The organism is Variovorax sp. 38R (assembly GCF_014843395.1).
Taxonomy (GTDB): Bacteria; Pseudomonadota; Gammaproteobacteria; order Burkholderiales; family Burkholderiaceae_C; genus Variovorax; species Variovorax paradoxus_H.
The window spans coordinates 5,418,790-5,476,460 of sequence record NZ_CP062121.1 but is presented as its reverse complement, the minus strand read 5'-3'; the positions used below and the strand labels follow the sequence as shown (position 1 = coordinate 5,476,460).

General features: G+C 63.2%; 47 protein-coding genes and 4 tRNA genes (2 of these 51 only partly in view). 29 read left to right on the top strand and 22 right to left on the bottom strand.

Annotated features, from left to right (window positions below; translation table 11 throughout):
• The 4 genes from IG196_RS25375 to IG196_RS25360 all read left to right on the top strand — a co-directional run.
• A tRNA-Ile gene (locus tag IG196_RS25375) sits at window positions 1–46 on the top strand; it begins 31 nt to the left of the window's first position.
• A 234-nt stretch (window positions 47–280) separates the two neighbouring features.
• Window positions 281–1,438 (top strand): efflux RND transporter periplasmic adaptor subunit, encoded by a 1,158-nt coding sequence (locus IG196_RS25370; protein ID WP_192193530.1) that lies wholly within the window; start codon window positions 281–283, stop codon window positions 1,436–1,438.
• Window positions 1,439–1,456: 18 nt separating this feature from the next.
• Window positions 1,457–4,585: an efflux RND transporter permease subunit gene (locus IG196_RS25365; RefSeq protein WP_318646640.1), complete on the top strand. Its 3,129-nt coding sequence runs from the start codon at window positions 1,457–1,459 to the stop codon at window positions 4,583–4,585.
• Window positions 4,586–4,667: 82 nt separating this feature from the next.
• Window positions 4,668–4,744 (top strand) — tRNA-Arg (locus IG196_RS25360).
• A gap of 191 nt (window positions 4,745–4,935) precedes the next feature.
• Here the strand turns inward: IG196_RS25360 and IG196_RS25355 are convergent.
• Complete coding sequence (locus IG196_RS25355; protein WP_192193529.1) at window positions 4,936–5,376, bottom strand: HU family DNA-binding protein; 441 nt, start codon at window positions 5,374–5,376, stop codon at window positions 4,936–4,938.
• Between the two features lie 215 nt (window positions 5,377–5,591).
• Between IG196_RS25355 and IG196_RS25350 the strand changes: the two genes are divergently transcribed.
• Window positions 5,592–5,668: transfer RNA gene (locus IG196_RS25350), tRNA-Arg, on the top strand.
• 69 nt (window positions 5,669–5,737) lie between these two features.
• On the opposite strand, the gene IG196_RS25345 is transcribed toward IG196_RS25350, so the two are convergent.
• Window positions 5,738–6,298, bottom strand: a complete 561-nt coding sequence (locus IG196_RS25345) for a thermonuclease family protein (protein ID WP_225616792.1) — start codon at window positions 6,296–6,298, stop codon at window positions 5,738–5,740.
• A gap of 98 nt (window positions 6,299–6,396) precedes the next feature.
• Here IG196_RS25345 and greB point away from each other — a divergent pair, with 98 nt between their 5' ends.
• Window positions 6,397–6,978 carry a transcription elongation factor GreB gene (gene greB, locus IG196_RS25340; protein WP_192193528.1) on the top strand — a complete coding sequence of 194 codons (582 nt, stop codon included), beginning with the start codon at window positions 6,397–6,399 and terminating at the stop codon, window positions 6,976–6,978.
• A gap of 9 nt (window positions 6,979–6,987) precedes the next feature.
• Here the strand turns inward: greB and IG196_RS25335 are convergent, their stop codons facing one another.
• From IG196_RS25335 to IG196_RS25320, 4 genes are all read right to left on the bottom strand, one after another.
• Entirely contained in the window at window positions 6,988–9,231 is a 2,244-nt protein-coding gene (locus IG196_RS25335; RefSeq protein WP_192193527.1) for a RelA/SpoT family protein, read from the bottom strand.
• Window positions 9,232–9,324: 93 nt separating this feature from the next.
• Entirely contained in the window at window positions 9,325–9,528 is a 204-nt protein-coding gene (gene rpoZ / locus IG196_RS25330) for a DNA-directed RNA polymerase subunit omega (RefSeq protein WP_013543330.1), read from the bottom strand.
• 31 nt (window positions 9,529–9,559) lie between these two features.
• A complete protein-coding gene (gmk, locus tag IG196_RS25325; RefSeq protein ID WP_056573336.1) occupies window positions 9,560–10,180 on the bottom strand; it encodes a guanylate kinase in 621 nt (206 codons plus the stop codon).
• Between the two features lie 17 nt (window positions 10,181–10,197).
• A complete protein-coding gene (locus IG196_RS25320; protein ID WP_056573333.1) occupies window positions 10,198–11,121 on the bottom strand; it encodes a YicC/YloC family endoribonuclease in 924 nt (307 codons plus the stop codon).
• Window positions 11,122–11,212: 91 nt separating this feature from the next.
• Here IG196_RS25320 and IG196_RS25315 point away from each other — a divergent pair, with 91 nt between their 5' ends.
• The 7 genes from IG196_RS25315 (at window position 11,213) to IG196_RS25285 (ending at window position 16,887) form a co-directional block, all read left to right on the top strand.
• Window positions 11,213–12,220 carry a serine/threonine protein kinase gene (locus IG196_RS25315; protein WP_101488825.1) on the top strand — a complete coding sequence of 336 codons (1,008 nt, stop codon included), beginning with the start codon at window positions 11,213–11,215 and terminating at the stop codon, window positions 12,218–12,220.
• A 5-nt stretch (window positions 12,221–12,225) separates the two neighbouring features.
• Window positions 12,226–13,134 carry a PP2C family protein-serine/threonine phosphatase gene (locus IG196_RS25310; RefSeq protein WP_099792600.1) on the top strand — a complete coding sequence of 303 codons (909 nt, stop codon included), beginning with the start codon at window positions 12,226–12,228 and terminating at the stop codon, window positions 13,132–13,134.
• Window positions 13,135–13,179: 45 nt separating this feature from the next.
• Window positions 13,180–13,911, top strand: a complete 732-nt coding sequence (gene rph / locus IG196_RS25305; RefSeq protein WP_192193526.1) for a ribonuclease PH — start codon at window positions 13,180–13,182, stop codon at window positions 13,909–13,911.
• A gap of 73 nt (window positions 13,912–13,984) precedes the next feature.
• Window positions 13,985–14,584 (top strand): non-canonical purine NTP pyrophosphatase, encoded by a 600-nt coding sequence (locus IG196_RS25300; RefSeq protein WP_192193525.1) that lies wholly within the window; start codon window positions 13,985–13,987, stop codon window positions 14,582–14,584.
• Between the two features lie 3 nt (window positions 14,585–14,587).
• Window positions 14,588–15,850 (top strand): radical SAM family heme chaperone HemW, encoded by a 1,263-nt coding sequence (gene hemW, locus IG196_RS25295; protein ID WP_192193524.1) that lies wholly within the window; start codon window positions 14,588–14,590, stop codon window positions 15,848–15,850.
• Between the two features lie 32 nt (window positions 15,851–15,882).
• A tRNA-Ser gene (locus tag IG196_RS25290) sits at window positions 15,883–15,967 on the top strand.
• 551 nt (window positions 15,968–16,518) lie between these two features.
• The gene (locus tag IG196_RS25285; protein WP_192193523.1) at window positions 16,519–16,887 is read left to right on the top strand and encodes a type I restriction endonuclease subunit M; all 369 of its coding nucleotides are present in this window, start codon (window positions 16,519–16,521) and stop codon (window positions 16,885–16,887) included.
• Between the two features lie 51 nt (window positions 16,888–16,938).
• Here the strand turns inward: IG196_RS25285 and IG196_RS25280 are convergent, their stop codons facing one another.
• Window positions 16,939–17,202 (bottom strand): helix-turn-helix domain-containing protein, encoded by a 264-nt coding sequence (locus tag IG196_RS25280; RefSeq protein WP_225616791.1) that lies wholly within the window; start codon window positions 17,200–17,202, stop codon window positions 16,939–16,941.
• Window positions 17,203–17,382: 180 nt separating this feature from the next.
• Here IG196_RS25280 and IG196_RS25275 point away from each other — a divergent pair, with 180 nt between their 5' ends.
• The 3 genes from IG196_RS25275 (at window position 17,383) to IG196_RS25265 (ending at window position 20,665) form a co-directional block, all read left to right on the top strand.
• Window positions 17,383–18,522: a hypothetical protein gene (locus IG196_RS25275; RefSeq protein WP_192193521.1), complete on the top strand. Its 1,140-nt coding sequence runs from the start codon at window positions 17,383–17,385 to the stop codon at window positions 18,520–18,522.
• A 144-nt stretch (window positions 18,523–18,666) separates the two neighbouring features.
• Window positions 18,667–19,545: a hypothetical protein gene (locus IG196_RS25270; RefSeq protein WP_192193520.1), complete on the top strand. Its 879-nt coding sequence runs from the start codon at window positions 18,667–18,669 to the stop codon at window positions 19,543–19,545.
• 19 nt (window positions 19,546–19,564) lie between these two features.
• Window positions 19,565–20,665 (top strand): site-specific integrase, encoded by a 1,101-nt coding sequence (locus IG196_RS25265; RefSeq protein WP_192193519.1) that lies wholly within the window; start codon window positions 19,565–19,567, stop codon window positions 20,663–20,665.
• A gap of 417 nt (window positions 20,666–21,082) precedes the next feature.
• Here IG196_RS25265 and IG196_RS25260 read toward each other — a convergent pair whose 3' ends face one another.
• The 4 genes from IG196_RS25260 to IG196_RS25245 all read right to left on the bottom strand — a co-directional run bounded on the left by IG196_RS25260 (window position 21,083) and on the right by IG196_RS25245 (window position 26,289).
• Window positions 21,083–22,837 carry a hypothetical protein gene (locus IG196_RS25260; protein ID WP_192193518.1) on the bottom strand — a complete coding sequence of 585 codons (1,755 nt, stop codon included), beginning with the start codon at window positions 22,835–22,837 and terminating at the stop codon, window positions 21,083–21,085.
• A gap of 169 nt (window positions 22,838–23,006) precedes the next feature.
• A complete protein-coding gene (locus tag IG196_RS25255; RefSeq protein ID WP_192193517.1) occupies window positions 23,007–24,275 on the bottom strand; it encodes a Shedu immune nuclease family protein in 1,269 nt (422 codons plus the stop codon).
• Window positions 24,276–24,766: 491 nt separating this feature from the next.
• Window positions 24,767–25,900, bottom strand: coding sequence for a hypothetical protein (locus tag IG196_RS25250; RefSeq protein ID WP_192193516.1), 1,134 nt, complete (start codon window positions 25,898–25,900; stop codon window positions 24,767–24,769).
• Window positions 25,901–26,106: 206 nt separating this feature from the next.
• The gene (locus IG196_RS25245; protein ID WP_192193515.1) at window positions 26,107–26,289 is read right to left on the bottom strand and encodes a hypothetical protein; all 183 of its coding nucleotides are present in this window, start codon (window positions 26,287–26,289) and stop codon (window positions 26,107–26,109) included.
• 54 nt (window positions 26,290–26,343) lie between these two features.
• Here IG196_RS25245 and IG196_RS25240 point away from each other — a divergent pair, with 54 nt between their 5' ends.
• Genes IG196_RS25240 through IG196_RS25230 form a run of 3 tightly spaced genes read left to right on the top strand, consistent with a single transcriptional unit; the run spans window position 26,344 to window position 27,658 of the window.
• Entirely contained in the window at window positions 26,344–26,835 is a 492-nt protein-coding gene (locus IG196_RS25240; RefSeq protein ID WP_192193514.1) for a hypothetical protein, read from the top strand.
• Window positions 26,835–27,440 carry a PIN domain-containing protein gene (locus IG196_RS25235; RefSeq protein WP_192193513.1) on the top strand — a complete coding sequence of 202 codons (606 nt, stop codon included), beginning with the start codon at window positions 26,835–26,837 and terminating at the stop codon, window positions 27,438–27,440. Before IG196_RS25240 ends, IG196_RS25235 begins: the two co-directional genes overlap by 1 nt.
• A gap of 8 nt (window positions 27,441–27,448) precedes the next feature.
• Entirely contained in the window at window positions 27,449–27,658 is a 210-nt protein-coding gene (locus IG196_RS25230) for an antitoxin VbhA family protein (RefSeq protein WP_192193512.1), read from the top strand.
• A gap of 32 nt (window positions 27,659–27,690) precedes the next feature.
• Here the strand turns inward: IG196_RS25230 and IG196_RS25225 are convergent, their stop codons facing one another.
• Window positions 27,691–27,894 carry a hypothetical protein gene (locus tag IG196_RS25225; RefSeq protein ID WP_192193511.1) on the bottom strand — a complete coding sequence of 68 codons (204 nt, stop codon included), beginning with the start codon at window positions 27,892–27,894 and terminating at the stop codon, window positions 27,691–27,693.
• Between the two features lie 58 nt (window positions 27,895–27,952).
• Here IG196_RS25225 and IG196_RS25220 point away from each other — a divergent pair, with 58 nt between their 5' ends.
• The 4 genes from IG196_RS25220 to IG196_RS25205 all read left to right on the top strand — a co-directional run bounded on the left by IG196_RS25220 (window position 27,953) and on the right by IG196_RS25205 (window position 39,674).
• The gene (locus IG196_RS25220) at window positions 27,953–28,435 is read left to right on the top strand and encodes a hypothetical protein (RefSeq protein WP_192193510.1); all 483 of its coding nucleotides are present in this window, start codon (window positions 27,953–27,955) and stop codon (window positions 28,433–28,435) included.
• 641 nt (window positions 28,436–29,076) lie between these two features.
• Complete coding sequence (locus IG196_RS25215; RefSeq protein WP_192193509.1) at window positions 29,077–36,699, top strand: CHC2 zinc finger domain-containing protein; 7,623 nt, start codon at window positions 29,077–29,079, stop codon at window positions 36,697–36,699.
• Between the two features lie 1,630 nt (window positions 36,700–38,329).
• On the top strand, window positions 38,330–38,647 hold the full coding sequence (locus IG196_RS25210; RefSeq protein ID WP_192193508.1) for a hypothetical protein: 318 nt from the start codon (window positions 38,330–38,332) through the stop codon (window positions 38,645–38,647).
• Window positions 38,648–38,729: 82 nt separating this feature from the next.
• Complete coding sequence (locus tag IG196_RS25205; RefSeq protein WP_192193507.1) at window positions 38,730–39,674, top strand: LysR family transcriptional regulator; 945 nt, start codon at window positions 38,730–38,732, stop codon at window positions 39,672–39,674.
• A gap of 954 nt (window positions 39,675–40,628) precedes the next feature.
• On the opposite strand, the gene IG196_RS25200 is transcribed toward IG196_RS25205, so the two are convergent.
• From IG196_RS25200 to IG196_RS25175, 6 genes are all read right to left on the bottom strand, one after another.
• A complete protein-coding gene (locus tag IG196_RS25200; protein ID WP_192193506.1) occupies window positions 40,629–41,231 on the bottom strand; it encodes a glycerol-3-phosphate responsive antiterminator in 603 nt (200 codons plus the stop codon).
• 10 nt (window positions 41,232–41,241) lie between these two features.
• A complete protein-coding gene (locus IG196_RS25195) occupies window positions 41,242–42,792 on the bottom strand; it encodes an FAD-binding oxidoreductase (RefSeq protein ID WP_192193505.1) in 1,551 nt (516 codons plus the stop codon).
• Window positions 42,793–44,469: a glycerol-3-phosphate dehydrogenase/oxidase gene (locus tag IG196_RS25190; RefSeq protein WP_192193504.1), complete on the bottom strand. Its 1,677-nt coding sequence runs from the start codon at window positions 44,467–44,469 to the stop codon at window positions 42,793–42,795.
• Window positions 44,466–46,010: an FGGY family carbohydrate kinase gene (locus IG196_RS25185; RefSeq protein ID WP_192193503.1), complete on the bottom strand. Its 1,545-nt coding sequence runs from the start codon at window positions 46,008–46,010 to the stop codon at window positions 44,466–44,468. The genes IG196_RS25190 and IG196_RS25185 overlap by 4 nt, the downstream gene beginning before the upstream one ends.
• On the bottom strand, window positions 46,010–47,470 hold the full coding sequence (locus IG196_RS25180) for an MFS transporter (RefSeq protein WP_095946685.1): 1,461 nt from the start codon (window positions 47,468–47,470) through the stop codon (window positions 46,010–46,012). Before IG196_RS25180 ends, IG196_RS25185 begins: the two co-directional genes overlap by 1 nt.
• A gap of 154 nt (window positions 47,471–47,624) precedes the next feature.
• The gene (locus tag IG196_RS25175; RefSeq protein ID WP_192193502.1) at window positions 47,625–47,921 is read right to left on the bottom strand and encodes a hypothetical protein; all 297 of its coding nucleotides are present in this window, start codon (window positions 47,919–47,921) and stop codon (window positions 47,625–47,627) included.
• A gap of 60 nt (window positions 47,922–47,981) precedes the next feature.
• On the opposite strand from IG196_RS25175, the gene IG196_RS25170 reads away from it, so the two are divergent.
• Window positions 47,982–48,233 carry a hypothetical protein gene (locus IG196_RS25170; RefSeq protein ID WP_192193501.1) on the top strand — a complete coding sequence of 84 codons (252 nt, stop codon included), beginning with the start codon at window positions 47,982–47,984 and terminating at the stop codon, window positions 48,231–48,233.
• Between the two features lie 340 nt (window positions 48,234–48,573).
• Here IG196_RS25170 and IG196_RS25165 read toward each other — a convergent pair whose 3' ends face one another.
• On the bottom strand, window positions 48,574–48,867 hold the full coding sequence (locus IG196_RS25165) for a hypothetical protein (protein WP_192193500.1): 294 nt from the start codon (window positions 48,865–48,867) through the stop codon (window positions 48,574–48,576).
• Window positions 48,868–49,108: 241 nt separating this feature from the next.
• On the opposite strand from IG196_RS25165, the gene IG196_RS25160 reads away from it, so the two are divergent.
• The 3 genes from IG196_RS25160 (at window position 49,109) to IG196_RS25150 (ending at window position 52,896) form a co-directional block, all read left to right on the top strand.
• Complete coding sequence (locus tag IG196_RS25160; protein WP_192193499.1) at window positions 49,109–49,729, top strand: hypothetical protein; 621 nt, start codon at window positions 49,109–49,111, stop codon at window positions 49,727–49,729.
• Window positions 49,730–50,107: 378 nt separating this feature from the next.
• Complete coding sequence (locus tag IG196_RS25155) at window positions 50,108–51,316, top strand: DUF3883 domain-containing protein (RefSeq protein WP_192193498.1); 1,209 nt, start codon at window positions 50,108–50,110, stop codon at window positions 51,314–51,316.
• 950 nt (window positions 51,317–52,266) lie between these two features.
• Window positions 52,267–52,896 carry a L,D-transpeptidase gene (locus IG196_RS25150; protein WP_225616790.1) on the top strand — a complete coding sequence of 210 codons (630 nt, stop codon included), beginning with the start codon at window positions 52,267–52,269 and terminating at the stop codon, window positions 52,894–52,896.
• 618 nt (window positions 52,897–53,514) lie between these two features.
• Here the strand turns inward: IG196_RS25150 and IG196_RS25145 are convergent.
• The gene (locus tag IG196_RS25145) at window positions 53,515–54,195 is read right to left on the bottom strand and encodes a GNAT family N-acetyltransferase (protein WP_225616789.1); all 681 of its coding nucleotides are present in this window, start codon (window positions 54,193–54,195) and stop codon (window positions 53,515–53,517) included.
• A 298-nt stretch (window positions 54,196–54,493) separates the two neighbouring features.
• Entirely contained in the window at window positions 54,494–55,225 is a 732-nt protein-coding gene (locus IG196_RS25140) for a response regulator transcription factor (protein WP_192193496.1), read from the bottom strand.
• 460 nt (window positions 55,226–55,685) lie between these two features.
• Here IG196_RS25140 and IG196_RS25135 point away from each other — a divergent pair, with 460 nt between their 5' ends.
• Window positions 55,686–55,874: a hypothetical protein gene (locus tag IG196_RS25135; protein WP_192193495.1), complete on the top strand. Its 189-nt coding sequence runs from the start codon at window positions 55,686–55,688 to the stop codon at window positions 55,872–55,874.
• Between the two features lie 557 nt (window positions 55,875–56,431).
• Here the strand turns inward: IG196_RS25135 and IG196_RS25130 are convergent.
• Window positions 56,432–57,388 carry a LysR family transcriptional regulator gene (locus IG196_RS25130; RefSeq protein ID WP_192193494.1) on the bottom strand — a complete coding sequence of 319 codons (957 nt, stop codon included), beginning with the start codon at window positions 57,386–57,388 and terminating at the stop codon, window positions 56,432–56,434.
• A gap of 89 nt (window positions 57,389–57,477) precedes the next feature.
• On the opposite strand from IG196_RS25130, the gene IG196_RS25125 reads away from it, so the two are divergent.
• On the top strand, window positions 57,478–57,671 hold the 5' portion of the coding sequence (locus IG196_RS25125) for a CoA transferase (protein WP_192193493.1). It continues 1,024 nt past the right edge of the window; the window shows 194 of its 1,218 coding nt (coding positions 1–194); the start codon lies at window positions 57,478–57,480; its stop codon lies beyond the right edge, outside the window.

The window sequence follows — 57,671 nt, the reverse complement described above, 5'->3', positions numbered from 1 at the left end:
ACTCATAATCCGTTGGTCGAGTGTTCAAGCCACTCACGGCCTACCACCACATTCCCCCTCTGTAGACACTCCGACGAAGGCCGCAGCATGCGGCCTTTTTCTTTGCCTGTGTGGGCGCGCGAGCGGCGCTCACGGCCGCCGCCGATTTCACCTACGGCGAACACAGGATTGCTTCAGGTTGCAACGCAACATCGAAGGCAGAATGCACCATTTGGGTGCAAATGTAACCAGCCGGGCGATCCCCCGTGCGCGTCGTACCGCACCGCGATTCCCGATGGCCATGACCACCCCTTTCAAGCTTCTGCTTTCGATAGCCTTGCTCGCGCTCGCTGCATGCGGCGCCAAGCAGGCTCCCACCACCGATGACGCGCCGCCCGAAGTCGGCGTGGTCGTCCTGCACGCCAGCGATGTGGCCGTGCACACCGAGCTCTCGGGCCGCACGGCCGCTTACCGCGTCTCCGAGGTGCGGCCGCAGGTCAACGGCATCGTGCGCAAGCGGCTGTTCGAAGAGGGCGGCATGGTCCGCGCGGGGCAGGTGCTGTACGAGATCGAGCCTGGCCCGTTCGAGGCCGCGCACGAGCAGGCGCAAGCCGCGCTGGCCACTTCGCAGGCCACCATCGCCAGCCTGCGCGGCAAGGCCGATCGCTTCGGCGAACTGGTCAAGGCCAATGCGGTGAGCAGGCAGGAACACGAAGAGGCGCAGGCCGCGCTGGTGCAGGCGCAAGCCGGCGTGAAGGCCGCGCAGGCGGCTGTGAAGGCGGCGCGCATCAACCTCGACTTCACGCGCATCACCGCGCCCATCGCGGGACGCATCGGCCGCTCTGGCGTGACCGAAGGCGCGCTCGTGGCGCCGGGCCAGGCGATGGCGCTGGCCACGATTCAGCGGCTCGACCCGATCTATGTCGACGTGGTGCAGTCGAGCCTGGAGCTGACGAAGCTCAAGCGCCGCTTCATCTCGGGTGACATGGCGCCGGCCAGCACCAAGGTGAGCCTGCGCATGGAAGACGGCCTGCCTTACCCGCATGCCGGCACGCTGAAGTTTTCCGAAGTGAGCGTCGATGCGGCCACCGGCTCGGTCACGCTGCGCGCGGAATTTCCGAACCCGCAAGGGCTGCTGCTGCCCGGCATGTACGTGCGTGCGCAGGTCGAGTCCGGCGTGGAGCGGCAGGCCGTCCTGGCACCGCAGCGCGGCGTGGCCCGCAACGAGAAGGGCGAGCCGACCGCGATGGTGGTGGGGGCCGACAACAAGGTCGAGCTGCGCGCACTCGAAGTGCGCAGCAGCGAGGGCGAGCACTGGGTCGTGACCCAGGGCCTGCGCGAGGGCGACCGCCTCGTGGTCGACGGTCTGCAACGCGCGCGCCCCGGCGAAAAAGTGAAGCCGGTGCCGGTGTCCACGGCGGGCGCAACGTCTGCCGCCGCGCCTTCGCCGGCCGATTGAGAAACGACAAGACATTCCGTGATCGCCAATTTCTTCATCCAGCGGCCCGTCTTCGCCTGGGTCATTGCCATCCTCATCATGCTGGCCGGCGGCGTGGCCATTCGCACGCTGCCGGTGTCGCAGTACCCGGACATCGCGCCGCCCACTGTGGTCGTATCTGCCAACTACCCCGGCGCCTCGGCGCAGGCGGTGGAAAACAGCGTGACGCAGGTGCTCGAGCAGCAGCTCAAGGGCATCGACGGCCTGATGTACTTCAAGTCGACGAGCAGCTCGGCGGGCTGGGCCGAGATCAACGTCACCTTCCGCCAAGGCATCGACCCCGACACCGCGCAGGTGCAGGTGCAGAACAAGGTCAGCCAGGCCACCAGCCGACTGCCGCAGGCGGTGCAGCAGCAGGGCGTGACGGTCGCGAAGTCGCAGAACAACTTCCTGTTGATCGTGGCGCTCTACGACGAGACCGGCCAGCGCACAGACACCGACATCGCCGACTGGATGGCCAGCAACCTGCGCGACCCCATCAGCCGCGTCGATGGCGTGGGTTCGGTGCAGGCCTTCGGCGCGGCGTACGCCATGCGCATCTGGCTCGACCCGCACCGGCTGGCCAGCTACCAGCTGATGCCGTCCGACGTCACGGCTGCCATTGCCGCGCAGAACACGCAGGTGTCGGTGGGCGAGATCGGCGCGCGGCCGTCGGCGCCAACGCAGCACCTGAACGCCACCGTCACCGCGCTCTCGCGGCTGCAGACGCCCGATCAGTTCAAGGGCATCGTGCTCAAGACGCAGGCCGATGGCGCCGTGGTGCGGCTGGGCGACGTGGCACGCGTGGAGATCGGCAGCGAGTCGTATGCCGAGACCACGCGCCTGAACGGCCACCCGGCCGCGGGCTCGGCCGTGATGCTGGCGCCCGGCGCCAACGCGCTGACCACCGCCAGCGCGGTGAAGGCGCGCATTGCCGAGCTGGAGCGCTCGCTGCCCGCCGGCCTGCGCGTGGCCTACGCGGAAGACACGACGCGCTTCGTCAAGATCTCGATCCAGTCGGTCATCCGGACGCTGCTGGAGGCCATCGCGCTGGTGGTGGTCGTGATGTTCCTGTTCTTGCAGAACTGGCGCGCCACGGTGATCCCCGCGATCACCGTGCCGGTGGTGCTGCTGGGCACCTTCGGCGTGCTCGCGGCCTTCGGCTATTCGATCAACGTGCTCACGCTGTTCGGCATGGTGCTGGCCATCGGCCTGCTGGTGGACGACGCGATCGTGGTGGTGGAGAACGTCGAGCGCGTTATGCACGAAGAGGGGCTCGATGCGAAGGCGGCCACGATCAAGTCGATGCAAGAGATCACAGGTGCGCTGGTGGGCATCGCGGTCGTGGTGTCGGCGGTGTTCCTGCCGATGGCCTTCTTCGGCGGCTCGGTGGGCGTGATCTACCGGCAGTTCTCGGTGACCATCATCGCGTCGATGGCACTGTCGGTGGTGGTGGCCATCGTGCTCATTCCGGCGCTGTGCGCGCGCTTCCTGAAGCCCGGCGTGCCGCCGCGCACGCGCGGCTTCCTGGGCGCGTTCAACCGTCGCTTCGATGCTGCGCAGGGCCGCTATGTGAGCGTGCTGGGCCGCATCCTGCGCAAGCCGCTGCGCTTCACGGCGGTGTACGTCGCCATCGTGGCTGGCATGGGCCTGCTGTACCTGAGCCTGCCCGGCGGCTTCCTGCCCGAAGAGGACCAGGGCAGCGTGATGGTGATTGCGACGCTGCCGGCCGGTGCCACCGCGGGCCGCACGGACGAAGTGAACCGCGCCATCGAAAAGCACTTTCTCGAAACCGAGAAGGACACGACCGACACCATCTTCACGCTCACCGGCTGGAGCTACAGCGGCTCGGGGCAGAACATGGGCATGGCGTTTGTCTCGCTGAAGGACTGGTCCGAACGCGCCAGTGCGGACAAGCGCGCGCATGCCATCGTCGAGCGTGCTGGCAAGGCCCTGGCCAGGCAGCAGCGCGACGCCGAGGTCTTCGGCATGGTGCCGCCGCCCATCGAGGGGCTGGGCGAATCGAACGGCTTCGAGTTCTGGCTGCAGGACACCTCGGGCATGGGCGCCGAGCGGCTGCTGCAGGCGCGCGAAACACTGGTGCGCGAAGCCAACAAGGACAAGCGCCTGCAGTCGGTGCGCGCCAACAGCGTGGCCGGCACGCCGCAGCTGCAGGTCGACATCGACCAGCTGAAGGCCTCGGCCCTGCGCCTGTCGCTGGAGGACGTGAACACCACGCTGGGCATTGCTTGGGGCGGCAGCTACGTGAACGACTTCATCGACCGCGGCCGCGTGAAGCGCGTGTACGTGCAGGCCGATGCACCGTACCGCTCGGCACCGGACGACATCAGCCAGTGGTTCGTGCGCGGCAGCACGGGCGCGATGACGCCGTTCTCTGCCTTTGCGACCACGCACTGGTCGCAGGGCGCGTCGCAGCTGGAGCGCTACAACGGCGTGCCCGCGGTGCAGATTCAGGGCGCGGCCGCGCAGGGCATCAGCTCGGGCACGGCCATGGCAGCCATCGAGACCCTGGCGAAGAAGCAGAGCGGCACGGGCCAGGCCTGGAGCGGGCTGTCGTACCAGGAGCGGCTGTCGGGCGGGCAGGCACCGCTGTTGTTCGCGCTGTCGATCCTCGTGGTGTTCCTGTGCCTGGCGGCGCTGTACGAGAGCTGGTCGGTGCCGGTCTCGGTGATGCTGGTGATTCCGCTGGGCGTGCTCGGCGCGGTGATCGCGGCGGCGCTGCGCGGGTTGTCGAACGACATCTACTTCCAGGTGGGCCTGCTTGCGACCATCGGCCTGTCGGCCAAGAACGCGATCCTGATCATCGAGTTCGCGGAAGCCGCGTTGCGCCGTGGCGTGCCGCTGCTTGAGGCGGTGGCCGAAGGTGCGCGCTTGCGGTTGCGACCTATCCTGATGACGTCGCTGGCTTTCCTGGCGGGCGTGATTCCGCTGGCCCTTGCCACCGGTGCGGGTTCGGGCAGCCAGACCGCGATCGGCACTGGTGTGTTCGGCGGCGTGCTGGCGGCGACGGCGCTGGGCATCTTCTTCGTGCCGCTGTTCTACCTGCTGGTGAAGCGCATGGCCGCGAGGTTGCTGGGGCGCAAGGCGGGCGGCGAGCAAGTGGCCTGAGGCTGTCGCATCGCCGTGCCGCGAAGCTTTTTTGAAGGCCTCGCCAGAAGAGCGCTTTCTGCGGGGTAGAATTCAAGGCTGCGCGGCTGTAGCTCAGTTGGATAGAGTACTTGGCTACGAACCAAGGGGTCGTGGGTTCAATTCCTGCCAGCCGCACCATCTCTCGAATAGCCTGGAAGGGTTTCTCTTCCAGGCTATTTTCGTTTGGGGCCCTCGCACAGGGTTTCACTGCTGCCCGCATTCGCTGCGCGGCAAGCGCCCACAAAAAAGCCGCCCGAGGGCGGCTTTTTGACGTCGATACAGACAACTGCCAGGCCCAGGCCTGCGCAACTGTCGTCGCACCGTCGGTCTTACTTCTTCTTGGCGACGGCCTTCTTGGCGGGAGCCTTGGCAACCACTGCCTTGGTGACAGCTGCCTTCGTAACAGCAGCCTTCGTGACAACTGCCTTCTTGGGAGCGGCGGCCTTCTTGGCAGCGGGTGCAGCAGCAGCCTTTTCAGCCTTGCGCTTGGCGGCCTTGGGGTCGATGGCGGCCTTGAAGGCAGCGCCAGCGACGAACTTCGGCACCTTGGTGGCGGCGATCTTGATCTTCGTGCCAGCTTGGGGGTTGAAGCCCGAACGTGCAGCGCGTGCGACTTGCTTGAAAGTACCGAAGCCGACCAGTTGAACCGAGTCGCCCTTCTTCACGGCAGCGACGACGCTGCTGGTGATCGTTTCGAGCACGCGTGCGGCCTCGGCCTTGCTCAGGTTGTGGGTGGTGGCGATCTTCTCGACCAGTTCGATGCGGTTCATTCAGTATTCCTTGGATGGTATGGCGCCGTGTTGCCTACGGCGGCCCAGGCTATTCCGGGCGGGGCGGAGTGTACCGGGTCGGATGGGCCTCTTTGGCGCAGCGTGGACGAGATGCGTCACAACAGGCCTCATTGCGGGCTGCTTTCGTTGGCATTTTCAGCTTTCGATCACAAAGGTTTGGATGCGAGAAAAAACACGCTATAATCGAAAGCTGTGCGGCTGTAGCTCAGTTGGATAGAGTACTTGGCTACGAACCAAGGGGTCGTGGGTTCAATTCCTGCCAGCCGCACCACTCTTCAAGGGTTAGCTCGTTTATCGAGCTAACCCTTTTTCTTTGGCCGGTCATTGCGCCACGCCTGCATCAAGGTCGCATTGGTCGCGAGTCCTTCCAGAGGCCGGCCCGCTTGGCTCTCGCTTCTTCCTCCGCGAATTCGTACTGCCCGCGCTCCTGGGGCGACAGGCGCTGCGCCTGCGCTGGCTGCCAACGCGCCAATCCGACGGTCAGCAATGCCAGGCCTGCGTCGAGCGTCCTCGGGCCATTGGGTGCCGAGTCCGGCGTCACCATCACACGACAGATGCGTTCGCGGGCGTGAGATGTGGGATCGTCGCAGTCGACATCTGCCGGCTTGAGACGGACCATGTCGTGCATCTTCTGCCGAGCCTGCTCTGCGAAGGGTTGTCCGGGCTTCGGTGCAACGATGCCCTGCAGGCGCACGAGACGCCACGCGTTGGCACTGGCCGCGTCGCCGCAGCGAGCGGTCACGGTGTCGCCGCTGTGGATGCTCACGACGAAGCAGGTCTGCATTCTGGCGTGCGTGCTGAAGGGAAGGGCGAACAGAACGCCGGCAAGGGCCGCGAGAACGCCAAAATGAAGCCTCGCCGAGGTGCTGCAGCGGCGTGAGAAGTGTCTGGTGGCGATCACAAGGGCTCCTGTCTCTTGGACATTGCGGTTGCGGCAAACTCAACCGCTTGTACGGCGCGGCAAGGGCGCCCAGTATTTCCGATTTGAAGGACTCTGCATTGAACAAGGCATTCACCAAGGAGTCGGACGCCGATGCGGACGACGACGATGACGGCGCAGGTGGCGCGATGCCCCCGCTGCCGGCCGGCAGCAAGAACTACATCACGCCCGAGGGCTACGCGCGCCTGCGCGACGAGCTGCTGCAGCTGATGGACGAAGAGCGTCCCAAGGTCGTCGAGGCCGTGCACTGGGCCGCGAAGAACGGCGACCGGTCCGAGAACGGCGACTACCTCTACGGCAAGAAGCGCCTGCGCGAGATCGACCGGCGCATCCGCTTCCTCGGCAAGCGGCTAGAGATTGCGGAAATCACCGACCCGTCGGTGCATCACGGACGCGACCAGGTCTTCTTCGGCGCTACGGTTCGCTATGCCGACGAGACCGGCGAGGAGCGCAGCGTCACGATCCTCGGCATCGACGAGGCCGAGAGCGCCAAGTCGGAGGTCAGCTGGATTTCCCCGATCGCACGTGCGCTGCTCAAGGCGCGCGAGGGCGACGTGGTGAAGCTCATCACGCCCGGCGGGGCGCACGAGGTGGAGATCCTGTCGGTGAGCTACCCGGCGCCGCGCACGCCGGCGAACTGACGAAGAAGGTCAGGGCGCCGGAATCGTCCGCGCTGCGGTCAGCACCGACGCGGTCCGGCGCGCGGCGCGCAGCACGGCGTCGAGGTGCGCACGGTCGCGCACCGCGATCACGAAGCGAAGGTCGGTCGAGTCCTGTGGGGTCTCGTCCGCCATTTCCACGTGCGTGATGTCGGCTTCGGCATCGGCCAGGGTGGCCGCCACGCGGGCCAGCACGCCCTTGTCGTTGCGCACGGTGATGACCACGCCGGTCTCGAAGGCGCGCGTGGGCTCGTCGGCCCATTCGACCGCGAAGAAGCGTTCGCTGTCCTTGTTGCGCAGGCGCTGGCCGACGCCGCAGTCGTCGGTGTGCACCACCAGCCCCTCGCCGTGTCCGAGGTAGCCGACGATCTGGTCGCCGGGAATGGGGCGGCAGCACTGCGCAAAGCGCACGGAAGAGTTCTCGCTGCCATCGAGCGTCACCGCGCCCTGTGACACGGCCTCGTGCGACGTGAAGCGCTCGCGGCTCAGGAGGAGGGCGTCAGGGCGCTCGCCGATCTCGGCCATCAGCGCCATGAGCCGCTTGGCGACGATGCTGGCGATGCGCTTGCCCAGGCCGATGTCGGTCAGCAGCTCGGCGCGGGTGCGGTTGCCGGTGAAGCGCAGCAGCTTCTCCCACAGCGCCTGGTGTTGTTCGTCTTCCTCGGGCAGCTTGCCCAGGCCTTCGGCGCGCAGCGCCTGGGCCAGCAGCTTCTCGCCCAGGCCTTCGGACTCGGCATGCGCCAGGGTCTTCAGGTAGTGGCGGATCTTGGAGCGCGCCCGGCCGGTGCGCACGAAGCCCAGCCACGCGGGGTTGGGCGTCGACACGGGGGCGGTGATCACTTCGACCACGTCGCCGTTCTTCAGCTCGGTGCGCAGCGGGACTTGGTCGCCATTGATGCGCGCGGCCGAGGTGTGGTCGCCGATATTGCTGTGGATGGCGTACGCGAAGTCGACCACCGTGGCGCCGCGCGGCAGCGCCATGATCTGGCTCTTGGGCGTGAAGACGTAGACGGCGTCGGGGAACAGGTCGACCTTGACGTGGTCCCAGAACTCGGCGGCGTCGCGCGTCTCGTCCTGGATGTCGAGCAGCGACTGCAGCCACTTGGTGCCCAGCCGGTCGTTGCTCGCGGCGTTGGGCTCGGCGGCCTTGTAGAGCCAGTGCGCGGCCACGCCCGATTCGGCCACGACGTGCATGGCCTCGGTGCGCAGCTGGAACTCCACGCTCACGCCAGCTGGGCCCACCAGCGTGGTGTGCAGTGACTGGTAGCCGTTGAGCTTGGCGATCGCGATGTGGTCCTTGAACTTGCCGGGCAGCGGCTTGTACATCTGGTGCAGGATGCCCAGGCCCGTGTAGCAGGCGATCACGTTCGGCACGATGAGCCGGAAGCCGTAGATGTCGGTGACCTGCGCGAAGCTCAGGTGCTTTTCTTCCATCTTGCGGTAGATGGAATAGAGCGTTTTCTCGCGCCCCGCGATGCGCAGCGTCATGCTGGCGGCGGAGAAGGCCGTCTCGACCTCTTTCTGCACCTTCTGGATCAGGTCGCGTCGTCGTCCGCGGGCCTTGGCGACGGCCTTGGCCAGCGTGGCGTAGCGCCAGGGCTTGAGGTGCCGGAACGACAGGTCCTGCAGTTCGCGGTAGGTCTGGTTCAGGCCCAGCCGGTGCGCGATGGGGGCGTAGATCTCGAGCGTTTCACGCGAGATGCGGGCCCACTTTTCGCGCGGCGCATCGGCCAGCGTGCGCATGTTGTGTGTGCGGTCGGCCAGCTTGACCAGGATGACGCGCACATCGCGCGCCATGGCCAGCAACATCTTGCGGAAGGACTCGGCCTGGTTTTCTTCGCGCGTGTTGAACTGCAGCTTGTCGAGCTTGGTGAGCCCGTCGACCAACTCGGCAACCGGGGCGCCGAAGCGCTCGATGAGTTCCGGCTTGGTGACGCCGCAGTCTTCGATGGCGTCGTGCAGCAGCGCGGCCATGAGCGCCTGGGCGTCGAGCTTCCACTCGGCGCACTGCGCCGCCACGGCGATGGGGTGGGTGATGTACGGCTCGCCGCTGTTGCGCAGCTGCCCGAGGTGGGCTTCGTCGGCGAAGCGGTAGGCCCGGCGCACCAGCTCGGTGTCTTCGGGGCTCAGGTAGTCGAGGCGGGCCGTCAATGCGGCAAAACTCGCGGCGGCCGCGTTCAACGCCGCCGGACTCGGTTTCGGCGTAGGGGACGTAGGTTTGGCGACCGCACTCATGGCTATCACTTTAGCGTGACCGCTCTATGGACGCGTCCAGACGTAAAAAAAGCACCGCAATGCGGTGCCTTTTCGTTGCGGGGCTGCGTCAGATCAGCCTGGCACTTTCTTGAGCATTTCGATGCCGATCTTGCCTTCGGCGATTTCGCGCAGGGCCGTGACGGCCGGCTTGTTCTTGCTCTCGATCTTGGGCGCGTGGCCTTGGCTCAGCATGCGCGCACGGTACGTGGCGGCGAGAACGAGCTGGAAGCGGTTCGGAATCTGAACGAGACAATCTTCGACGGTGATGCGGGCCATGATGAATTCTTTCGGTCGGTGAGCGGGGATTTCAAGGGATGTTCAGTGCGGCGAACGTATCGGCACGTGCTCTGCGCTGTGCGGAATACCGGAGCCTCTGCGCGTGGACGATCGCCTTGAGATCGAAAAGTGCGCGCTCAAATAACTCGTTGATTATAACGAAATCGAATTTTCCGGCCTGAGCCATCTCTTCGGCCGCGTTCTTCAGTCGCAGTTCGATCACCGCCGCGCTGTCTTCGCCGCGCCGCTCGAGGCGGGAGCGCAGCTCTTCCCAGCTGGGCGGGAGGATGAAGATCATGACCGCGTTGGCAAAGGTCTTGCGGATCTGCAGCGCGCCCTGGAAGTCGATTTCGAGGATCACGTCGGTGCCCAGGGCCACCCGCTCCTCGACCGCCTTCTTCGACGTGCCGTAGCGGTGGCCGTGCACGTGAGCCCATTCCACGAAGCCGTCGGCCGCAATCAGGGCGTCGAACTCGGTCGGGGAGGCGAAAAAGTACTCCCGGCCGTGCTTTTCCTGCCCGCGCGGCGGGCGCGTGGTGTGGGACACCGAGGGTTGAACGGCCGAGTCGAGCTCCATGAGCGCCTTGACCAGGCTCGATTTGCCGGCGCCGCTGGGCGCGGCGACCACGAAGATATTGCCGGGATAGTCCATGGGGGGGCTCGTCGTCGTCATTCGATGTTCTGCACCTGCTCGCGCATCTGTTCGATGAGGACCTTCATGTCCACGCCGATGCGCGTGAGTTCCAGGGCGGCCGATTTGGAGCCCAGGGTGTTGGCTTCGCGGTGCAGTTCCTGGATCAGGAAATCCAGCCGCTTGCCGATGTCGCCGCCCTTCTTGAGCAGCCGCTCGATCTCGTCGAGGTGCGAATTCAGCCGCGTGAGCTCTTCCGCCACGTCGATGCGGATCGCGAAGGCGGTGGCTTCGGTCAGGGCGCGGTCCTGGGCGGCTTCGGGCAGCGTGCCGCCCGTGCCGGCGGTCAGGCCCATGGCTTCCTGCCAGCGCTCCAGGAAGCGGTTGCGCTGCTGTTCGACCAACTGGGGCACCAGCGGGCCGGCCTGCTGCACCAGGGTGCGCAGCTGGGCCAAGTGGGCCTCGAGCATCTTGGCCAGCCGGGCGCCTTCGCGCTGGCGGGCCGACATCAGCGCCTCGAGCGCCTTGCCCGCCACGTCGAGCAGGTCGGGGCCCCAGTCGCCGCGGGTGGCGCCGTCGCCGCCGGCCAGCCGCAGCACGTCGGCCACGCTGAGCTCCCGGGCGCCGGGCAGCCAGGCACGGATGCCGTCCTGCACGCCGTTCAGCCGCTGAAGCAGCTTGACGGAGGGCTCGACCACGCCCGCCTGGGACGTGTTCTCGATGGCCGCACGCACCTCGACCTTGCCCCGTTTGAGCTTGGCCGTGAGCAGCTCTCGCAGCGCGGTCTCATGCTGGCGCAGCTCCTCGGGGAGCTTGAAGGTGAGGTCGAGAAAGCGGCTGTTGACCGAGCGGATTTCGACCCCGAGTCGGCCCGCGGCGGAGGGCCGTGCATCGGCTTCGGAGTGGCTGCCTGCGGGGCCGTTCTGGCCGCTGGCATAGCCGGTCATGCTGTAAACTGGCATTGCGCCTCACTGTGGTTTTGCTTGCAAGCACCGAGGCGTCGGTACAGCGTTCGCTTGCCGCACCATCGCCTTCGGGCGAAACTCCCGGATTATGTCAAAGGTCAAGCCTACGCCCCTGTTGCCCGATACGGTCATTGGCGGATATCGCGTCGTTCGCCGGCTTTCCGCGGGCGGTTTCGGCGTGGTCTACCTCGCGATCGACCCGAACGGCCAGCAGGTCGCCGTCAAGGAATACCTGCCTTCGTCGCTCGCGACCCGGGGTCCCGGCGAGCTGGCGCCGCAGGTGCCGCCCGAAAAGCTGTCGCTGTATCGCCTGGGTCTCAAGAGCTTTTTCGAAGAAGGCCGTTCGCTCGCGCAAATTTCGCATGCGTCGGTGGTCAGCGTGCTCAATTTCTTCCGCGAGAACGAAACCGTCTACATGGTCATGAACTACCTGGAGGGCGCGACCCTGCAGGACTTCGTGGTCACGGCGCGCGACCTGAAGCGGCAAAAGGTGTTCCGTGAGTCGACCATCCGTTCGCTGTTCGACGAAATCCTGCGCGGCCTGCGCATCGTCCACCAGTACAAGATGCTGCACCTGGACATCAAGCCCGCCAACATCTTCGTCACCGACGACGACCGCGCCGTGCTGATCGACTTCGGCGCCGCGCGCGAAGTGCTCAGCAAAGAGGGCATCTTCATCCGCCCCATGTACACGCCCGGCTTCGCCGCCCCCGAGATGTACCGGCGCGATTCGTCGATGGGCCCCTGGACCGACATCTACGCCATCGGCGCCTGCATCTACGCCTGCATGCAGGGCTATCCGCCCAACGATGCGCCGCGGCGCATCGAAAAAGACCGCCTGAGCCTGTCGCTCTCGCGCCTGCGCGGCGTGTACTCCGACAACCTCATCGAGGTGGTCGAGTGGTGCATGTCGCTCGACCCGCTCTCGCGCCCGCAATCGGTGTTCGCGCTGCAAAAAGAACTCAGCCGCGAAGGCGAGCGCCGCTACACCAAGCTCACCGTCGGCGAAAAGGTGCGCCTGTCGCTCGACAACATCCGCTCCTTCGACAAGAAGAGCCTGCCGCGCGCCGCCGCGCCCACCACCCGTCCGGCCTGATCGACATGAAGTTCTCCGTGTTCCAGGTCAGCCGCAAGGGCGGCCGCGTCAAGAACGAAGACCGCATGGGCTACTGCTACACGCGGGAGTCGGGCCTGTTCGTGCTCGCAGACGGCATGGGCGGCCACCCTGAGGGCGAAGTGGCGGCCCAGCTGGCGCTGCAGACCATCGCCGCGCTGTACCAGCGCGAGGCCCGCCCCACCGTGAAGGACGTGAAGGCCTTCCTGGCCGAATCGGCCATGTCGGCGCACCAGCAGATCATGCGGTACGCGAGCCACAAGGCGATGCTCGACACGCCCCGCACCACCGTCGTCGCGGCCGTGCTGCAGAACGCCACCGCCACCTGGCTGCATTGCGGCGACTCGCGCCTGTACGTCGTGCGCGACGGCCGGCTGCTGACCCGCACGCGCGACCACTCGCACGCCGAGCGCCCCAAGCCCCACGGCGCCACCGACGCACCCGTCAACCGCAACCTGCTGCTGACCTGCCTGGGCTCGCCCACCACGCCGCTGTTCGACGTGTCGGCGCCGCTGCCGCTGCAGCGCGGCGACCGCCTCATGCTGTGCTCCGACGGCGTCTGGGGCGTGCTCGACGACGCCGTCATCGTGCACACGCTGTCGTCGGGCAAGCCCGTGTCCGACGCCGCGCCCGACCTCGCCGAAATGGCGCTGCGCAAGGGCGGCGCCCACAGCGACAACGTGACGCTGATCGCGCTCGAGTGGGAAATGCCCGAGACGCCCGGCGACGACCGCGGCGTGTCCACCGAAACCATCGACGACGGCGTGTTCGCCTCGACCATCCAGGCCGGCATGCCGTCCGACAGCGAGATCGACGACCTCGACGAAGACGCCATCGAGCGCTCCATCGCCGAGATCAACGAAGCCATCCGCCGCTCCGCTGCACGCAAGACCTGAGCGCGCAGTTTTCCCTTTTCTTCTTTCGGTTTTCCCTTTCAAAAAATGACTGCTTTCACACGAAGCGGCGGCCGTGCCGCCGACCAGCTGCGCCCCGTGCGCATCACCCGCGGCTTCACCATCCACGCCGAAGGCTCGGTGCTCATCGAGTTCGGCCAGACCCGCGTGCTGTGCACCGCCTCGGTCGAAGAAAAAGTGCCGCCGCACAAGAAGGGCAGCGGCGAAGGCTGGGTGACGGCCGAATACGGCATGCTGCCGCGCGCCACCCACACCCGCAGCAGCCGCGAAGCCGCCAAGGGCAAGCAGACCGGCCGCACGCAGGAAATCCAGCGCCTCATCGGCCGTTCGATGCGCGCCGTGTTCGATCTCGCCGTGCTCGGCGAACGCACCATCCACCTCGACTGCGACGTGCTGCAGGCCGACGGCGGCACGCGCACCGCGGCCATCACCGGCGCCTTCGTGGCCGCACAGGACGCCGTCGACAAGCTGCTGGCCTCCGGCGCGATCAAGACCTCGCCCATCAAGGGCCACGTGGCCGCCATCTCGGTGGGCATCGTCGGCGGCACGCCGCTGCTCGACCTCGAGTACACCGAAGACTCGGCCTGCGACACCGACATGAACGTCGTCATGACCGGCGCCGGCCACTTCGTCGAAGTGCAGGGCACGGCCGAAGGCGTGGCCTTCACGCGCGAAGAAATGAACCTCCTGCTCGGCCTGGCCGAAAAGGGCATCGGCGAACTCGTGAGCCTGCAGCAGCAAGCCCTGCTTTCGAACTGACCGACCGACGACCACAACCACCAGCTACTGGCGCCCGCCCTCCATCGGGCGCCACAGCCATCTTTGACTTTCCATGAAACTGGTTCTGGCTTCCAACAACGCGGGCAAGCTCGCCGAACTCCAGCAGCTGTTTGCCGAGCTGTCCGTCACGCTGGTGCCGCAGTCGGCGCTGGGCGTGGGCGAGGCTGAAGAACCCTTCCGCACCTTCGTCGAGAACGCGCTCACCAAGGCGCGCCACGCCAGCGCCGCCACCGGCCTGCCGGCCATTGCCGACGACGCCGGCCTGTGCGTCGACGCCTTCGGCGGCCTGCCGGGGGTCGACACCGCCTACTACGCCACGCAGTTCGGCTACGCCAAGGGCGATGCCAACAACGTGAAGGCGCTGCTCGAACAGCTCGACGGCGTCGTCAACCGCCGCGCTGCGCTCGTGAGCACGCTGGTCGCGCTGCGCCGCCACGACGACCCCGAGCCGCTCATTGCCGTCGGCCGCGTGGTCGGCGAGATCGCGCCTGCACCCATCGGCGACAACGGTTTCGGCTTCGACCCCGTGATGTACCTGCCGAGTTTCGGCAAGACCTTCGCCCAACTGCCCCCCGACGTGAAGAACGCCAACAGCCACCGCGGCCGCGCCGCGCAGGCCATGCTCGCCCTGATGCGCGAGCGCTGGTTCTGACCCATGGCCACCGTCTTCCCGATCCAGCCCGCCCAACCCGGCGGCGCCCCCCAGGCCAATGACGTGCTGCACTGGATGCGCCCCGGCCCGCTGCAACTCGCCGCGCTGCCGCCGCTGTCGCTGTACATCCACCTGCCGTGGTGCCTGCGCAAGTGCCCTTATTGCGACTTCAACTCGCACGAGTGGCGCGCCACGAGCGAAGCCGACATCGACGGCCTTCCCGAAGCCGCCTACATCGACGCGCTGATCGCCGACCTCGACGCCGCGCTGCCGTTGATCTGGGGCCGCACCGTCCACACCATCTTCATCGGCGGCGGCACCCCCAGCCTGTTCTCGCCGCAAGCCATCGACCGGCTGCTCGGCGACGTGCGCGCGCGCCTCAAGCTCGCGCCCGAGTGCGAGATCACGCTCGAAGCCAACCCCGGCACCTTCGAGCGCAACCGCTTCCGCGCCTACCGCGCGGCCGGCGTCACACGCCTGTCGGTGGGTGTGCAGAGCTTCAACGATGAGCACCTGACGGCGCTGGGCCGCGTGCACGACCGCGCCCAGGCCATCGCCGCGGTGGAAGAGGCCGCAAGCGCCTTCGACACCTTCAACCTCGACCTGATGTACGCCCTGCCGGGCCAGACCATGGAAGGCCTCGACGCCGACCTGACCCAGGCTTTGGCGCTCGCGCCGCCGCACATCTCGATCTATCACCTCACCATCGAGCCCAACACCTGGTTCGCCAAGTTCCCGCCCACGCTGCCCGAGGACGACATCGCCTACGCCATGCTCGACCGCATCACCGAGCGCACGGGTGCGAGCGGCATGTCGCGCTACGAGGTCTCGGCGTATGCGCGCGACGGGCACCAGTGCGCGCACAACCTCAACTACTGGCAGTTCGGCGACTACCTCGGCATTGGCGCCGGCGCGCACAGCAAACTGAGCTTTGCGCACCGTATCGTGCGGCAGGTGCGTTACCGCGAACCGCGCCTGTACATGGAGAACGCGCGCGCCGGTGCAGCCGTGTCGCAGAGCGACGAAGTGGCGCTGGCCGACCTGCCGTTCGAGTTCATGCTCAACGCGCTGCGGCTGAAGCAGGGCTTCACGCTGCCCCAGTTCAGCGAGCGCACGGGCCTGGCGATGACGTCGATCCAGCGCGGCATGGAAGAGGCCGAGCGCAAGGGACTCGTCGCCCGCGACCTGTTCCGCGTGTGGCCCACCGAGCGCGGACTCGACTTCCTGAGCGACCTGCAGACGCTGTTCCTGCCCGATGACGAGTAAGGCCGCGCCGTCAGCTTAAAATCGACGGTTCCGGAGAGTTGGGTGAGTGGTTTAAACCAGCAGTCTTGAAAACTGCCGACGTGAAAGCGTCCGTGAGTTCGAATCTCACACTCTCCGCCGCCGCCCCAGTATTCATGCGGGTTTGCGGCTGGGATGGGCAATTTACCCCCTTTAATACCCCCTTTTATTTTTGCATTCCAGTGGCTGGCTTTGCACTCCGTTGTGCGCTGTATGGCCGAACACGGCAGCAGGCTATGCGTGCGTGCTGCCACCCTGCGCATGGGGCTTTAGGGCGCTTGGACTCTCGTTACCGGTGCAGCCTGGCTACAAAGCGGGCAACCACAGGTTGAAGCCGCTTTGACCTCTTTTTGACCCCTCGCATCGTCCTGGGGGGGGCCTAAAGTCTCAAAAATGATACATTTTGTCGCAAATATGCTACAATATACCCACGGGTAGAAGCCTGCCGGCGCAAGCCAGGTAAGACGTTGCCCGTATGCAGGTGCGCCGCCGCCTGTAGCCCCTGATGGCCGCCAAGCCAGCGTTTTTTTGACGCTGGCTTGGCGGCCGTTTTCGTTCCCATCCCCCGCGCTTTTTCCGACTGCTGCGCCTTGCCCCTTGGGGCCAGGTGCGGCTGCCGCATGGGCGCTTCTTTTCTATGGAGATTTCAAGTGAAAGACTTTCTAAGCGCCTTCCTCACACCTGATGCCTCATTGCGCTTCGCACCGGGCCGTGTTGTTGCAACGCCAGGCGCCTTGGCGCTCATACACGCCACGAACAGCAATCCCTTCGCGCTACTTGCCAAGCATGTGACCGGCGAATGGGGTGAGATCGACCCCGAAGATGTGCAGACCAATGAAGACGCGGTCGTGCATGGCCGGCGTGTGCTCTCGGTCTATCGATTGCCATTGCAAGACGCGGCCAAGAAAAGTTCAGCGTTGGAGGAGGCGGAACAAGTCGACGAGTTCGACAACCGTATCTGGCTGATCACTGAAGCCGATCGAAGTGTGACCACGCTACTGCTGCCGGAGGAGTACTAGGAAGCGTCGTCTTGGCAAGCCTCTCGTTACGCCGCCGACAGGCACGCCCAGTTAGCTGGATCGGCGCACGCGCTTGATCAGCCGCTTGGGTAGTGCCTCCATCAGCTGGGAGGCGGAAACATCAAGGCCCCCGGCGAGTCGCCAGATGTTGAAAAGCGACAGGTTGCGTTCGCCACGTTCAACGGACCCAACGTAGTTGGGATGCAGTCCCGCCAACTCTGCGAGCTGTTCGATCGTGATGAGCTTGTCGTGCCGCATCGCGCGCAGGTGCTCGCCGAATGCTTGTTGCAGGCGCTCCAACTCCTTGCTGGACATGGCGTCCAGGGGTTGGGGCTTGTTCGCAACGACTCGGGGCATGGGCCCAAGTTTTCAGCCTTCAACACTAAGAGTACACAAACTATCCGTTTTGTTCCTGCTCGTCATCTGGCAAACTAAATGAAAACAAAACGTAAAGTGTGTCTTCATTCCTGGCCCCACCTTTTTCTTGGAGCGTCCATGTTCACATTCGAAAAGCTCTCGCCGCGCAAAGCGCGGCTGCTTCAGCTCAAACACCAATTCCCAGGGGTGGTGCTGATCACATCGGCTTCAGCTCTGCTCGTCGGCTGCGGCCCCGAAGCCCCTCCTTGCAACGATCCGCAGCGCATAGAGGCAGTGCTGAGAATGGTCGCCAAGGGACACGATGAAGACCTTGGCAACTACAGGCTCAAGACGGCAGATGTCGTGTCCCTTGAGGCAGGCACGCCTGTCGTGACGTCCTACGACGAATCAATCAAGCGCCGCTCGTGCGAGGTCAATCTGACGTTTACTTTCAAGCCCACCGTGCTCCAGAAGATGAACTTTTTCATGGACTGGATGGGCAACCCGCTGGGAGCAGCCCTCAAGTACGACATTCCCGCCGAGCTCTATTGGAACGTCGACAGATCGCAGCAATACAAGACGGACGCCACAGTGATACGGGTGGTGACCGGCGACAAGGTCAGTGAAGCGCCGTTGCAGTTGTCCGTTGCGTACAAGATCGTGAAGGACGAGGGGGCGAACACCTTCAGCACGTCGGTGAGCTATAGCACCGCGACTACGACGCCCTATTTAAAAGTCGCGTCGAACGCTCTGGCCTTTGACGAGCACATGCGCGGTGTCCTCAAGGCCCGAGGAAAAGAAATTCCGTCGTCGATGCAGTACGGACAGCCGGTAGCGCCATCGGCTGGCATAGTGCCCGCTATCCCGACATCGACGGCGTCTCAGCCTATTCCTGCCCCATCGGTCGCGGCCCCAACAGCAGCCCAGCAGACGGAGCAAGCTCAGTTGCAGAAAGCTGCGGACATGATCGCAGCCGGCAATCCCCAGCGAGGCGCCGATCCTTCTGGGGCAGCATCTTCAGCGTCGACCACTGCTTCAAGTGGCGACGCCGAGAACCTCATGTCACACATTACCAAGTACGAACCTTGTGGCGAGGAGGCCGTGTGCTTGACCACGGGCAAGGGAAACGTCGTCTGGATGCAGGCTGGACAGATGCGCCGTATGGACTACGCGTTGCTCGATAAGGCGATCAGCAGCAAGACGCCGGTGTGCCTGCGCGACGTGACGCGCACCGACGCCAAGAACTTCGCGGCCGATGGCCTAGACAGCGCGTGCTGAGGCCAATGCCGTAGCGATCCCGCGTCGCTGATACAGCCCTTTGAGAAGGCGCCGTGCTGGCCGAGAGGCTGGGGCGGCGCTTTTGCTTTTCCGCTTTCATTTCATAGCCACCGCCCCGTGCGAGTGGCACCGAAGGTAATTCTCATGAATGTTCTTCACACCCCCGCCGACAGCGGGCCGAGCGCCGCTGTCCGCTTGATCGGCATCGGTGCTTCGGGCCGGCGCTTCGTTGAACGCTTTCACAATCACATCGATACACCACCGCACACGCCGTTGGCGGATCTGCTGGACCAAAAGCCGAGCTACATCGAGATCGATGCAGGCGAAGCGCTTCATATGGTCGAGCAAGTTGACCTCGAGAACGCGTGCATTCTCTGCTTGGCCTTTGGCTTCGACATGACATCCGCTGAGATCGAAGCGGCCATGCTTCTGGTCTGGCACATGTGGGGGCGGGACGCTCATGCCATCGGCATCGTGCTCGGTGCGAACAATCACCCGCTGCCGCACGACGGCTCGATGCTCGGCATCCTCTGCGATTCGATCGACGCGCGCATCGACATTTCAGAGCCGACAGATGCCGCTGAGCTCGCGCCTTTGCAATGGTTTTATGTAGGGCTACAGCGCTCGGTGTTGGAAGGGCTCTCGATTCTGGGGCCGGCCTGGGACCACTCGGACGTCGTCGAAACCTTGGACTTCGGCCAAGTGCGGTTCGAGCTCTTCACACAACCGCTGGACGAACCCGCGCAGTTGGACGTAGCGATGGTGGCTGTCTTGGAGGACCTGAGCGACCGGGGAATCTGGCTTGAGCAGGCACTGGGCGCGGTCTTGGTGCTGTGGGCCCCCTCCGAATACCAAGTCACGGTGCGCACGGTACGCGGCCTGGGGCGAACCTTGGGCGAGGCGCTGGGGGAGGGGGCGCTGCACCTCACCATCCGGCTACGCAGTCGACCTGCAGTGGGTGACCAGACCGCATATCTGACGCTGGTGGTGAGCTTGCCGCGAGCAACGACGGCCCGTCGGTAGACCGTTCTAAAAGATGCCCGTGGCACTCGCCATGGCGCAGCACTTCGATCCAACGCCCGCACTTGCGGGCGTTGCTCATTCACAAGAACCCATAGCCCTCAGCATTCACATAGTGAGCAAGATCATGAAGAGAGTTCGCAGCGATTCATCGACGCGCGCGTCCGTCGCGCACAGGCCATCTCGGGCAATCAGACCAGCAAGAACCCAAGTTGAGTTCGACCACTATGTCGCTCACGCCGTGGCCGACAGTACGCGTCGAGCCTATGAGGGCGACCTGCGGCATTTTCGGGACTGGGGCGGCAGGGTGCCGGCCACGCCAGCGATGGTGGCGCGGTACCTGGCAGCCTACGCAGGCAAGGTCAAGGCCAGCACGCTCAACCGTCGTCTGGCTGCGATTTCGAACGCGCACACGACACTGGGCAAGCCTTCGCCCACGCGGTCGGAGCTGGTGCAAACCACCATGCGCGGGATTCGGCGGGTCCATGGCACGGCGCAGAAGCAGGCCAAGCCCATCAGTATTGAGATGCTGCGCGTACTTGCCAAGCCGCAGAAGCACCTGGACCCGGTGCGAGACCTACGGGACAGGACCTTGCTGGTGGTGGGCTTTGCAGGAGGTTTTCGAAGATCGGAGCTGGCTAAGCTGAGGCTTGAAAGTCTGGCATTCGGTGCTCAAGGTGTGACGGTGACACTGGCGCGCTCGAAAACCGATCAGCAGGGTAAGGGCAGGGTGGTGGCGCTGCCGCCTGGGCCAGGGTGGATGTGCCCGGTCAAGTTGCTGAAGGCTTGGATTCAATTACTGCGCGGGGCGGCTGCGGAAGTGGAGTCGTCGCTGCCCTTGTTTCGCGGAGTGAATCGGCACGGACAGCTAGGAGGTGGGTTGTGTGGAGCTGCGGTCGGAGGAGTGGTACGGCGGCGCATGCATGACTGTGGCCTTGACCCGAGTGGCTTCTCGGCACACAGCCTCCGTTCGGGATTAGTCACCGCTGCCGCCAAAGCTGGTGTTCCGACTTGGGCCATTCAGCGGCAGACGGGGCACCGCTCGGAGAGCACGGTGCATCGATACATCAGGGGGCTTTCGCCGTTCGAGCGGAATGCCTTCGATACATTGACTAGGGCGTAGCGCAGGCACGTTTCAAGGACCAACAACGACTGCTCCAGACTGACTGCTGTCGCTCGGCTCTGTCCGGCGAATGTCGGCGGACGCCAGAACCTGACTTTGGCCAGTTCCTCGAGCGGCTGTGCGCTGTCCTCAGAACTCGACGTTCAGCGGCGGCGGGACGCGTAGGGGGTCAGCGACTCAGCGACGAAGTCCGGCCAGCGACTGCTCCTCCTCGGCTCCTCGGGTAACTGCCAACCCTGAAGACGCATTAGCCGTACCAATCTTGCCGCCCCGAGGCTGTCCCTCGGCCACTCCCGTAGGTACCTGTAGGAGGCTCAACTGCGGGTTCGTCGCTAGTCAGGTCGACTGATTCACGACAGTCGACGCCACGGATTTCCGATGTCTTGATTCTGGACTCTCGAAGAGCCCGCATCGGCATCAGCGTGCTAGCAACCTCGCGATGGAGCCGTTGACCGCTACAAACGCGCCGATGACGCCATCGAAGACGAAGTCGAGCGCTTTCCCATAGCCTTGGTTCACCGTTGCGGTGTCGAAGCCCAATGCCTGTAGGGTCGCCAGCGCTCGACCGAACGACTCATGCGCGTCGGCAATCCGCAGATCGTTCGTCAAAAACAGCGGCGCCAGGCGGTCGTTCTTCTCCGCCCAGGTTTCGGGCTCGGCGTCGCGGACGAACGCGTCGACAGACTCCTGCTGAGTATCCAAGTGCTCCACGATGTTGAGTAGCCCCTGAAGCAGCTTGAGGCTACCCAGCCCCTTCACCTTCTCGGCCGGGCACCCGGCCTTGCGCAACAACTGACGCAAAAAGCCATCCGGCACGCGTTGCCATACCTCATGCAGGCTCTTGCATCGCGCAAGGAAGGCTTGCTGCGTCATGCTCAATGGCGCCACCCGCGCCAGCCGGCACAGTTGCGGATAGGTGGTCCACCAATTGGCTTCGATCTCCGCGCGCGAGAACCCGACCAGTTCGGCTGCCTCTCTGGGGATTCCAACGGCCTCGCCGAGGTTGGAGAGGCGGTCTCCGAGATCGAGGATCTGGTCCAACAGGCGCTTCGTCTTGGCAACGACGTGCTCCTCTGCGAGGTCGGTACTGGCAACGCGCCCCTCGTCGACGACGCAGCGATGGGCATGGACGATCTCTCGGTCTGGCTTGGGCTTGTACAGCTCCCGAATCGGAACACGGATGAGGTTGCGACCGACGCGTACGCAGTCTGAGAACGCCCACTGGCCTCGGTAGGCCGGATTGGTGTCGCCGTAGCGGTTGGACATGCTCTCGTAGAAGGAGCTCTGCTCATACCGCTCAAGGAACCGGTCATCGAGATAGATGCGGCCACCGTGGAGTTGCGCGTTCGCACGTGCGTGCGTCATCGGGCCGTCAAGGCCTGGCCACTCGAGGCCTTCGGCTGTCTGTTCCGGGCACAGCTCGCAAGATACCGCGGCGACGGTGGCCCAGACCTGCAGGAGCAGGCCGCGTTCGTCCTTTCGGATGTCACCATCGCACCAGTTGCCTTCGGCCTTCAGGTCGATGTATTCCTTGCCCGCCATCAGCGCCACGAGTTCAGGGGTGTCCGGCAGTACCGCTGAATAGTAGAACGAACGGACACCGACTGCGCCCCGCATCCACAGGTACTTGCGGAGGTACTCGTTGGACATCCGCCAGATCACGTTGCGCGATACCTCCCAGTGGTAGTTTGCCGATACCTCGCCTTCCGCCACACCAAACTCTGGAAGACCAAGGTGGTCATAGACCAAGCGCTGCTCATTGTTTCCGATGCATGAGGCGGTGAGCCCGAGGGCCATCCAGACCTTCTCGGCCAAGCTGTAGGTATAAAAGGAGCCGTCACCCCAGGAGGCGACGATGTAGTCGTGGCCGGACACAGAAGGTGCGAACTCGGCATAGCTGCCTTTCTCGCGCAGCACGGGCACCGAGTACGAGACGACGCCATTGCTGCCGGCCTCGAGCACCTCAAGAGTGTCGACAGCCGCCTCCGGCACTGCAGCCATGACAAGGTGCACCACCTCTTCGCGCATCCCGTTCACGTCCTTCGCCTCCGACAGGCCGCTGATCTCGACACGCTCCTGTGGGTCCAGGCTAATCGGGGAGAGCAAGCGACGCAGCTTCTCCGGCAGGAGCTGTTGAGGTACAGGGAATGTGGCTAGGTAGTCGATCGGCATGACCGAGTGTATGCAGGCGTTTGTGGCCGGCTGAGTGGCACTTCGCGCCGGACGTTCAACCCGCGCAAGGCGACGGGCCGCGGCCCGTCGCGCTCGGTCAGGCTGATCTCGTTCGCAACGTTCCAAGCCACCGTCTCACTGGACCGGGAGCGATCGTTGTGACCACCCCCTATTCGGGCGGAGGGGACGCTGGGGCCGCGCTCACGGCAGGGCCGTCGCGCAGCTGATCCAGGACCGCTTGGAGCCGCGCCAACAGGTCATCGTAGGTCACGATGTCGACAACGCCCTTGGAGTCGCGACGTAGTACTTCGAACTCGCGCCGCTGTACGTCGGACAGTGTGTTGCTGCGCCCCATGATCACGATGCCCGAGGGGTTGATGATCCGGATCCTAAAACCCACAGGCAGCTGGGGACCGAGCAACTGGGTCAGATAGTTTTCGCCAGTCGGTCCCCATCGGTTCAGGTGCCTTAGATAGTGCGTAACCTGACCCATGCAACCGATCAGATCGCGCATCGGCAGGTGGTGGTCGCGGTAGCGAGCCGGCAGCATGATGGGTTTGCCCATCGGCTTCTTGATCTCGATGACGTCTACATTGCCAGACGCATCGACCAGCAGGATGTCGATGCGCCGCCAGGTCGATGCGTCGGCATCCAGGAGCCTGACCTCGGTGAAGGCTTTGATGTACCTGGGATTCAACAGCAGGATGATCTCCACGATTTCCAGTTGCCACTGCGCCTCAGAAGTCCCCGTCTCATTGGCCAGCATCGCTTGAAGCCGCTGCAGGGCAAAGGCGTACTTCGCGACATCGAATTGGCGAAAGGGCGCTTCGAGGTTGGGCGCGATCGCCGTTGTCCGCCTGTCGACATAGGCGTCGAGCAGCGCTTCGGCATCGATGGCCGGCTCGGTGTACTGGCGAACCACGGTTCCGACGCGAGCCTGCACATAGCGTCGCAGTTCGTGCGGCGTCGGGAACTGTTTGAGCAACCGTTCGTACTCCGGGATCGGAATGGCTTCCGGATCCGGGCCGCCGATGACGATGCGCTCGGCACCGAGGCTATCGATGACGCCCAGGATGGAAACCTTGCGTTCGGCACTGAACCACTTCCAATCGGGCTGCGCATCCCGGTGCAGCAGGACCGGTGTCTCGAATCCAAGGACTTCCGGCTTGAACCGGAAGTACTCACCGTCTGCGATGGCGATGGCAAACACCAAGCGATCGTCGTCGACCCACGAGATCTCGTCATCGCCGGCCGCGCTGGCCGCCTCTTCTGCAGTGTCTTCGACGAGGTCCTGCGGCGTGAGGTGGAACGTGCCCTTTACCAGGAGTCCATCGCCGCGCTCGAACCTCTCCCGAACCCAACTGGTGTCATCGCGTGGTCGGTAGACGAGACGGAACTCGTTGTCTGAGATCTCGAACTCAACAGCAGGTTTAGGCATAGTCCATTTTCGGCGGCGGGTCTCCATCGTAGCCAGCCGCGTCGATGTCTCCGCAGGCATCGGGAAGGATGTTCGATCGGCTGCGGATCCGCTGGATGTCCTGTTGTCGGTCTGCTCGATGAGTCAGGAGTCGTCGCAACCTGAGGTCTGCCGTCAGCCGGATGAAGCTGCGAGCAGTTGACTGGTAGGCCAACCACTTGCTCTCGGCAACGACGGCTCTTGGCCGAGGCGGTCGCTCCGGCTCGTTTTGTGAAGTTGACTCATCATGAACACCGATGTTGCAGTCGACCTCCTGCGTAGGGTGCTCAACGGCGACGAGTACCACATCGACACCGGAACCGTTGACTTTGATGAGATCGCGGCTGCTGCGACGAAGGCATGATCTCCCTGCTCTACTGAAAAGAGACCGACTCCCCTTGCATGGGGTGTCGGCGCCGTCGCCGCGGTACTTCTCTTCCTTGTTGGGAAGTGCCCACCGCTGCATGCAACGTTCAGGCAGGATCAAGCATAGGAGGAGCACCGAACTGCGCACGCAACTCAACTTCCATAGCCATGCGTTCAGATTTGATGTCTACGTTTTCAGGCACCACGATGTTCAGATCCTGCATCTGCTTCAGGATCCTCCAGGCTTCGTAGTCGTGAAAAGGGTTGAGCCCCATGACATTGCCCAGGTCCTGGTTGGAATGCCCAGCCGTTGCAGCGATCTTGGCGAAGTCGGCGATGGCCAAGCTGATGTCCCAGCCACGAATGAAAAGTAGCAACGCGGAGAACGCCAACACGCTCACGGTGCCGGAGCCGCCCTTGGCCGCCTTCAGCGGAGCATAGTTGTGCCCGATGAAATCGGCCAACGAACAGGTCTTGCGGTACTCATCAACCAGCACGGTCGGATCGAAAACGGCCTGGCCCTGGAAACGTTGTGCCAGCGACTCAGCGCGCTTGCCCGCATCGCCAAACATCGGGACGCGCTGATTCTGGATGGTCTGCATGTTCGCTCGGTGCTGTGTGTAGCGCTCCATTACTCGGCGAGCAGCCTCGGCGTGCCAGTCAAACTCCGGCATTGCAGCGATTTCTGGCGTTAGGGTCACCCCAGCCGGCAGCGCGCCAGTGGATCGAAAGACGGCCAACTGCAAGTCTGATAGCCATTTGTGAAGTCGCGGATCGAGCGTGACGACGACGAGCGACTCGACCTTTCTGTTGAAGAACCACTCGCGCATGTCGCGGATCGAGACCTGGCTGAAGACGCCTTGTTCAATGCCGGTGCACACCAGTTCCCTCACCGCCCGCGTGAGATTCGACCTCGACTCCGAAAACGAAACCATGTTTGCGGGAACGGCATTTGCCGTCTCCGGGCTTCCGAACTCGCAGTGGGGCTTGTGACCCGGTGTCGTGAATCTGAAGAAAGACTGGCGGCTGGCCCTGCCCGTTTTGGCCGCGGGTCTGACGACCTCAGCCCCTGTCACAAAGCAACCGGGGCACTGCAGATCGCGCCGCAGGTAGTCGCGCCAAGCCTCAGGGATGGCATCCACTGAGGTGTACGGCTGGCCGAACTGGGCCGAAAGCCGTTTGAGAATCTGGTCGACGTCGTGCTCGCCTGGTTGCGATGTCGAATACGCTGTCAGAGGCATGTCGTCTCCCTTTCGCCTGAATCTTAGCTCTACTCAAATGGACAGGAGGAACGCCGCAAGTCGTTGTCACGACTAGTGAATCTGCCTGGGGCTCGCGGTGGTAGTTTCCCAGCTCTACTGAAAATTTGTAACGGGGGTGCGTGGGTTTTCGCTGCTGCGCGCAAACCCTGCCACGGTTACAGTAGGTCATGCCCAAGACTCGGTACTCATTCACGCTGCGGATCCCAAATCGCAAGCAGAGTGCTGTCCCGATGAAGCGGATTGGCGAGTACATCGCCGAATTCGCCCAACTCCTTGGCGACGAGAACAAGCCCCGATTCAAAGGCATCAGGAACGCCAGCGTTGGCTACGCAGCCGAGGTTGCGCATGAACGTGAGCACTACTGCCACGCGAGGATTGTGGAAGCGAAGTCGAAGCCAAACAGTCGGCCGGGCAGACACCTGATGAAACTCGAAGAGATGATGGGCGAGGATGCCATCCCCGAGGCCGAGATCCTTGATGCGAACGACAACGTCATCCACGTGATCTTCTGTATCAGGCCGGATGCTGACGAGGACACCGAGCGCCTCTTCCAGGAAAGCAAGGTCGACGGCGTGGTGACAGGCTTAATCGGTGTCGATGACACGATGCACCTCCACCTTCGTGACGGCTTCGAACGGGATCTGAAGCTGATCGTCAAAGACGACCAGCTCGCCCGCGACCTCCTCAAGCTTTTCAAGATTGGGACCGTGCGCCTGGTTGCCCGCGGCACATGGATTCGCACAGAGAACGGCTGGTCTCCCGAGGTCAACAAATGCGTCGTGCAGAGCTTCGAGCCGCTCGAAAGCACCCCTTTCAGCACCATTCTTGAGCGCGTAGCACAGATCCCAGGCAACGGGTGGAACGACGTCCAGGACCCGATGGGCACCTGGGACAACATTCGAGGCATCCACTGATGAGTTCTCTGCCTCGCTGCATCGTCGTTGACTCCAACTTCATCATTTCGTACATCACGACGAAGGACACGACCTCTGATGATCGGGCCCGCATCGATCACTTCATTTCTGAAGTCGACAAACTGAAGGTCAAGATCATCTTCCCGATGATCTCGATCAGCGAGTTCTTAGTGAAGGCCGACCGCGCCAGCGTGGCATTCCTTGACGAGCTTCAGCGGAAGTCGACGGTCTTTGTGGCCGATTTCGATCGGGGAGCAGCGCATGAGCTGGCAAAGATGGAACGCGACGCCTTGGCAGGCCCTGGTGGCAAGCGGGCCGGCTCCGAGGAGCCGTACCAAAAGATCAAGGTTGACCGTCAAATCGTTGCGATCGGCCTGGCGCACGGCGCCAAGATGATCGTGTCGCGCGACGAAGGCGTGCGCACTCAGGCGATAAGGCTGGGGCTCGCGGCCAAGCGGATCCAGGACCTAGAGTTGCCCGAGAGCGAGAAGCAACTGAATCTGATCGCCCAAGCGCCAAAGGGCCGTCGCCTCAATTTCCGTCGGACATCACTCGCCGTGGTTCCTCCCTCGCCAGCTGCAGCCCCAGTCCCGAAGACGGAATAAGCAGACGCATGCTCGCCAGTGCCGCCGCCGAAAAACGGCGCCGAGAGAAAGCGGTCGACTTCGCCCGCAGCAACATCGGACTCGAGGGTTTCACGATCACGGAAAAACTCGAAGCCTTCGCGCAACTCTACGTCGACGGAGAAATCGATCTGGACGAGTTCGTTGGCGCCAAGCTCAGCAATGAGTGCGCCGCTCCAACGGATCGCGAAACGCCCTGAGCATCGCCTGCGTGCCAAAGAGCTTGTCATGCTCACGCTGAATCACCACATCCGGCAGAAACACCAACCGCTGCTCTTCCAGCGGTTTTTCCGTCGGCGGCGAGATCCACGCATTCGGACTTCTTTCGGCATCGGCCAACTCCGCCATCGAAACCCGCCCGCGGCTGCGTCCAGCTGCGGCCCGCTTTCACGAATTCGGCGTGGCGTCGTGCCACCGCAGATTCGAAGTCGTTCATCGATGTCCTCGAGAGATACGATCCGCGCTCCAAATCTTAGAGTCGCGAGGAGTACAACATGCCGGCCCCCCACAACCACAATGACATCATTCACATTGATGTTTGCGTTGAACGCCTGGCTTCCTGTCATGTGACCTTGCAGGACGTGAAGATCAACCTCAAGCACCCTTTGTCTGAGCCGGCCTTCAGGTATGCAGTCGTCGAGTACATGACGCTTTTCAACCCGTCCAAGGATGGTCAGGGGCTCCCGCGAAGGATCCCTATCGCTTGGATTCCAGCCAACTATTTGTCGCTGCACAAGCGGTTAAAGAAGACGCGAAACCAGTTGCTGGCGCACTCAGACATGTCTGTGCTCGACGGCTCCCTGAACCTCGAGGAGGCGCGTGGCCTCCCTGTCACCACCACGACGTTGACGCATGTCGACGATCTGGCCGCGCTGAAGAACGTCGACGAGTTCCTCGACCTCCTTCAAGCGGTGCGCGACAAACTATTTGAGGAACGTAGGAAGCAGGTGGCGGCCTTGTCGAACACCCAGCCGTAACGGCCCAACTGGCGAGCTTTCATTTCGGCTGCGTAAACACTAGGGCAGGTCTGAGCAGGTCACCAATTGGCGGGCGATGAAGGCCAATTGGTGACCTGCTCAGACCTTTCCTAAAACCCGGCAGGCGACCCTCGAACTCGGGTGTCGGGTTTCGCCCTCAATGCAGACATTGGTGGCTCCGAGGCGACGACGGCAATCGCTGCGTAGCCGCCCTTCAGGTGTGCCCGCTCCAGACTGAACTGCATCACTCAGCGCCGATGGTGAAAAGGCCGCTGTCGCGGAAACCGGTCAGCTGACAGTCGTTGCTACAGGCGCACGCTTTACTTCCCAAAGGCGACGCTCGAGGATGAACGGTGCTGAATCGTCGGCAGACGACCGCTTCGGCGCGTTGACCGGCTCTCGCCTCGACAGCGCCCCCGCGGCCTCGCTCGTCTCTTGCTGCCTCTACGTCCCTTCCTCCTCTCTGCTTCCTCCTCTCGACGCTGCATTGCCCTATGCTTGTGGATCGCCTGCAAAGGCCAGGACGTTGGCGGTCGCGGGTTATCTGATGGCGCGCACAACTCTCGACTGGCGCTGTGGGCGGATCCAGGAATGCGTCTGCTAATCTGTCCCTAACAAATCGAATGACAAAGGAGGGGACGATGGACGGTCGTTACGACGTTGGTGATTTACTCTCCAAGATTCCGCTGGAAGACGCTATGCAACGCTTGGGCATGGCGACCGAGCGGCGCGGCGCCACCACCCAAGCTCTGTGTCCGTTTCACCAAGACACCAGACCGTCGTTGAATCTGTACCCGGCCGACGGTGCAGCCGCTGCGCACTACCATTGCTTTGCATGCGGAGCCCATGGCAGCGCCATTGATTTGGTCAAGAAAGTCCTGGGCTTGGAATTCTTGCCGGCGGTGCAATGGCTAGCTCTGCAGTTCGGCATCAAGGCGCCGAGTCGGCAGTCCAGGCAGCGGGCCGCCAATGCCGCCGCCAGCGAAACAGCACTGAAGTTTGCCCTGCGCATCTACGATGAGCAGCACGATGACCTGCGATTCACGGCCTGGTGCGCCGAGCGTGACTTCGACCGAAAATTCCTATATGGGCAAGGTCTGCGCTGCATTACGAGTGGTGTTTTGGTGGGGACTTTGCAGTCCAAGAGCATCGGTGAGCGTGCTGAACTGACCGATGGTCTGCAGACTCTGGGCTTGATCAAGCGTTTGCATCCGGTATCTGCGCCAGTGCAGGGCAAGCTGAATCTGCATGACCAGTTCCAAGACAGCTTTCATGACGGCCGCGTGGTCATTCCCATTCGCGGTGGCACGGCCAAGCAGCCTGAGTTGCTTGGCTTTGCAGGCCGCGCCTTGCAGGGCGTGCCGCCCGAGGGTGTGGCCAAGTACTTGCTCACCTCCGGCTTTGAAAAGGCCAAGGTTCTGTTCAATGAACCCGCAGCTTTCAATGCGGTCAAGCTGGCCCTAAAAGCCCACCTGCCGGCTAAGCTGTACTTGGTGGAGGGCTTTCTGGATGCCTTGCGCCTGCAATTCCTTGGCCTGCCTGCCGTAGCGCTGATGGGCACCAGCTTGGGCAAAGAGCCTATGGAGCGGCTGAAGAAGCTGGCAGAAGAGTCGGATTCCAGTGCTGAGCTGGCGTACATCCTGTTTCTTGACAATGATCCGGCCGGGTTTGGGGGCACGGATCGGCTGGTGCGCCGCTTGCTAGATCTGCGCGGCGTCAACTTGCGCTGGGTGGGCATGCCCTGGCGCAGCACGCCAGCCTTGGGAAAAGACCCTGATACGTGCTTGCGTGGTCTTCGCACGGCAGAGCAAGCCACCGCCTGGCTGCAGCCCTTCGACTTGCCAGCTGAGGCCGTGTTGTTGGCACAGGCTCTGGGCGGCCAAGATGTTTCAGATCTGCGGCCCGAGCGATTTGACCACTTGGTGCCGACCGTACGTGAGCGAGCCTTGTTCCGGGTCGGCATGGCGCTCAGGCGCCTCTACGGGGCCCGCCCAGCCGAGGTTGCAGCGACACGTTTGAAGGCCTGCGATTGGGGTTGGGCCCAGCAACTGCAAGCCGAGTTGGCAGTGACCAAAATCAGCCACAGTGCGTTGCCAGCACGTGGCCTGTACCTCGAAGCAAAGCTTCCGCGTGTGGCGCTGGCCCGCAGTCTGGCCTACCACGGCGCGCGCCGGGGCGAGTTGCCCTGCGATGAAGAGGCTTGGCAGACCCTGGGCGGAAATGCCCGCCTGTTTGACCAGATTGCCTTGGATCGTCTGAAGGCCATGATGGGCGGTGCCCGCTCTTGGAAACAGGCTGCACCCTTTGACGCGGTGCACCTTCCACGCAAGCTCACGGCCGATCCGAAGGTACTGGACGACCCGCGCCGCAAGGTGATGCCGCACCCTGCCGACCTGCATGTGCAGCAGATGGTGCTCAATGAACTGCTCAGCCAGCGTCATGACCGGCCAAGCTCTGCAGGCCAGGCCTTTTCAGACTGCATCCCCGCCGTGCGCTGGTATGCCTCGCGCCGAGAAGTGCTGGTGACGAGCTTGAGTGCACCGCTCAATGAACTTGACGATGAATTGGATCTGCCCAAGACCCTGAGCTTTGGCTACCAGATCGACATGGACGTTTTGGAGGGCGACCAGACTCCGTCTGACCAAGGCATGTTCCGCCCATTTGGGCAGTGCTGGCGTGAGTTCATGGCCAGCCTTGCCAAGCAGTGCCATGCCATCGGTCCCCGCGTACATGTACTGCGGCTGGATGCCAAGCGCTATTACGACTCGATCCAGCGTTTTGTCGTGCGCGATGCGCTGTTGACACCGCTGAACCAAGCCTTGGCCGCGCATGGCGTGCCCGAGGGTTTGGGGCGCATCTTCGGCTTGCCAGAAACCAGCGTAACCGCTTGGGACGCCGCATTAGAGGCCAGACTGGAGAGCTTGCTGGTCGGGCTGATCTTTCACCACGAATACCGTGATCCCGACGCCGAGGGTAAACCTCAGCGCAGCAGCGAGTTCGTTGGCATTCCACAAGGGCCGGTACTGTCGGCTTACATTGGCACTATTGCGCTGTTTCCAGTGGACGAGGCGGCGCGCGACTTTATCCACCGCACAGCCGAGAAAGGTCCTGACAACGCTTGGCGCCCGCGCGCGGGCTATGCGCGCTATGTAGACGACATCGTGCTGTTTGCCGACAGCGAAGATTTGCTCAAGCAACTGCGTGAACTGCTGCAAGCCAAGGCCGCCGAGCGTTCTATCGACCTGATTCACAAAGGCGAGCGTGTGCGCGCCGGCTCGCCCCAACAGGTGGTGCGCCAGCTCAACGACGGGCGTGGCCTGGCACCATCTGTGCCTGCCTGGGAGCCCCCCCTTGTGGGGGATGGCGAGACTGACTACAGCCTGGGCGGCGAACTGCCTGAAGTGGATCGCCAGTGCGCCTTGCAGATGCTGCGGCGTGTGGCGCTGATGCATGAGCCCCGCGAGATTGCTGCACAGGTCAAGGCTGTCTTGGGTGCGCCCGATCTGCGCGCGGGTGACCTGGGCCTCTGTGCACGCTGGCTGTGGTGGCAGGTGGCCGCCACAGTCGGCAGCGTGGCGACGCCAGAGAGCTTGTGGGAGCGCTTCTGGGAGTTGTGGAACGAGGTCTGCGGTGAGCATCCCTGGGCCAGCGCGTTTGCGCAGCGTGGCTACCACTGGTTGTTTGCCGTGGAAGGTCTGGACAAGTTGCTCGATAACCATCCCTGGCAGGAGATCGGCAAGTTTCTGACCGAGCGAGAGGGGGATCGCAAGCTGCGCCTGGGCCTAGCCCATCAGGTCTGCGAGCCGGCATTCATAGCCCAGGTAAAGCCAGCGACTAACAACGATCACGTGCTGCGACGTGCACGGATGGTGGTGCGCAAGGCCCATCGCCTGTTGGGCAACTCAGACGCCACGTTGGCGCTGCCACCGCAGCAAGACGGCCCGCTGACAGCCATCGAGTGGCTGTGCCTGGCCGGCCCCATTCTGGCGCAGCAAGACACCGACCATCATCCCTTGAACGCACTGCGGGAACGACGACCCAAGAGATCGAGCAATGATGGCTTGTTGCTCGCGCATGAGGTCATTGATCAACTGGCACAGCCCAACGATGAGGGCAGTGCCCTATTGCCGAACGATAACGCTCCGGACCTCGGTCTGGCGATTGACTTCGTCATCAACAGTTCGCCATCGAAGAGCCGACTTGCCACCCTGGCGAGCTGGTTCCCAGGTCTGCTTTCAGAGCCCGGCCTTAACAAGCAACTGATCCCTCACCTGCCGACTGTCAGCGAGACCGCCTCATCGCTGTTTGCAATCGATGCTGACACTAGCGCCGATGGGCGCTTTCTCTATCGATACTCGTTGCGAGCATCAGATTCCCCGCCATCAGCACCTGGGATCCAGCAACGATTTGTCCAGGTGGCTATGCATGCCGAGCCGCCTTACCCAGCCGACGAAACGACCGTGCGCTTTGTCGAAGTGGAATCGGTAGCACAAAGGCTTGTTGTGGCGAAGAGCGCCGAGCCGAGACCGTGGATTGAACTGGCCCTCCCTGCAATCGGCACGCAAGATGCCCAAGTGCCCATCACACACCGGGCGGTGCGCTTCTACCATGCGCTATTAACCATGCACCAGAAGACTGTAGATGGCGGGCGCAGACTGGCCTACGTGCCCTTCCGGCCCCAGTTGTTCCAGCAAGTCCGAGGCGACGAGACGACGCTCTACCTGCTGGCTGAGCGCGTTGAGAGCGACCAGTTGGGCGTTAACGCCTGGTACCACGACCTGGACGGCCGCGTGCAATCGGTGACGGTACCCTTCGCGGGGGCGGAGCTGTGGCGGGTGGGTTGGGCAGTGGCGGATGTGCTGGGTGTGGCCGCTGACATGGGCGGCGAGACCGGTGAGCGCGACGAGCAGCTTGATGAGCGCAAGACACCGGGCGACGAAGCAGGCAGCACAGAAGCCATCGAAGCCCAAGCCAAGCAGGAAATCGAGGCGTATGTGCTGCGCCAGCAATTGCGCAAACTGCAGGGCAGCTATCTGTCATCGTCCAAGATTGATTCAATGGGTAAGACTGAGGCCGACCTGCCGCGCACGGTGAAGCGGGCGCTGGCCTCGCTGCAAAAATTCCCGGCGTACCAGGGCTTGGAAGCCCAAGTGCGACATTTGCTTGAGGTGGAGGCCGAAAGCCGCGCCATGGTCCTGCGCCTTGAACATGGCAGCGGAGATGACATGCGGCATGTGTTGCACCGAGTGTTTCCCGAGGCTTTGAACAGGTTGCCGCTGTGGGTGCTGCAGGGCCTGCCACTGCAACCACGCACTGGCCAGGCCGCGCCGGTTCGCCCAGAGTTAGGCCTGATGCTTGCGCTGTACCAAGTGCTGTACCCCGCCACGCATGTCGCCCACGATGGCAATGATGCGTCCTTGCGCGTGGCACTGGCGCTGACCGCCGTCGGCATTGGGTTGCGGGGCAGTGTGGCCGCGCTTTGGGGCTATGCACAGGCGTCGGGCGCCGCCCGCATGCCCGAACGCCTGAATCTGCCACCGCGTTGGGACATGGCCGACATGGAGCGCCTGGACCCGCAGGGAGACTACAGCGCAATACGAAAGCGGCTGCTGGATGGCGATTGGCCCGCGCTCTGCAAGGCCAGCCCTTGGCAGTGGATGCTGGCCCTGATCGGCTTGCTGGATGTCGGCTTGCCGCAGGCATTTGAGCTCCAGGACCTGATGTCCGTGTACCAAGCCCTGGCACAGTGGCAGACCGCGCCAGCCGATGGGATCCGTGAAGAGGAACGTGCTGAGGAACGGGAGGCGATTTGGCCCTTTGATGCCTTACCCACTTTCCCGCTGCAGCACTGGGACGAGGTAATGGCCGCTTTGCCCAAGGCGCTGTGCGCACTTGACGCCTTGCGCGGCATGCGCGTGGTTAACGTGGAAGGCCAAAAGTTTGGCCGCCATCCGCACACTGACGACTTCACCGACGCCAGCGGCGCAAGCTGGCAAATGAGCACGCCTCAATTTACTAGCTTGTTTGCCAATACCTTGTCGCAGCGATCCGTTGGCCGCCGCAAGCTGACGCTGTGGTCAGAGACACGCAGCAGCAGCGTTGACGATGAGTTGCTGGCGGTGCACACGTTGGATCACAAGCTTGGCCGGTGGTTCAGCGTTGAGGATTTTGCGCCCGGAGTGCCGCAGGCCGCGCGGCGACCACATCACGGCGTGCCCGGCGACGCCTCTGTTCAGCGGGCCATGACGGCCGAGGCAGACGAAGCACTGCCCGCGATCCCCTCGCCTGGCAAAGTGGGTGAATCGGCGCAGCGCGACCAAGCTGTTGAGCGTTCCGAGCCATCCGCACCAGCGGCCGCTACTACTTCTGGTGCGGAGCGGGTTGATCGTTTGGAAGAGTGGCAAAGAGACTCGTGGAGCAAGCGCTTCGGAACTGGCAGAAGCATTGAAGACGAGGATCTGACCGCCCATGGGCATCTGCGTGTCGCGCTGTTCCAGTGGCGGGTGGATGACAGCTACAGCCACCCCATCGCGGAGGTCGGACTTCGTGGCGTTCCCTTTGCCCCAGCGGCGCAGAAGGAGTTGCAGGCGCATCTTGACGGCGATTTCAAGGCCGTGGACAGGGCCGCTAAGCGCGGTGCGGAGTTCCATTGGAAGGACGACCGAGAGGTCCTCTCCTGGCCCGAGCATCGACGCCGTGTCCTGCTGGGTCAGGCCTTGCGCGCCTGCCGCGAACTGAAGGTGCAGCTCCTAGTGCTGCCGGAGGTGTCGGTTCGGCCAGACACGGTGAAATGGTTGAAGGATGAGTTGCTTCACCACCCAGGCTTGGCCGTGTTGGCTGGCACCTTCCGTCAGTTCGAGGCAGCGAGCAATCACACGGAGCACCTGAAAGAAAAACTGACCCTTCTGTGGCAGCCAGCCAAGGCCGAAGCCGACGCCTTTGGCTTGCAAGGCGATGACCGGGTCATGCAGTTTCAGCGCGACAAAAAATACCGCGCCGTGGCGGCGCACGAGTTGTTTTGCCCAAGCAGCAAAGTACTGGCACCCCTGTATCAAGAGGATGAGGTGCTGGAGCAATTGCGTGGTACACCGGGTCGCACATGGACGATGGACCAGCTAAAGGCGCTAATGCAGGCTCTCATCCACGGCCCGCAAAAGCTGCGTTACTGCATGGAGCTGATCTGCTCCGAGCTGTTCCTGCTTACCAGCCCGGCCAACCGCCGCCCCCTGCTGCAAGACCTGGCCAAGGTGTTACGGCAGTTCGGCGTAAATGCAACCGATGCTGCGGAACTCGTCAATCGTGACCTCCAGGCGTTGGGCGAGTTATTGACCGTCACCCAGGCCAACCGGGAGCGGCGATCGGTGCTGTTGGTGCCGGCGTGCACAAGCCGAAGCAACGACTATTGGCATGCCGGCCAAGCCAGCGTGCTGGCCTCGGGAACGGCCTCGGTGTTCTGCAATGCCGTCATCAAGGGGCTGAGTGTGGGCGGCAGTTGCTTCATTGGCTGCGACTCGGTGCAGACGCCGAAGGAACACCCGGGGATCGTGCGCCTGCCCACGCCCTACCACGGCTGGCACCACGGCATCCTCCAGCCGTCGTGCCAGGGGGCGCTGTCTGAGGCGGACCAGGCCCTGGTTGTGGTGGATTTGGACCCGGTTCACTTGGTGAGTGGCAAGCCGCGCCCGCAGTTGTTGCCCGAGACTGTGTCCATGGTGGCCTATTTGCCCATCGTGGAAGTTTTGCGCAAAGAAGACAACGCGCGGGCGCTCGTGGCCGCCTTGCGAAATCAACTTAAGGGCGAAGAAGGTTGCCAAACCCTGGAGCGCCTGCTGACCGCAAAAGCGTTTCCGGCGCCCTGCGAGGCACTGCACAACCGCGAGCTCTTTGACAAGGCTCTGGCCGAATTGCTCAGTGCCAAGAGGGGTGGTAGTTTGAGGGCTGAGTCAGGTGGCCCAGCGCTGGACGCGTTTGCTGGCTTCTTTAGTGACCCGGCGTCCGTTCGCCAGCGCATCATGGCCTGCTTGCAAGATCATCACCAGCAACCCGCGCCACTGACCAAGGCCGATGGCCTGGACTTGATGCCAGCGTGGTTGGACTTCTTGGTGGCTGATCTGACATGGAAGCAGCCTGACGATGAGCGACTTGATGACGAACAGGCTCGTCACAACCAGCCGGCGATCCGGGTGCCGCCTTGGCAGCATGTGCTGGGTCACCTCGATGGAAGCGAGGGCGGTACTAGGGGCGGTGATTCAACCACTGCATGAATTAGCGCCTCCCCTGCACTGCAGGCACCGAACAGCAGCGGGGTGAGTAGGCCGACGTTTCATCAGTCCCAAGGCTGTACAGGTCGTCTCCAGGGTCGACCGCTGCACTAGCCGCCGCGCGACGGCTCCAGATCAGGCTGCGTCCTGAGCAGCAGACTGCCAAGCGGGCCCATGTCCGATGCACCTCCGATAGCCGACCAAACCAATACTCAACACGGTACCTCAGCATCATTCTGATCTTGTACACGCCTGCCTCGGCCAAGCGGCCATTGAAGAGTGACAGCGGTCGGCATCGAGGCGTTTCCCTGAGCAATTTCTTTCTTCCCCTTGCCTCTACCAGCGCCGAACCGCTGTCGAAGGCCAGTGTGCGCGGCGCAAGTGAAGCCAAAGTGAAGTCTGTGCAGGAGTCCCGTGAAACGATACCTGTCGTCCTGCAAAAAGCCACCCTCGGCTGGACAAAGCATGCGCCCGCATGCAGTAAGGCGTGCTTGGCGCCATGCCCTCCTTCCGATCAATGGTCGTAGGGTGCTCTGGCACCGTTGTTGCCGCAAGCTGTGCAAGCACTCATCGGCAGCGTGGGGCGGTCCCGTTTGTGCGCCAAAAGCTAACCCTCTTAAATGCCCCGTTAGCAGGAGCTGAGTACCGGGGATGAGGGATGCACCTAGCTTTCAACGGCTGGATGGCGACTGGACATTCCTGTACTTCGTGTCCAAGGCTGCGGAAGGCGGTGGCTTTGTCGGCGCAGTGGAGATGCGCCAGATGCATGCCGTCTACTGCAGACTTGTTTCCCAATCATCAATGAGTAGCGACGAAGCCATCATCGACCGTTTGGAGGGGCACTGTCGTGAGTGGTTGGGCAGACCGGCTGTCTCGGCCCCGTGCGGAGGACGCGCGCCGGTTGTAGGTTTGCGCGCACTTTAACTGTGCTGGACCTGTTTAACCCCAGTACCGTCCTCGGCGAACTTGTTCTGAATGTTGCTATCGACGTCCATTGCGAGCCTTACAAGGGCGACTCCGAGCAGTTCCTTGACAACTTGGGCGGCCGCATCGACGCAGGCCTCTTGTCTGGCGTGGCGCTTGCACTCATCCAAGGTGGGCGGCGGTTCTACATTAGCCATGCTGACCGCAAAGCGCGCTGGGACAGCTTCTCAACGTCCCCACGCTGGGTGAGCTGCTCGGCATTCGAGCTTCATCTTCAACTGGTACTACAAGCGCGAGCCGAACCGTTGGCAGGCTGCCGAGTCCGCCCTGCGCATGGAGCTGATGCGGCGCGCCGCCCGGCCCGTTGTGAGCGAGTCCTGCCGGGCCTCGCGAGAGGACGCGCTGTGAGCGTGCGGCGCTACTTCCCCCATCTGGGCGGCTCGCTCATTCTGGCCAGCGTTGGGCTGGCGGCCTTCCTCGGAAAATGGGAATCAGACCAGCATAATGCGGGCCTCGTCTACGCGGACAAGCTCGCCGGCGGCATCCCCACGATCTGCAAGGGCCTGACCCGTCACGTCACGTCACGTCGACGCCGATCATCGTGGGCCAGCGCGGGAGCCCGGAGAAGTGCGCGCGTGAAGAAGAGGCAGCCATCGTGCGGGTGTAGCTGCAGCTCGCGCAGTGCTTCAAGCGCCTGCCACCGCAGGACGTGTTCGACGCCGGCAGCAGCCACGCCTGGAACTTAGGCGCGCCACCCATCTGCAGCAGCGGTGCGATGGCGGCGTGGAATCGCGGCGAGTGGGCACGCGGCTGTCAGCGCCTGAGCCGCGGCGACGATGGCAAGCTCGTGTGGAGTTTCACCAGTCGCGTGGACCCGAAGACCGGGGTGAAGGGCTACACCCTCGTGCAGGGTTGGCCAACCGGCGGGCAGACGAGACGCGGCACTGCTTCGCAGGGCCCGCGTGAACTCAAGCATCTGAACGATGTGTTCGCGCTGGGCGTGGCGGTAGAGTCCGGCATGGTGTAGCCTGCATCGCATTTATCGGCACGGGGAGCTTGCCACTTCTTCTCGCAAGGAGTGAGCTGTACTTGTGGCGAGGTATTTAGCCATGAAGCCATCATCAGCGGTTCTGTACGGTCGACTTATGACTGGTGGCCGTGTTCGTCACCTGCAGGCGTTCAATGCTGTTGCGGAACTAGGCAGCGCCAAGCGCGCCGGCGAAGCGATTGGAGTGTCGCAGCCAGCGGTGACGAGTCTGATCGCCGATCTTGAGGAGTTGCTCGAGTGTGAACTCTTTCAACGTCACGCGCGCGGCATGCGGATGACAGAAACTGCGCAGGAATTGCGCCCCTTCGTGCGGCGTGCTTTGGCATCGCTAGAAAGAGGAACGGATTTCCTCGCCTACCGGCATTCAAGCGCCAATAGCATCGTGCGCGTCGGCGCCATCCACGGCGCTATTTGTGGCCTTCTGGTGCGGGCATTGCCTCCTTTTGCGCAAATGAGACCCGATGTGACCATCGAGATTCACGAAGCCCGCTTGCCACGGACTGCTTCAATGATCCTCAAGCAGGAAATTGACCTCATGCTGTGTCGTGAACCAGAGGTGCGGCCGGAGGGGTGGGGGTTCTCTGAGCTGATGCCTGACCGGCTCGTCGTGGTTACTGGGCCAAAGCACCCGTTGCTATCCAGGGGGGCCATGGGTTTTTCAGACCTGTTTGATGAAACCTGGCTGCTATTGCACTCCTCGACTTCGGCTCGTCATGTGTTCGACAAACTCATGGAGCATCACGGAATCAGTCCCAAATACCGAAGTATTGAAGCGCTCTCGACCCCCATCGCAGTGGCACAGCTCCGTAGTGAGCGGATCGTGATGCTTGCGCCATTTAGCGTCTTTCGCCAGTTGGTGGAGTTTGGGTTGCTGGCTGTACTCGACGTGGTTGATATCCCGCCGCTACAACCGGTGGGCGTGTTGAGCCCGAAGGACGGCGATTTGAGCGAGACGGTCCTTGATTTCAAGAACTTTCTCTCCCGCTACGCGCAGCAACACCCATGACGCTTCGCGTCTCAGCAGTTCCGGGGCGAGACGTAGTCGGAAAATGGTTGGAGGACGCTAAAAAAAGAACCCGCCGAAGCGGGTTAAGAAGGGAGGGTGCCCACCGCTTGCGCGGCTGCAGCGATGTTGTACGCCCGCGGGTCACCTCCCGAACGTAGGCACATGCGCAAACTGCAGCGTCCGCGGAGATAACTCACATTTGTGAAATCTTTGTGCTTACTTTTTATGCTGACAGAGACGCCCGCGTAGGTTCGTGATTGAGATTGGGCGAGTAGATATTCAATCTGATGAGATGCGCGCAGAACGTGGCCAAGTTCACAAAGCTTCTGATTTCTGCCGTGGCCCTTTGTGTTTTCGAGTTGATACTTTTCACCTAGATTTCTCACATGGGGCAGTGCTCCGAAGCTCCTATGGACAAAGCTCAAATTTCATTGCCCCAAGTAGCAGTGTTCTCGTACGACTTCGTTTTGCCTATTCCCATCGAAGGTTCCACACATCGGCGCTTGGAAGTCATCGGGGTGTTTCGAATCTTGCCTGTAGGTCTGGTCGACCGGTGGGTCATAGACGCAAATGGCAGGCCACGCGTGGACAGAGATCTTGCAGCTGAAGTCTTGGTCGGATTTCGTCGAGCTTGCGCAACCGGTGGGCTGACATCGCCGATGCACGTCGAGATGGATCAAGTTCTCGCATCTGCCCGTGCCACGGCGGCCATCGTGTCCGCTTTCTTGGCTGGGCATCCCAGGAGGAATGTGCGAGCCGGACGGGTGCGTAGCCGTGCAAAGACCCAATGGGCCTGGGGTGGCGAGAGCGGATCGACAGTTCCGCGCTCGCTTACGACAGAACTGGTGGCCTGATCCAGAACCCTTGGAAACGTGAGTCAATGGAGTTTTCGCACAGCCTACGCCGTCAGACGCCGCGCTTCCTGCTGGCGAGGCCGAGGCTCAGGACACCTGGCTAGCGCGGGCGCAGTTCGTCGACGTTGAGCGGCTTGATGTCGAGACTCCACATGGCAGCGTCGCTCGTCGACACCGCCACCGCACCGGCCGCCAGTGCGCTGCGCACGTCGTTGGGGGTGACGACGAAGCCGGAAGCCACGATCGGCGGAAGTGCGTTGCGCTCCTTGGCGGAGATGTGCGGGAGCATGGGCGCGGGCATCAGCTGAACAAGGTTCGGATCGCTCTGCTCCAGCGCCTTCACGCTGCGCGGCCAGGTCGAGCGGTCGGTCACGAACACCTTCTGCATCGTGAGAAGACCCGCCCGGTTGGCACGCTGGATGGTAGCCACGCGGGTCGACACCAGGCTGGTCGCGCCGATCTCGGCCAGGTATTCCACGCCCCCCTTGTCCGGCGAGATGCCTTCGCAGCTGTCGATGTTGACGATGGCGATCTTGTCGGCCCGGGTGATGGTCGCCACCACGGCGTGCAGCTTGCGCAACTCCACGTTCGCCACGATGGCGATTTCGGTGGTGCTGTCGATGAAGGCGTCGATCTGCTCCGCCCCGTAGAGCGTCGCGATGATCGGGTGCCGCGCAAGTCGCGCGCCGAGGGAGCGGTCCATTCGGTGAAACTCAGTCTTCGGTCTGGGGCAGCTTGTCGTTCAGGCCGAGCTTGCCCGGGTTCAGGATGTTCTTCGGGTCGAGTGTGCGCTTGATCGCCTCGAGAACGGGGAAGGCACTGCCCAGAGAATCGGCCATGTACGGCGCACGCAGCAGCCCGACGCCATGGTGGTGGCTCAGCGCGGCATTGTGGCGCACCAGCACCGCATTCGCGGCGTCCCAGGCCTGGCGGTACCAACGCGCGCGGTGCTCCACCTCCACCTCGCCGCGCAGCGAGAAATAGAGGCAGGCGCCGTCCACGTAGGCGTGCGACTGGTGGGCTGAGCCCGCGAGCGTGCCGGGCACCGCATTGATGGCCGCCACCACCTCGTCGTAGATGGCGGGCAGGTCGCTCCAGCGGCCGCTCATCTCCAGCGTGTCGGCCACGAAGCCGGGGCTGCGCTTGAAACCCTCGGCGCTCTTGCCAGTGAGGTAGCGCGTGTCGAGCCAGCGCTCGAAGATGACCGGGCCGTCGAGTTGCCGGCCGAGCTCCTTGCAGACGCGTTCGCTGATGGTCATGACCGCGTCCACCATTTCGGGCGCGCCTTCGTCGGCGATCAGCAGCACGTGCGTGTCGGCCAGCTCGAACTGCACCTTGCTTTCGAGCGCGTCGTAGAGTCGCAGCGCCGCCGGGTTCGCGCCGCGCTGCATGATCTCGCGACAGGCTTCCAGGCCGGTGGCGAAGCTGTCGAAACCGTAGGCGATTGCGCGGCCGTAGTCGGGCAGGCGGTGCAGCTTCAGCCGCACGCGCACGATCACGCCGAGCGTGCCTTCGGAGCCGATGAAAAGCTGCTGCAGATCGGAGCCCACCGCTGCGCGCGAATAGCCGCCTACGGTAATCAGGCTGCCGTCGGCCAGCACCACGTCCATGCCGAACACCATGTCCTCGATCTTTCCGTAGCGCGTCGAGAGCTGGCCCGCACCGCGGCAGGCGACCCAGCCGCCGACGGTGCTGATGCCGAAGGACGAGGGCCAGTGACCCATGGTCATCCTGTGCTCGCGCTGGATGGTCTCTTCGAACACATCGCCGAACATGCCGGCCTCGACTTCGACGATCTGGCTGTCGGCGTCGAAGCCGATCAGCTTGTTGAGCTCGCACACGTCGAGCACGATGCCGCCGCGCACCGGCAGCGCCGCGCCGGTCACGTTACTGCGGCCCGCGGAGACGGTGACCGGAATCGATGCGGCGTTCGCGATGCGCATCACGGCCTGGATCTGCTCGACGGTCGAGGCACGCACGATCACGGCCTGCGGCGTCGCGGGCTTGCCTCCGGTTTCGCTCACCATCGAGCCGGCCCACCAGTCGCGCGTCCATTCGACGACGCTGCCGGTGTCGGTCAGCACTTCGTCGGCGACCTTGCGCAGCGCATCGATGTGGCCGGCGGCCATCGTGACCGGGGCGCGTTGCAGGCCGGGCGGGCCGTCGGTGGCCGTGATGGTCTTGGCGTAGGCCGGCGGCGTGTGGGCGCCGACGACGTAGTTACGGCGGTTGTAGCCGCGTTGGATGGCGTCTTTGCTGATCATTTACTTCACTCCCATCAGGATGGATTTTTCATGCTCGATCGCGGCGCGGTAGCTGGCTACCTGCTGCGCCGTTTCCGAAGTGGACAGGCCGAGTTCGACCTGCAGGATTTCGCCGACCCGTGCCGCCGCGCGGCCCGAGGCGTCGCGCGCCATGAGGCGTGCGCGGATGCGCCGCGACAACACGTCGTCCACGGTGCAGGCGAGTTCGTGGCGCGCCGCGTAGACGACCTCGGCCTCGCTGTACGGCAGGCCTTCGACGATCGGCTTCAGCAGGCCGGGTTCGGCCTGGAGGATGTCGCTGACAAAGCGTGCCTCGGTGCCGTAGCGCTCACCCAGGTGCGCCGAGATGCCGCCCGAAGCGGTGATCGCCTGTGCGTCGTAGCCGGCCGCGCCCAGCAGGAAGGCCGACTTGGTCTTGCAGCCGCTGCGCTTGCCGAGCACCTTCTGCGCGGCGTCGATGGTCTGCTCGGCCATGTGGCGAGAGGTCGTGAGCTTGCCGCCCACGATTGTCAGCAGGCCGTCGGGCGCGGTGCGTATTTCGTGATTGCGCTTGATCTCCAGCGTCTTGCCGCCCGGCGGCGCCACCAGCGGGCGGCAGCCGGCGATGCTGCCGACCACGTCCTCGGCCTGCAGATCGGTCTTCAGCGCGGAGCGCGCGCCGTCGAGCAGAAAGTCGAGTTCCTCGCGGGTGCAGCACACGTCGTCGAGGTTGCCTTCGTAGTCTTCGTCGGTGGTGCCGAGGTAGGAGACGTTGCCCCAGCGCGTGATGGTCGCGCGCCGGTTGCGGCCCGGCACCGGGATCGTCACGGTGCAGTCGTTGCGGATTTTCAACCACGGAATGGCGACATGCACGCCCTTGGCGGGGCGCACGTTCAGCGTCTTCTCGTCGTTTTTCTTGCGGCCGTCCCAGTCGCGTAACCACACGCCGGTCGCCATGACGACGACGCCGGCGCGCGCGCGGATCTCCTGGCCGCCGGTCTGGATGATGGCGCCGTCGACCTTGCCGTGCGCGTTGCGCGTGATCTCGATGGCCTTCGCGTGGTTGACGACCGCCGCACCATGGAAGGCGGCGGTGCGTGCGATGTTGAGCGTGAGCCGCGCGTCGTCGACACGCGCGTCGAAGTACATGAAGCCGCCGGTCAGGTGCTCCTCGCGAAAGGTCGGGCAATGCGACAGCACCTCGGCCTTGGTCAGCTTCTGGTGCAAGATGCCCTCGCGCCAGCCGCCCGCGATGTCGTAGGTCCAGAGCAGGCCTTCGAAGGCCTTGGCCAGGCGCTTGTCGAACACGCCCTCGCGCTCCATCACCGGAAACAGAAAGGGCAGGCGTTGCACGAGGTGCCGGGCGTTGCGGCGCAGGCGCTGGCGCTCCAGCAGCGAATGGCGCACCAGGCCGAGGTTGCCCTGCTCGATGTAGCGCAGGCCGCCGTGCACCATCTTCGACGACTTGGACGACGTGCCGAAGGCGAAGTCGTCCTTTTCCACCAACGCTACGCGGTAGCCGCGCAGGCTGGCATCGAGCGCCGCATAGGCGCCGGTGACGCCGCCGCCGACGATCAGCATGTCGAACTGCTCGTCGGCCAGGCGCGTGAGCTGTTCCTGCCGGTTCAGTCGCAGCGGTTCGGTGGTTGTCATCTCGGCCCGGTCTTTGCCGGGCCGCAGGGATGGCAGAACCATCATGAGGGAATGTCTCCTGTTGAAGCGTGATTGAAGTTGCGCGTGTGTGCGAGTTCCGATGCAACGCGGGCGTGCCAGAGGGCGCGCCTCGCGTTGCGTTCATCGGCGCCGACCTGGGGCTCGAACACCGCGTCGGTGACCAGCGTGGTGCGGGCTTCCTGCAGCGAGTCCCACAGGAGGCCGGACGATCCGGCGAGGAAGGCGATGCCGCGCAGGCTGGCCCGGTCGGTTTCCTTCGTGCGCCGTACCGGCATGCCCGTGAGGTCGGCCTGGATCTGCAGCAGCGCCGAGCTTCCCGAAAGACCGCCGCCGACGACGAGTTCGCTGACGCGCCCGCCCGACACTTCCTCGTTCGCCTGGATGCATGAAGCCACCGAATGCGCGATGCCCTCGAGGATCGCGCGGGCCACTTCGGCGCGCGTGGTCGCCATCGAAATGCCGGTGAGCGATGCGCGCGCGGCGGGCTCCATGGCGGGCACGCGCAGACCGGTCAGCGCAGGAATGAAGGTGACGTCGCGCGAGGAGCCGGCGGTGGCCGCCAGCGCGCTGATCTGCGCCGCGTTGTCGAACCACTGCAGCTTCTCGCAAACCCAGTTCAGGGCGGAGCCGGTCGTCGCCACGAAGGTCTCGACGGCGAAGTGCGAGACGCCGTGCGCGCGGCGCGCCGTCATCGTGAGGGTGCCGTCGTGCAGGCCCGCGTTGGCGGGCTGCACCGGGCCGGTGATCACGTCGACGAAGCTGCCAGTGCCATGCACGCACATGGCCTGCTCGCGGTCGAGGCAGCCCAGGCCGATGGCGCCCGCATGCTGGTCGCCCGCGCAGGCCAGGATGGGGACGTCGATGCCGAGCAGTTCGGCGCGGGTGTTGCCGAACCGGTCGGCGTCCTCGCGCAATTCGGGCAGCAGTTCGCGCGGAAAGCCGAGGGCGTCGATCCAGTCGAGGTGGTAGTGATGGCCGGCCAGCACGTAGGCGCTGCCGGAGGTCACGTTGGTCGGCGTGGTCACGCAGACGCGCTGGTCCGAGAGGTGCCACAGTAGCCAGCTGTCGATGGTTCCGAAGGCGAGGCGGCGTTCGTCGAATGCGCGGGCGACGGCGGGTGTTTCGCGCAGATGGTGCGCGGCCCAGAGATAGGGTGAACGCACGCCGACCGGCCGGCCCATCTGGCGGACCAGGAGCGCATCCCATTCGGGCGCGAGCCTGTTCAGCTCGTCGACGTAGCGCGTGTCCTGCCACACCATCGCGGGCACCAGCGCCTGGCCGGTGCGCGTGTCCCAGAGCACTGCCGAGCAGCGTTGCGTGGCGATGGCGAGCGCGACGATGCGCAGGTTTTCGTTGCTGGCACGAGCGATGGCCGCGCGGCAGACGGCCAGCGTCTTGTCGAGGATCGCATTCGCATCCTGCTCGACCACGCCGGGGCGCGGAGTGTCGACCTGCAGCGGCGCGTATTCGAGGCACGAGACATGCCCGTCGCGGCCGACGACGGCCGCCCGGGTTCCCGAGGTGCCCTCGTCGATGGAGAGGATCACATCCTGAGCGATGGTCATCAGTTCATTTTTCCCACGGCTGGACGCAGCGACTCGACGGTCGGGTGCACGTCGTCCTTGAATTGCGGCGCATCGGCCTCGTTGTCCGGATTGATGGTGGTGCGCGTCGGATCCCAGCGGATCACGAAGCAGATCACGCTGGCGATGAGCGGCACGACTGACAGGATCAGGAAGGTGTGCTCGAGCCCGTACTTTTCGCGGAACAGCGGAAACACCAGCAGCCCCAGCGCCGCGCCGATGGAGCCCAGCGCGCCGATGATGCCGTTCGCACCCGCGCGCAGTTCGCTGCGGAACGACAGCGACGACAGGCTCTTGCCGTTCGCGCCGGGGCCGCCCGAATGGAAGAGGATGAACAGCGAAGGCACGGTCACGGCCAGCCACAGCGGCATGTGTCCGTGGAACAGGCCGAGCGTCAGCAGCATCACGAACACCATCGCGAAACCGAAGGCCGAGGCGCGGCGCAGGCCGAGCTTGCGGCCGATCCAGGGCGAGAGGAAGCCGCCGAAGATGCCGAACACGTTGAAGGCCAGCGCGCCGATGGTGGCCTGTGCGAAGTCCTTGCCGAACAGGGTCGCGCTGATCAGCGGCAAGTACCAGCCCACGGCGAAGTACTGGATCGACTGGCCGATCTGCACGGTCGCCGCGAGGATCGTGCGCTGCAGGTACACGCCCCGAAAGATCAGCAGCACGTTGGCCGCGCCGCGGCGGGCCTGGTTGAGTACCGGCAGGCGTTCGTTCCTTGGTGCGGCGGCAAAGGGCTGGCCATAGATGCGGCTCATGGCGCGTGCCGCGTCGTCGAGTCGTTCCTTGCGGGCGAGCCAAATCGGGCTTTCGACTAGCAGCGCGAGTTGCAGTACCAGGATCGTGACGCCGAAGACAGCAGTGGCGGCCACCGAGTAACGCCAGATCGAGTCACCCACTTCCCACGAATAGAACAGCAGCGCCAGCAGCAGGTTGGTGCAGACCGCGGCGTACCACATGCCCTGCCAGGTGTTGAGCCGGCTCTTGAGCTTGGCCGGCGTGAATTCGGCGAGCACCGCCATCGCGATGGCGAAGTCGATGCCGTAGGCCGCACCGACGAAGAAGCGCCCGACCAGAATCATCTCGAAGCTGGGCGCGAAGACCACCAGCACGGCGCCGATCACGGCGAGCAGCTTGGCCAGGACGAGCGGGCGTATGCGGCCCCAGCGATCCGCCATCCAGCCGCCGATCGGGTTGAACGCGATGGCGACCCACGAGGCCATCGAGGTCATCAGCGCGACCTGCCCTGCGGTGAGGGAGAGGTTGCGCGTCATGGGCCCGAGGCCCGCGCTCAGTGCGGAGTTGGAGAAGGCGTCGAGGAACAATCCGCCGAGTGCGAGCCACCAGATGACGGCAGCCCGGCCGACGATGCCCTGGCGTGAATCCAGGTAGGCGATGACATCGTCGATGCCGCGGATCTTGATCGCGTTGGGTTGCACAGTTGTCTCCATTGGAATAATCCGCAAGAAGACGATGCAAACCATGCAGGCGCGACAAAGCCATCTCACAGATGGTCTTTAAATCTGAACCTGCACGCAAATTTTAAGGGCGACCTTTTTGGCAGGTCAATCGAATCGCGCGCAGTGTTAACCACTAGACGCCCGTTGACTTGTCGTCGGACTCTGTCCGGCACAGCGCGCTGTCCGCCGCGCCCTCGCAGTGGTCGTGGAGTTGGTCCCTGAACTCGTGCCGCCATGCTTCTTTATCGGACAAGGTTTCCCCGGCGATCATCACGGTGCGCTGCTGCGTCTTGGGCAGCGCGCAGATGCGCTCGACGTGTTGCATCAAATTGGGCGCCGGTCTGCGCTTGCGCGCCGCCGTCTGTGGCTCGCCGATCATCTCCTCGACACTCACCCCCAGCGTGGGCGCTAACAACGGCAGCGCCGACACCAGAACGCGCCGCTGGTTGGCAGATCCACGCCCCGCGATTCGCATGGTCTAACGGGCGCAATGCACCACTACCTCGAAGCCCTGGTGGGGCATCCGAGCCAGGTCAGCCGTACCGTGCTCGAGCGCTACCAGCGCTGGCAGCACCACTACCGCAAGAAGGAAGGCCACTGTCCATCGCCGGGCAGCGCTGCAAGCTGCCCTTGCGCGGCTTCTCTAAATGGCTCACGCGCGTTGGAGAAATCCCGGCGAACCCGGCGGCCGACCTGGAGCTGCAAGAAGCTGCGCCGCCTGCGCGTGCAGCGACGCTATTGATTGCGCTTGACCCACCCCGCACAACCAACCAACGGCAATGGGGTGTTCTCGTGACTTTGGCTGTCGCAAGTTGAGATGTGAGACCGGACCAACCACCGATAAAACGGTGTTTACGTGCCTGTGGTTAGCCATGGCAGGGCCTCACGGAACATTACGACGGCGCGAAATTGGGAGCGCGTGACCAACAACCGGTTGTGGCCGACTGTAGCCGTACAGGCTGTCGGCCCGAATCGCCAGAAAGGCCATTAGTTCACGATCTCGACTCCTGCTTCGCTTGCTTAGCTCTTAGTCAGTGCAGACGTCTACACAGTGCGCCAATGAACCGATTGGCGTGGCCAGATCAATCCTTTGCGGTAGCAGGCACTGGAGACGGCGGCTTCGCAAAAGGACGTCTCGCAGGCATCGAAACCATTTTTCTCAACGGGTCATACGAAACCACGGTGAAGCATTGCTCCACGTCGGGAATATTCAGTTCGAATCTTTGCTCAGACTCAGGCTGATAGGAACAGGTCCAACCGGTAATTGCCGGATTCGGATTGCTCGACACGAGCTTCGCGGCCTCGAAGTCCCGAGCTTCTGCAACGCCTGACATCAAGACGAGAGCTATGACCCCCAAGGGGCAACGTTTTTTCATGTTGTAGTTCCTCCCGATCCCATTCTTTTCTACTCAGTAGTCTGCCTGGCATTTGACTGACGACCCGCCCGGGTGGCGTGACGTTTGTCACGGCAAACGTCCTGCCCGGCGCCGCGCCAGCCATAGCTCTCCCAGTTCCGTGTGCCAACATCGGTCCATGACGGCATCCGAGATCGATGGAGAGTGGCACCGACACTACCGAGAGTACGTAGATGAAGGCCGCGCAAGGGTGGCCCACATCATGCCGCTGCTGCGAGGGCGCCGATCACTCTGGCACCGCACCGACCTCAAGGGCTTACGAGCCATCGTGGCGGACGGCGCAATCAAACCGAACGACGGTTCGCTTCCGTCGTCCTACGAGACCTCCATCGATATTGGTCACGCGGGCTATCGGCTTGGCGGGGTGTGCCTTTTCGATTTCGATACTGCGCCGCTCGACGATGTGCACTGGGCCGCTCAGCACTGGCACCAGTTCCTGTCTTGCTTTCACCCGGCGACAGTCGTCTTAGAACTGAATCGGCAGAATCTTGCTGCTGGCGCGCTGATTGAGCAAGACGGGCCCAGCTGGAAGCCGCCACCCCATCAACCGCCAGGTAGCCGCAGTCCGCACTACCCGCGCTGGATACCGCATGTGGAGGCTTGGTACAAAGGGCCCATCCAACTCGGCGCAGTGTCCAGGATCTTGGTATTTCGTGCCTTCTCAGGCGACAAGTACGAAGAGGTGGGAGCCGTCGACAACGCCGTCACCACAGTCGAAAGGTTGGCCGCGGAATGGGCGGCCGATGACGAGAAAACGAGTTCAGGCCATATGCACGGGTTGAGAGCTGCGATGCTTGCAGCGCACCGGAGGCACTTCGGTTAGCGGGCCGATCTATTCATGGTGGGCCGCATTGGGGGGTCTTTGAGGGGGTTCTCGATACTCGCGCGGCCGCGTAGCTTCGACCCACACATTTCAGCGCTCCCTAGACCCGCTTCGTGTGGGTTCATCTTGATCGAAGGTCGGGTCCGGAGAAAAACGTACAGCCGGTTAGGGCCCACTGCGGAAGTCAAAGTCGGCAAATGACTCGGCGCAAAGCCGTCATCCAACGTTCGAGTGTGCGGATGACCTCTGTCTACCGATGCTCCGAAACCCTAGCTCGAGCCTGTAAGGGGAAGCTTGAGGCGCGCTCTCGCATGAGTGCGTCAGAATCACGCAGGCGCACAGACGTATCGTCGACGCCTTCACAAGGGAGAGATGAAAATGAAGGCAGGTACGTTGAAGTCGCTCGCGGAGGACGCGAAGAAATTCAATCGAATCTACGACGGGCAGTGGGAGGACGAGGCCGACATGCAGCGCGGCGAGTTCCTGAAGCGCTTTCCGGTCAAGTCGCTGTCATCGTTAACACTTGGCAACTACGCCATCGGGCAGAACAAGGGTAGGACGTTCTGCCACTGGGCGGAGCCCGGCACCGACAAGTGGGCGCGCATCACAGGTGCAACGGCCAGCAAGTTTGGCGTTTATTTCGGTTTCGCCGGCAAGGGTACCGAGGAGCGCTACCGTTACACGAAGAAGTTCGCGGGCGACTTGCCGCTTGAGGGCGCACAAACAAAAGTCTTTCGTAACGTTCACACCCGGCTCCTGAGTCTGGTCGAGCGAGGTCGTGCGCTTGATTTCCATTCAGTTGACTTGAACCCGCTGTCGCAGATGCTGAAGGCGAAGGTGCTCAGCCTCTACTTCGACGATCTGTACTTGCCCATCTGCAGCGACGACATCCTTCGTGATGTAGCACAGGACCTCAACTTCGACAGCATTTCGCCGAGCGAGATTCAGCACCAGGCGCTTCTCCTCAAGCAAAAGTCGCCCGTCTTTCGCGATTGGAGCAACCTCAAGCTGACCGACTTCCTTTTGAGGAGGGTGTCGGGTGAGTTGGCGGGGGCTGGTCCACCTCCGTCCAAAGCGCCGCCTAAGAAGCCAAGGGTTCCCAATCTCGACTTCGAGCCGGACTTCGAAGAGATGGCGAGGAAGGCTCGGGAAAAGGGGGAGAAGAGCGAACGCTTCGCACTGGAGCGTGAAGAGTCGAGGCTGAGGTCGCGCGGACTGACGGCCCTCATTCCGAAGATTCAGGACCGAACGAAGAAGCCGCGGTATGGCTACGATTTCGAGTCGTTCTCGAGCCTAAAGCAGCCTCGCTACATTGAGGTCAAGACTTTCACTGCTTCCCGGTTCTTCGTGTCGGCCAACGAGTTGCGTATCGCGCAGGACGAAGAGAAGGGCAAGCGTTACTTCTTCTACCTCGTTACATATGACAGGGCTGGGGAGCCCGACAACTGTCTGATCTACCGAGCTGATGAGGTGCTTGGCTGGTGCGACCTCAAGCCGCAGAACTTCATGGTCGTAGCTCCGAAGGGCTTCGAGAAGCACCTGAACCGCGAGGCACCGCGCGGCATGTCTGAGGAGACCGACAGATGACTAGCCGAGCCCAGTCAAGGCGTCGACGGGTGCCTTCGCCGGTGCATTGCACGTCTACAAAGCAGCCGGACACGGGTGTCCGGAAATGGCCGCATTGTGCCTGTCGCGACTGCACCGACGAGGCGCCGACCGCACAGCATCACGTCTCCGGTGTCGGACGTCAATCACGGTGTCTGGATAGCTGTGTCCATACCTAAAGCAAAGATTTTCACGACAGCGCTCGCGTGAAACCATTCGCCCGATTTAAGGCGCAGTTCGCCGGCGCCGAAGACAAGGAGGGTGCCGTCAGGGAACACCGGGCTCGGCTTGTTGTGAAAGGCTTGTGACTGTCGAGAATACCGATGATGTTGACCGCATCGTGGATGCGAAGCGCGTCAAAGTTCACGATCCCTGGCAATCTCGAATGCCTCCGTGTAGTTCATCGTGAAGCCCGCCACGTTCTGATGTCAGACCGTGCGCCTTTGTTGGGAATTCTCCCGCGAGGGTTGCCGGTCGAAACAAACTCAAGGAGATGAAAAAATGAAAATCCGTCCCGCGATGTCTCGTGTTCTGGCCATCACGGCCATGGCCTTCGCCATTGCGCCTGTGATGGCGCAAGGAGTGGCTCCTGCGGCAAAGGCAGATATGCCTCCTATCTCCGGCAATGTGCAAATGCCGGCCGGGCAACAAAATCAGACCGGCGGCCCCATGGGCGAAACTGGTACGACGCTGCAGTCGGGAACGCCCGCTGGACGTGTGCAACAACCCGTTCGCGTTGCGCCAGCGGCAGAGCCGGTCCGCGTTGTGACGCCGAAGGCTGCGGCACCGGCGCCTCAATCGGCACCAGCACCACGCCCTGCTCGAGCCGATCGTGGTTGATCACGTGAGATGCTGAGATGAAATGCGGCCGCCGCCTTTTGTCGGCGATCGCATATCGATCACAAGTTCTCTTAGTACCGCTCGCGTTGCCTATGAAGAATTCGCTGCTCCTGTCCATCGTTCTTGCCTCTGCGGCAAATTTCGGCCAAGCCGCAGGTGCTGTCGAGTCCGTCGCTGGTATCGCCGTGCCAGCCGACGTTCGCCAACTGGCTCAAGCGGCAGTTGGAACGCGCGACAACCAAGGCCTCGCTTTTGCGGTCGTTGACAAGAAGAGCGCGCGTGTCTTCATCTATGGTGACAACGGACGGTTGCAAGGGGCTTCGCCCGTACTGTTGGGGTTAGCCCGCGGCGACGAGTCTGTTCCGGGAGTAGGCGAGCGAAAGATGTCCGACATCCGGCCCGAGGAGCGCACAACGCCTGCGGGGCGTTTCGTCTCGGAACCCGGAATCAACCTGCAAGGCGAAGACATAGTATGGGTCGACTACGACGCAGCAGTCTCCATGCATCGAGTTCGAACGAACAACAGGGCCGAGCGGAGGTTGGAGCGGCTGGCATCAACAGATGCAGAGGAACATCGAATTTCCTACGGGTGTATCAATGTTCCCGCGCCGTTCTATGACATCCATGTGAAGCCTGTTTTTGGCAAAGCGCGTGGCCTGATCTACGTCCTGCCGGAAGGACGCCCTGCGCGCGAGTATTTCAAGTTTCTTCCGACCGACTGACGCCCCGCATGTGCAGGGCCTCGGGCATTGCATTGATATGCAGATTCGCTGCCCGCACAAATCACCCTCAGTCTGCAAACCATCTCCTTCACAATTTTTAGCTGGACCTTATCGGCCAGATTGATGCTCGAAGCCGATTCATCTCAAGGAGTGTCTATGAAAAAAACCACGATCACTGTCATGTTCGCGATCGCCGCGTCCTTCCTCATGAGCGCCTGCGTCTATCGCGCATCTCCGCATGCGGAGCCGGCGCCTGCGCACAAAGGGGGGTTCTGCCCCCCCGGGCAGGCTAAAAAGGGCAATTGCTGATTCGGCAGCTACTCTGAGTTGCCGGCATGTGGCTTCGCCCGGTCTCTGATCCTGGATTCCCATTGAATACTCAGCCGAGGGAGGAGAACTCGGCGGGTTCAAGGCCGAGCTGAGTTTCGCGAAAGACGCGGATGGCAAGGCGAATATCCACCGGGTGCTCCTTGCCAACGGGCCGCTGACCGATGCGCAGCGGAGCCGCCTGCTTGAGGTGGTGACCAACACGCCGGTCACAACGGTGATGCGTGAAGGCGCCGAGATCACGAGCGAGCGGGGGCGGCCGCCTGATTCAGTCAGTAGGTACGGCCCCGCTCAGTGCCGCGAGATCACGCGAACGACGGGTTCGCTGTGCACGCGGAAACCCATGCGCTCATAGATCCGCCGCGCGCTCGCGTTGCCTTGCATCACATGCAGCACAGGCACTTCACCGCGCTGCATCTGCTGCGCCACCAGCCGCGTGACGAGCCGCTTCGCGTAGCCCTTGCCCTGCGCGTCGGGGTGTGTGCAGACACCGCTGATCTCGCGCAGTGGGCCTGCCGCCATGCGTTCACCGGCCATCGCCACGAGCCGGCCGTTGTCGTCGAAGCAGCCGAAGTACTCGCCCAGTTCGATGGTCCGCGTAGAGAAGGGACCGGGGCGGGTGAGGGCGGCCAGGGCCAGCATTTGCTCGAGATCCGAAGCGCCCAGCCGGACCACATCAGGAAGCGTATCGGCCATGGGCGCAGGCGCGTCGCAGATCATCTTCACGATGACCGACTCCATGTCGACCTGCCACGTGGACGGCGCGGTGCCCGACCAGCCGATGGCATAGAAGTGCTCGTCCGGCGTGCAGAAGGGGAGGAGCGCGTCGAGGTCCGGATGGAGTGCGTCGGCAAAACCGACGATGGGGGAGAAGCCTGTGGCATACCGGCGGGCGGTTACTGTGCCGCTGGCATAGGGCGCATGCGGGCCCGAGAGGGCATGCCAGGTGAGGTTGGTCAGAAAGTCTGTCATGGGCATTAGATTTTTGTAGCTCGACAGAGGGTGATAGGGCTGGGCCCTCTCCAGCGACACAGTCACCTCGAGAACGCTTCAAGAGTCCTACGGCCTTGGCTGTTCTTTCATCGCTTCAAGCAGAAGTTTCTATACGACTTTGTGTTGCCGATCCTAGTCGAGGAAGCGGTACATCGCTCACATCGAACCGAATGGTCTGCTAGAACGTCTGCGAGATGCATTAGCAGCAGCGTTCGCGTCCTAGTGTAGGGAGCAGGGGGGACCTGACATGAAAGCGGCACGACCTTTCGCGAGGCAATTACCTGGCGGCCTGCTGCACGCGTTCTAACGTGTAGCCGACACCGTAAAGCGAACGCACCTTGAATTCACCCGTGACGATTGACTCTAGTTTCTTGCGAACCCTTGAAATGAGCGCATCCAGCGAGCGGCAGCCCTCCTTGTCATCGCTCGTCCTGGGGCCTTGAGGGAATTGTCGTCGCGACACAGGCGAATCAAGGCGCCGCACCAGTACACGCGCGATCTCGAACTCGGCGGGCGTCAGCACAATTTGTCTTCCCGCGTATTCGATCGACAGCCGACCGCGCACCATCTGAAAGCCGTGCAGTCCTCGCGGTGTCGTGCTTCTTCGCAATGACTTCTTCCCGTACAGCGACCTCACGCGCGCCATGACTTGCTCTGAGGTCCAAGGGGCCACGAGAACGCCGTCCAAATCGAAAAGCACGTCCCGTAGGCTTTCGAGTACCGCCTGCGATTTGACGAGCGCTATTGCCGGCGCAGAGCCTGAACGGCTTGCGCCGAGGCCGAACAACAGCTCCGGCAGCGTGCCCTCCATCATTTCGCCTAGTAGCAGGAACAGTCCGATGCCCGACATCGACGCCGCTTCGAGCAAATCTTCTTCGCTCGAAACAAAGAGCGAACGAAAAGCTGCCGCCTTCAGTGCACTGCGCAGCCCGTCGACCTCCTCATCGGGGTCCGTCAGGACGACCACGCGGTCGGTCATTCGATCCCCGCTCATCGAACCTTCTTTCACATCTCACTCCTCCAAGCTTGTGCGGAGAGGAACCCAACGGCACTCCTCCACGAGTGCTAAGGAATCAAGAAATAGAAACTATGACTCGTTTCGAAACGGGTTTCAATGCCGTGAGGATGGACGCGACCTGGCGGGACGCGACGGAAAGGCTTGTTGGCGGTCACCAGCACTTTTGCAGGAGCCCGCTGTGGGCAAAGCAGGCACGCCCACGATGCTGCGGAGCCTGCTTGTGCAGTTGCCTTGATCGCTGATCGGTTCGGTGGAATGTTCGACCGGCCTGGGTCTCGATCTGCTGGGAGCTTTTCGCAAGCTTCCTCTGCCGCATTTCCGCGCTCCTTCATGGGCGCCGGGGTACCCGTGACACAGGAAGCCAGGAGGCGGCATACATAGCCCGCGCTCAGGATGTTGACCTCTCTGAAATACTGTATAAAAATACAGTATCAAGACAGGGATTCAAATCATGAACAGCATGCCCGCCGCTCTTTGGATTGGCACTTGCGCGCACCGCTTGCAACAGCAGTGGCACACCGTAGACCCTATTGAGCTGGAAGACGTGGCTCGCGACCTATGGCGCGATGAGCGCTTCAGAGCGATGCCACCCACCGACGCCGCCACTGATTGGCTCAAGCCGATCTGTGAGGCGGGGTGACTGTCACGTCTGCAGCGTCAGGTGCATGCTCACCGTCCTCGATCCCCTCCGGGTCGTGCACCAAGATTGCATAGGCTAGCCTCGCCATGCGTCTGGGGTCTTCGTTGGCCGAGTGGCGAAAAAGTGCACGGCAGTTCTCGACGAGCCAATCACTGTCGTCCTCGTCGTTGTGTTGCTTACGGAGTTCGTCCTCGAACTCGTGCCACCACGCCGCCTGATCGGTCAGAGCGCGACCATCGGCCACGATGGGTGTTTCCGGCTTCCACATGGAAGAATGCTACTGCGGGCCTAATGCTGCCGCGGCCTTCGCCGCTCTAACACGCTCACTGCCAGTGAGGTCTGTGCAGGGAATGCGGCCACGAAGCGAAAAACCCCCGGAAGCGGTGCTCAGCGCGCTCAAGCGCCGGAAACTGCTTGCGTTGCAACCAGCTAGGTTTTCTGGGGGGAAAGCTAACCCTCGTAAACGCCTGCTTCTCGTGTGTTGGTGACCAGCGTGACGCATTGCGGCTGAACTGGCCGACTGAGAAGGAGAGGCTGTTGGCCCCTTGCACCGTTGCTCACCTCTTCGGAGCGATAGCCCCACCGACGAACCGAATGGCATCTGCAAACTCGTTGAGGATCGCGGGGCGCGCCATGCCGTCTCTTCGAAAGAACAGGCCGAACGACGGCAGGACGACCTGGGGCCCGACCTTGAGCCTCTGAACACCGCCCCTGGCGACTTCGTCCAACGCGTGCTCGAGCCGCACCGCGCACAGCAGCGAGGGGTCTTTGCGAAGCACGGTGCCGATCGTGACCGAGGACATGGCCTCGATGACGGGCACGGGCGGCGTCACGCCGCTGTTCAGGAAGACAGTCATGAACGCCTGCCTGACCAGCGTTTCCTTGGGGGGCAGCACCCACTGAGCAGCGCGCAGGTCGGCCCACTGCAACCTGCGTTTGGCAACGCTCGGGTTCGATGTAGCGGCGAGCACGCACAGCTCGTCCTTCAGCAGCACGACGGGCTCGAGCAACGGGATCATGTCGCTGGAGATCAGCTCGGGCGTGATGGCTCCGAAGACGCAGTCAAGCTCCCCTTCGAGCAGCCGATGAATGAGCTCGTGGACGCGGCCTTCTCGCAACTGCACGGCGGCGCCCGGCAGCCGCTCCCGCAGCTTGACGATGGCCGCAGGAACGGCGGCAGTGACCGACGGTGCACCGACGCGCAGCACCGCCGTCACGCCGCTTTGCATGGCGTCCACATCCGCAGTGGCGCGGGCCAACTCATGCAGCACGGCGCGTGCGCGAAACGCCGCGCTCGTCCCCAGCGCATTGGCATGGATGCCCAGATGGCTGCGTTCGAACAGCCGGGCCCCGAAGCAGCTTTCGAGCTCGCCGAGCATCTTGCTGATGGCAGGCTGGCTCAGATGCAGCCGCGCCGCTGCACCGCGCATCGTGGGTGTCTCGGACAGCGCCACGAGCAGCTCGAGGTGCCTCAGGCGCAGCGTGCGCACGAGGCGGTCGGTTTTGGTGTCCATTTCAGGCCCGTAAGGTATAGCAAATCGTGATCACTCCCTCAGGATTATCGAATTTTCAAGCATCGGGGAAGGCGATAACGTCGCGCCCAATGAACTTCGAATCCAAAGAGACAACCAGCGCCTCCGCCCCTGCATCCCCGCTGAAGAACGTGCGCGTGATCGACCTGGGACAGTACATCGCCGGGCCCGGCGCGGCCATGGTCCTGGCCGAGCTGGGTGCGCAGGTGATCAAGATCGAACCGCTGGCCGGCGACCAGGCCCGGCACATCGGCCGTTACGGCGA

Bases quoted from the DNA above. Each gene is read 5' to 3' on its own strand.
- IG196_RS25370 (WP_192193530.1), top strand. From the start codon at position 281: ATGACCACCCCTTTCAAGCTTCTGCTTTCGATAGCCTTGCTCGCGCTC.
- IG196_RS25355 (WP_192193529.1), bottom strand. From the start codon at position 5,376: ATGAACCGCATCGAACTGGTCGAGAAGATCGCCACCACCCACAACCTG.
- IG196_RS25335 (WP_192193527.1), bottom strand. From the start codon at position 9,231: ATGAGTGCGGTCGCCAAACCTACGTCCCCTACGCCGAAACCGAGTCCG.
- rpoZ (WP_013543330.1), bottom strand. From the start codon at position 9,528: ATGGCCCGCATCACCGTCGAAGATTGTCTCGTTCAGATTCCGAACCGC.
- gmk (WP_056573336.1), bottom strand. From the start codon at position 10,180: ATGGACTATCCCGGCAATATCTTCGTGGTCGCCGCGCCCAGCGGCGCC.
- IG196_RS25320 (WP_056573333.1), bottom strand. From the start codon at position 11,121: ATGCCAGTTTACAGCATGACCGGCTATGCCAGCGGCCAGAACGGCCCC.
- IG196_RS25315 (WP_101488825.1), top strand. From the start codon at position 11,213: ATGTCAAAGGTCAAGCCTACGCCCCTGTTGCCCGATACGGTCATTGGC.
- IG196_RS25310 (WP_099792600.1), top strand. From the start codon at position 12,226: ATGAAGTTCTCCGTGTTCCAGGTCAGCCGCAAGGGCGGCCGCGTCAAG.
- rph (WP_192193526.1), top strand. From the start codon at position 13,180: ATGACTGCTTTCACACGAAGCGGCGGCCGTGCCGCCGACCAGCTGCGC.
- IG196_RS25300 (WP_192193525.1), top strand. From the start codon at position 13,985: ATGAAACTGGTTCTGGCTTCCAACAACGCGGGCAAGCTCGCCGAACTC.
- hemW (WP_192193524.1), top strand. From the start codon at position 14,588: ATGGCCACCGTCTTCCCGATCCAGCCCGCCCAACCCGGCGGCGCCCCC.
- IG196_RS25280 (WP_225616791.1), bottom strand. From the start codon at position 17,202: ATGTCCAGCAAGGAGTTGGAGCGCCTGCAACAAGCATTCGGCGAGCAC.
- IG196_RS25275 (WP_192193521.1), top strand. From the start codon at position 17,383: ATGTTCACATTCGAAAAGCTCTCGCCGCGCAAAGCGCGGCTGCTTCAG.
- IG196_RS25270 (WP_192193520.1), top strand. From the start codon at position 18,667: ATGAATGTTCTTCACACCCCCGCCGACAGCGGGCCGAGCGCCGCTGTC.
- IG196_RS25260 (WP_192193518.1), bottom strand. From the start codon at position 22,837: ATGCCGATCGACTACCTAGCCACATTCCCTGTACCTCAACAGCTCCTG.
- IG196_RS25255 (WP_192193517.1), bottom strand. From the start codon at position 24,275: ATGCCTAAACCTGCTGTTGAGTTCGAGATCTCAGACAACGAGTTCCGT.
- IG196_RS25250 (WP_192193516.1), bottom strand. From the start codon at position 25,900: ATGCCTCTGACAGCGTATTCGACATCGCAACCAGGCGAGCACGACGTC.
- IG196_RS25240 (WP_192193514.1), top strand. From the start codon at position 26,344: ATGAAACTCGAAGAGATGATGGGCGAGGATGCCATCCCCGAGGCCGAG.
- IG196_RS25235 (WP_192193513.1), top strand. From the start codon at position 26,835: ATGAGTTCTCTGCCTCGCTGCATCGTCGTTGACTCCAACTTCATCATT.
- IG196_RS25230 (WP_192193512.1), top strand. From the start codon at position 27,449: ATGCTCGCCAGTGCCGCCGCCGAAAAACGGCGCCGAGAGAAAGCGGTC.
- IG196_RS25225 (WP_192193511.1), bottom strand. From the start codon at position 27,894: ATGAACGACTTCGAATCTGCGGTGGCACGACGCCACGCCGAATTCGTG.
- IG196_RS25220 (WP_192193510.1), top strand. From the start codon at position 27,953: ATGCCGGCCCCCCACAACCACAATGACATCATTCACATTGATGTTTGC.
- IG196_RS25215 (WP_192193509.1), top strand. From the start codon at position 29,077: ATGGACGGTCGTTACGACGTTGGTGATTTACTCTCCAAGATTCCGCTG.
- IG196_RS25205 (WP_192193507.1), top strand. From the start codon at position 38,730: ATGAAGCCATCATCAGCGGTTCTGTACGGTCGACTTATGACTGGTGGC.
- IG196_RS25200 (WP_192193506.1), bottom strand. From the start codon at position 41,231: ATGGACCGCTCCCTCGGCGCGCGACTTGCGCGGCACCCGATCATCGCG.
- IG196_RS25195 (WP_192193505.1), bottom strand. From the start codon at position 42,792: ATGATCAGCAAAGACGCCATCCAACGCGGCTACAACCGCCGTAACTAC.
- IG196_RS25190 (WP_192193504.1), bottom strand. From the start codon at position 44,469: ATGATGGTTCTGCCATCCCTGCGGCCCGGCAAAGACCGGGCCGAGATG.
- IG196_RS25185 (WP_192193503.1), bottom strand. From the start codon at position 46,010: ATGACCATCGCTCAGGATGTGATCCTCTCCATCGACGAGGGCACCTCG.
- IG196_RS25170 (WP_192193501.1), top strand. From the start codon at position 47,982: ATGCACCACTACCTCGAAGCCCTGGTGGGGCATCCGAGCCAGGTCAGC.
- IG196_RS25165 (WP_192193500.1), bottom strand. From the start codon at position 48,867: ATGAAAAAACGTTGCCCCTTGGGGGTCATAGCTCTCGTCTTGATGTCA.
- IG196_RS25160 (WP_192193499.1), top strand. From the start codon at position 49,109: ATGCCGCTGCTGCGAGGGCGCCGATCACTCTGGCACCGCACCGACCTC.
- IG196_RS25155 (WP_192193498.1), top strand. From the start codon at position 50,108: ATGAAGGCAGGTACGTTGAAGTCGCTCGCGGAGGACGCGAAGAAATTC.
- IG196_RS25150 (WP_225616790.1), top strand. From the start codon at position 52,267: ATGAAGAATTCGCTGCTCCTGTCCATCGTTCTTGCCTCTGCGGCAAAT.
- IG196_RS25145 (WP_225616789.1), bottom strand. From the start codon at position 54,195: ATGACAGACTTTCTGACCAACCTCACCTGGCATGCCCTCTCGGGCCCG.
- IG196_RS25135 (WP_192193495.1), top strand. From the start codon at position 55,686: ATGAACAGCATGCCCGCCGCTCTTTGGATTGGCACTTGCGCGCACCGC.
- IG196_RS25130 (WP_192193494.1), bottom strand. From the start codon at position 57,388: ATGGACACCAAAACCGACCGCCTCGTGCGCACGCTGCGCCTGAGGCAC.